Annotated in this window: 50 protein-coding genes and 3 pseudogenes (1 of these 53 running past the window's edge); 14 read left to right on the top strand and 39 right to left on the bottom strand. The window is 58.8% G+C overall.

What is annotated here, in order from left to right:
• The 9 genes in view from GTP46_RS02540 to GTP46_RS02500 are tightly spaced (at most 53 nt apart) and all read right to left on the bottom strand, a layout consistent with a single transcriptional unit that may run on beyond the window.
• Nucleotides 1-120, bottom strand: the 5' end (the start) of a protein-coding gene (locus GTP46_RS02540) for a winged helix-turn-helix domain-containing protein (protein ID WP_161005057.1). Its footprint begins 237 nt before the window's first position; only the first 120 of its 357 coding nucleotides appear in the window; its start codon is at nt 118-120; its stop codon lies off the left edge, out of view.
• A 42-nt stretch (nt 121-162) separates the two neighbouring features.
• Nucleotides 163-726: a hypothetical protein gene (locus GTP46_RS02535; RefSeq protein WP_161005056.1), complete on the bottom strand. Its 564-nt coding sequence runs from the start codon at nt 724-726 to the stop codon at nt 163-165.
• 2 nt (nt 727-728) lie between these two features.
• On the bottom strand, nt 729-1,766 hold the full coding sequence (locus GTP46_RS02530; RefSeq protein ID WP_229258776.1) for a septal ring lytic transglycosylase RlpA family protein: 1,038 nt from the start codon (nt 1,764-1,766) through the stop codon (nt 729-731).
• 53 nt (nt 1,767-1,819) lie between these two features.
• A complete protein-coding gene (rodA, locus tag GTP46_RS02525; protein WP_161005054.1) occupies nt 1,820-2,917 on the bottom strand; it encodes a rod shape-determining protein RodA in 1,098 nt (365 codons plus the stop codon).
• Nucleotides 2,917-4,032, bottom strand: coding sequence for a rod shape-determining protein RodA (gene rodA / locus GTP46_RS02520; protein ID WP_161005053.1), 1,116 nt, complete (start codon nt 4,030-4,032; stop codon nt 2,917-2,919). The genes rodA (GTP46_RS02525) and rodA (GTP46_RS02520) overlap by 1 nt, the downstream gene beginning before the upstream one ends.
• Before the next feature lie 12 nt (nt 4,033-4,044).
• A complete protein-coding gene (gene mrdA, locus GTP46_RS02515; RefSeq protein WP_161005052.1) occupies nt 4,045-6,093 on the bottom strand; it encodes a penicillin-binding protein 2 in 2,049 nt (682 codons plus the stop codon).
• Nucleotides 6,094-6,106: 13 nt separating this feature from the next.
• On the bottom strand, nt 6,107-6,619 hold the full coding sequence (mreD, locus tag GTP46_RS02510; protein ID WP_161005051.1) for a rod shape-determining protein MreD: 513 nt from the start codon (nt 6,617-6,619) through the stop codon (nt 6,107-6,109).
• A complete protein-coding gene (gene mreC / locus GTP46_RS02505) occupies nt 6,616-7,686 on the bottom strand; it encodes a rod shape-determining protein MreC (RefSeq protein WP_161005050.1) in 1,071 nt (356 codons plus the stop codon). Before mreC ends, mreD begins: the two co-directional genes overlap by 4 nt.
• Before the next feature lie 50 nt (nt 7,687-7,736).
• Complete coding sequence (locus GTP46_RS02500; protein ID WP_072789105.1) at nt 7,737-8,780, bottom strand: rod shape-determining protein; 1,044 nt, start codon at nt 8,778-8,780, stop codon at nt 7,737-7,739.
• A 255-nt stretch (nt 8,781-9,035) separates the two neighbouring features.
• On the opposite strand from GTP46_RS02500, the gene gatC reads away from it, so the two are divergent.
• The 5 genes from gatC (at nt 9,036) to GTP46_RS02475 (ending at nt 14,150) form a co-directional block, all read left to right on the top strand.
• Nucleotides 9,036-9,338, top strand: coding sequence for an Asp-tRNA(Asn)/Glu-tRNA(Gln) amidotransferase subunit GatC (gatC, locus tag GTP46_RS02495; protein ID WP_092279424.1), 303 nt, complete (start codon nt 9,036-9,038; stop codon nt 9,336-9,338).
• A 110-nt stretch (nt 9,339-9,448) separates the two neighbouring features.
• Nucleotides 9,449-10,921 carry an Asp-tRNA(Asn)/Glu-tRNA(Gln) amidotransferase subunit GatA gene (gene gatA / locus GTP46_RS02490; protein ID WP_161005049.1) on the top strand — a complete coding sequence of 491 codons (1,473 nt, stop codon included), beginning with the start codon at nt 9,449-9,451 and terminating at the stop codon, nt 10,919-10,921.
• Nucleotides 10,922-10,943: 22 nt separating this feature from the next.
• Nucleotides 10,944-12,404, top strand: coding sequence for an Asp-tRNA(Asn)/Glu-tRNA(Gln) amidotransferase subunit GatB (gene gatB / locus GTP46_RS02485; protein ID WP_161005048.1), 1,461 nt, complete (start codon nt 10,944-10,946; stop codon nt 12,402-12,404).
• A gap of 118 nt (nt 12,405-12,522) precedes the next feature.
• Entirely contained in the window at nt 12,523-12,894 is a 372-nt protein-coding gene (locus GTP46_RS02480; protein ID WP_161005047.1) for a BlaI/MecI/CopY family transcriptional regulator, read from the top strand.
• On the top strand, nt 12,891-14,150 hold the full coding sequence (locus tag GTP46_RS02475) for a M56 family metallopeptidase (protein ID WP_161005046.1): 1,260 nt from the start codon (nt 12,891-12,893) through the stop codon (nt 14,148-14,150). Before GTP46_RS02480 ends, GTP46_RS02475 begins: the two co-directional genes overlap by 4 nt.
• Here GTP46_RS02475 and GTP46_RS02470 read toward each other — a convergent pair whose 3' ends face one another.
• The 7 genes and pseudogenes from GTP46_RS02470 to GTP46_RS02440 form a co-directional block, all read right to left on the bottom strand.
• Nucleotides 14,151-14,744 (bottom strand): SEN1982 family lipoprotein, encoded by a 594-nt coding sequence (locus GTP46_RS02470; RefSeq protein WP_161005045.1) that lies wholly within the window; start codon nt 14,742-14,744, stop codon nt 14,151-14,153. It lies immediately after the preceding gene.
• Nucleotides 14,741-15,925, bottom strand: coding sequence for a cytochrome-c peroxidase (locus GTP46_RS02465; RefSeq protein ID WP_229258775.1), 1,185 nt, complete (start codon nt 15,923-15,925; stop codon nt 14,741-14,743). Before GTP46_RS02465 ends, GTP46_RS02470 begins: the two co-directional genes overlap by 4 nt.
• 1 nt (nt 15,926) lies before the next feature.
• Nucleotides 15,927-18,065 carry an alkaline phosphatase family protein gene (locus tag GTP46_RS02460; protein WP_161005043.1) on the bottom strand — a complete coding sequence of 713 codons (2,139 nt, stop codon included), beginning with the start codon at nt 18,063-18,065 and terminating at the stop codon, nt 15,927-15,929.
• 31 nt (nt 18,066-18,096) lie between these two features.
• Nucleotides 18,097-18,198, bottom strand: a pseudogene (locus GTP46_RS30470) (PEP-CTERM sorting domain-containing protein); the annotation flags it as partial.
• A 554-nt stretch (nt 18,199-18,752) separates the two neighbouring features.
• The gene (locus GTP46_RS02450) at nt 18,753-19,436 is read right to left on the bottom strand and encodes a hypothetical protein (protein ID WP_161005041.1); all 684 of its coding nucleotides are present in this window, start codon (nt 19,434-19,436) and stop codon (nt 18,753-18,755) included.
• 1 nt (nt 19,437) lies between these two features.
• Nucleotides 19,438-20,199 (bottom strand): MipA/OmpV family protein, encoded by a 762-nt coding sequence (locus GTP46_RS02445; protein WP_161005040.1) that lies wholly within the window; start codon nt 20,197-20,199, stop codon nt 19,438-19,440.
• A 7-nt stretch (nt 20,200-20,206) separates the two neighbouring features.
• Nucleotides 20,207-20,785, bottom strand: coding sequence for an outer membrane beta-barrel protein (locus GTP46_RS02440; protein ID WP_161005039.1), 579 nt, complete (start codon nt 20,783-20,785; stop codon nt 20,207-20,209).
• Nucleotides 20,786-20,979: 194 nt separating this feature from the next.
• Between GTP46_RS02440 and GTP46_RS02435 the strand changes: the two genes are divergently transcribed.
• Both GTP46_RS02435 and GTP46_RS02430 read left to right on the top strand, forming a co-directional pair.
• Entirely contained in the window at nt 20,980-21,657 is a 678-nt protein-coding gene (locus tag GTP46_RS02435; protein WP_161005038.1) for a response regulator, read from the top strand.
• On the top strand, nt 21,654-22,946 hold the full coding sequence (locus GTP46_RS02430) for an ATP-binding protein (protein WP_161005037.1): 1,293 nt from the start codon (nt 21,654-21,656) through the stop codon (nt 22,944-22,946). The genes GTP46_RS02435 and GTP46_RS02430 overlap by 4 nt, the downstream gene beginning before the upstream one ends.
• Here GTP46_RS02430 and GTP46_RS02425 read toward each other — a convergent pair.
• From GTP46_RS02425 to pyrE, 7 genes are all read right to left on the bottom strand, one after another.
• A complete protein-coding gene (locus GTP46_RS02425) occupies nt 22,933-23,670 on the bottom strand; it encodes a LytR/AlgR family response regulator transcription factor (protein ID WP_161005036.1) in 738 nt (245 codons plus the stop codon). The genes GTP46_RS02430 and GTP46_RS02425 overlap by 14 nt on opposite strands.
• Nucleotides 23,667-24,728, bottom strand: a complete 1,062-nt coding sequence (locus tag GTP46_RS02420) for a sensor histidine kinase (protein WP_161005035.1) — start codon at nt 24,726-24,728, stop codon at nt 23,667-23,669. The genes GTP46_RS02425 and GTP46_RS02420 overlap by 4 nt, the downstream gene beginning before the upstream one ends.
• Nucleotides 24,725-25,294 (bottom strand): transcriptional regulator, encoded by a 570-nt coding sequence (locus GTP46_RS02415; RefSeq protein WP_161005034.1) that lies wholly within the window; start codon nt 25,292-25,294, stop codon nt 24,725-24,727. Before GTP46_RS02415 ends, GTP46_RS02420 begins: the two co-directional genes overlap by 4 nt.
• Nucleotides 25,291-25,851, bottom strand: a complete 561-nt coding sequence (locus GTP46_RS02410) for a transcriptional regulator (RefSeq protein WP_161005033.1) — start codon at nt 25,849-25,851, stop codon at nt 25,291-25,293. The genes GTP46_RS02415 and GTP46_RS02410 overlap by 4 nt, the downstream gene beginning before the upstream one ends.
• A gap of 118 nt (nt 25,852-25,969) precedes the next feature.
• Entirely contained in the window at nt 25,970-26,815 is an 846-nt protein-coding gene (locus GTP46_RS02405) for an alpha/beta fold hydrolase (RefSeq protein ID WP_161005032.1), read from the bottom strand.
• On the bottom strand, nt 26,815-27,186 hold the full coding sequence (locus GTP46_RS02400; RefSeq protein WP_161005031.1) for a hypothetical protein: 372 nt from the start codon (nt 27,184-27,186) through the stop codon (nt 26,815-26,817). The genes GTP46_RS02405 and GTP46_RS02400 overlap by 1 nt, the downstream gene beginning before the upstream one ends.
• Before the next feature lie 75 nt (nt 27,187-27,261).
• Nucleotides 27,262-27,936 carry an orotate phosphoribosyltransferase gene (gene pyrE, locus GTP46_RS02395; protein ID WP_161005030.1) on the bottom strand — a complete coding sequence of 225 codons (675 nt, stop codon included), beginning with the start codon at nt 27,934-27,936 and terminating at the stop codon, nt 27,262-27,264.
• Between the two features lie 78 nt (nt 27,937-28,014).
• On the opposite strand from pyrE, the gene GTP46_RS02390 reads away from it, so the two are divergent.
• Together GTP46_RS02390 and GTP46_RS02385 are read left to right on the top strand one after the other, a co-directional pair.
• Nucleotides 28,015-28,788: an exodeoxyribonuclease III gene (locus GTP46_RS02390; protein ID WP_161005029.1), complete on the top strand. Its 774-nt coding sequence runs from the start codon at nt 28,015-28,017 to the stop codon at nt 28,786-28,788.
• 146 nt (nt 28,789-28,934) lie between these two features.
• Nucleotides 28,935-31,961: a beta strand repeat-containing protein gene (locus tag GTP46_RS02385; RefSeq protein ID WP_161005028.1), complete on the top strand. Its 3,027-nt coding sequence runs from the start codon at nt 28,935-28,937 to the stop codon at nt 31,959-31,961.
• A 3-nt stretch (nt 31,962-31,964) separates the two neighbouring features.
• Here GTP46_RS02385 and GTP46_RS02380 read toward each other — a convergent pair whose 3' ends face one another.
• From GTP46_RS02380 to GTP46_RS02320, 13 genes are all read right to left on the bottom strand, one after another.
• On the bottom strand, nt 31,965-32,855 hold the full coding sequence (locus GTP46_RS02380; RefSeq protein ID WP_161005027.1) for a pseudouridine synthase: 891 nt from the start codon (nt 32,853-32,855) through the stop codon (nt 31,965-31,967).
• A gap of 1 nt (nt 32,856) precedes the next feature.
• The gene (locus GTP46_RS02375; protein WP_161005026.1) at nt 32,857-33,732 is read right to left on the bottom strand and encodes a M48 family metallopeptidase; all 876 of its coding nucleotides are present in this window, start codon (nt 33,730-33,732) and stop codon (nt 32,857-32,859) included.
• Entirely contained in the window at nt 33,719-34,966 is a 1,248-nt protein-coding gene (locus GTP46_RS02370; protein WP_161005025.1) for an AmpG family muropeptide MFS transporter, read from the bottom strand. Before GTP46_RS02370 ends, GTP46_RS02375 begins: the two co-directional genes overlap by 14 nt.
• Nucleotides 34,966-35,568: a methionine biosynthesis protein MetW gene (metW, locus tag GTP46_RS02365; RefSeq protein WP_161005024.1), complete on the bottom strand. Its 603-nt coding sequence runs from the start codon at nt 35,566-35,568 to the stop codon at nt 34,966-34,968. Before metW ends, GTP46_RS02370 begins: the two co-directional genes overlap by 1 nt.
• On the bottom strand, nt 35,565-36,713 hold the full coding sequence (gene metX, locus GTP46_RS02360) for a homoserine O-succinyltransferase MetX (protein ID WP_161005023.1): 1,149 nt from the start codon (nt 36,711-36,713) through the stop codon (nt 35,565-35,567). Before metX ends, metW begins: the two co-directional genes overlap by 4 nt.
• Before the next feature lie 180 nt (nt 36,714-36,893).
• A complete protein-coding gene (gene ptsP / locus GTP46_RS02355) occupies nt 36,894-38,639 on the bottom strand; it encodes a phosphoenolpyruvate--protein phosphotransferase (protein ID WP_161005428.1) in 1,746 nt (581 codons plus the stop codon).
• A gap of 44 nt (nt 38,640-38,683) precedes the next feature.
• Nucleotides 38,684-38,953 (bottom strand): HPr family phosphocarrier protein, encoded by a 270-nt coding sequence (locus GTP46_RS02350; RefSeq protein ID WP_154360511.1) that lies wholly within the window; start codon nt 38,951-38,953, stop codon nt 38,684-38,686.
• A 48-nt stretch (nt 38,954-39,001) separates the two neighbouring features.
• Nucleotides 39,002-39,403, bottom strand: coding sequence for a PTS sugar transporter subunit IIA (locus tag GTP46_RS02345; RefSeq protein WP_161005022.1), 402 nt, complete (start codon nt 39,401-39,403; stop codon nt 39,002-39,004).
• Nucleotides 39,404-39,440: 37 nt separating this feature from the next.
• Nucleotides 39,441-40,391 (bottom strand): glutathione synthase, encoded by a 951-nt coding sequence (gene gshB, locus GTP46_RS02340; protein WP_161005021.1) that lies wholly within the window; start codon nt 40,389-40,391, stop codon nt 39,441-39,443.
• Nucleotides 40,392-40,420: 29 nt separating this feature from the next.
• Nucleotides 40,421-41,722 carry a glutamate--cysteine ligase gene (gshA, locus tag GTP46_RS02335; RefSeq protein WP_161005020.1) on the bottom strand — a complete coding sequence of 434 codons (1,302 nt, stop codon included), beginning with the start codon at nt 41,720-41,722 and terminating at the stop codon, nt 40,421-40,423.
• A 125-nt stretch (nt 41,723-41,847) separates the two neighbouring features.
• Nucleotides 41,848-43,407 carry an ammonium transporter gene (locus GTP46_RS02330; RefSeq protein WP_161005019.1) on the bottom strand — a complete coding sequence of 520 codons (1,560 nt, stop codon included), beginning with the start codon at nt 43,405-43,407 and terminating at the stop codon, nt 41,848-41,850.
• A gap of 14 nt (nt 43,408-43,421) precedes the next feature.
• On the bottom strand, nt 43,422-43,760 hold the full coding sequence (locus tag GTP46_RS02325) for a P-II family nitrogen regulator (protein ID WP_161005018.1): 339 nt from the start codon (nt 43,758-43,760) through the stop codon (nt 43,422-43,424).
• Between the two features lie 12 nt (nt 43,761-43,772).
• Nucleotides 43,773-44,519, bottom strand: a complete 747-nt coding sequence (locus GTP46_RS02320) for a TorF family putative porin (RefSeq protein WP_202414107.1) — start codon at nt 44,517-44,519, stop codon at nt 43,773-43,775.
• Between the two features lie 278 nt (nt 44,520-44,797).
• On the opposite strand from GTP46_RS02320, the gene GTP46_RS02315 reads away from it, so the two are divergent.
• Both GTP46_RS02315 and GTP46_RS02310 read left to right on the top strand, forming a co-directional pair.
• A complete protein-coding gene (locus GTP46_RS02315; protein ID WP_161005017.1) occupies nt 44,798-45,034 on the top strand; it encodes an accessory factor UbiK family protein in 237 nt (78 codons plus the stop codon).
• Nucleotides 45,035-45,127: 93 nt separating this feature from the next.
• A pseudogene (locus GTP46_RS02310) lies at nt 45,128-45,364 on the top strand (magnesium chelatase domain-containing protein); the annotation flags it as partial.
• Between the two features lie 128 nt (nt 45,365-45,492).
• Here the strand turns inward: GTP46_RS02310 and GTP46_RS29360 are convergent.
• Nucleotides 45,493-45,649, bottom strand: a pseudogene (locus GTP46_RS29360) (bifunctional UDP-4-keto-pentose/UDP-xylose synthase); the annotation flags it as partial.
• A 471-nt stretch (nt 45,650-46,120) separates the two neighbouring features.
• Here GTP46_RS29360 and GTP46_RS02305 point away from each other — a divergent pair.
• The 3 genes from GTP46_RS02305 (at nt 46,121) to GTP46_RS02295 (ending at nt 55,071) form a co-directional block, all read left to right on the top strand.
• Nucleotides 46,121-52,750: a hypothetical protein gene (locus GTP46_RS02305; RefSeq protein WP_229258774.1), complete on the top strand. Its 6,630-nt coding sequence runs from the start codon at nt 46,121-46,123 to the stop codon at nt 52,748-52,750.
• 436 nt (nt 52,751-53,186) lie between these two features.
• Complete coding sequence (locus GTP46_RS02300; protein ID WP_161005016.1) at nt 53,187-54,248, top strand: type IV toxin-antitoxin system AbiEi family antitoxin; 1,062 nt, start codon at nt 53,187-53,189, stop codon at nt 54,246-54,248.
• Nucleotides 54,223-55,071 (top strand): nucleotidyl transferase AbiEii/AbiGii toxin family protein, encoded by an 849-nt coding sequence (locus GTP46_RS02295; protein WP_161005015.1) that lies wholly within the window; start codon nt 54,223-54,225, stop codon nt 55,069-55,071. Before GTP46_RS02300 ends, GTP46_RS02295 begins: the two co-directional genes overlap by 26 nt.
• On the opposite strand, the gene GTP46_RS02290 is transcribed toward GTP46_RS02295, so the two are convergent.
• Together GTP46_RS02290 and GTP46_RS29600 are read right to left on the bottom strand one after the other, a co-directional pair.
• The gene (locus GTP46_RS02290) at nt 55,068-55,562 is read right to left on the bottom strand and encodes an SbtR family transcriptional regulator (RefSeq protein WP_371869555.1); all 495 of its coding nucleotides are present in this window, start codon (nt 55,560-55,562) and stop codon (nt 55,068-55,070) included. The two genes, GTP46_RS02295 and GTP46_RS02290, sit on opposite strands and share 4 nt — an antisense overlap.
• Nucleotides 55,563-56,026: 464 nt before the next feature.
• Nucleotides 56,027-57,514 carry a hypothetical protein gene (locus GTP46_RS29600; RefSeq protein ID WP_229258773.1) on the bottom strand — a complete coding sequence of 496 codons (1,488 nt, stop codon included), beginning with the start codon at nt 57,512-57,514 and terminating at the stop codon, nt 56,027-56,029.
• Nucleotides 57,515-57,671: the final 157 nt, after the last annotated feature.

Here is a 57,671-nt window from a genome sequence, read left to right as displayed (position 1 = left end):
AATACCAAGAATTCGTTCTTCCAGCGGGTCAAGCGCTTCCAGCGATGGCAGGCCACGCAAGGCGTCAGCCAACTGCAAGAAACGCATGTAAATGTCAGCAGGTCTTTTAGGAGATGTCATATTCGTTCAGCGCTTGGATTGCTACAAATTTTAGCACAGCATCTAACCTGGCCGCCGCTGCGGCATGGGCAGCAGGGACAGCAGCCATTTGGCTGTGTACAGAACAATCAGGGTGCCCAGCAAGTCGCCTGTCATCATTACCAAAAGACCCGGTAACAAGGCGCTATCGCCATGTAACGAGAACCATAGATGATGCAGGAGCGGGCTGGCGATTGAACAGCCCAGGGCACAAAGCAGCAAGCGCTGCGGCGTCAGATTCGTCAACGATGCCTGCAAGCCGTAGCGTGATTGCGCCGCCAGATAAACCAGATAAGGACCTATCGCACCAGCGATCGTGCCGGTGGTGGCACGCAAGGCATCGCCTGGGAAGTAATACCAGTAGCAGGCAAACCAGCCGGATATCAGCAGTCCAATCGCGCCTGCACGTCCGAACATCAAGGTACACAAAAGGCGCGTGCCAGCTGGAAGGTATATCCAGCCGATGCCTTGCAAGAATTCAGCACGTCGAAAGAACACTTCATTGGCGACCATCATCAGCCCATGCAGGACTATCGTGCCAAGGACCATGTACAGATTCAGGTTGGAAGGTGATGCCGGCCGGTTCATGATCAGCGCTGAACCACAATCGGCTTGAGGCCAAGCGACGACGGCAAGCCTTGCGCCGCCTGCTGCGCTTCCTGGCGCGAGGTGAACGGACCGCTGAACAGGCGGAACACCGAACCGCCCTGCACCACTTCCAATCCATTCAATTTGCTCGACAGCTTGGTACGCACCGACTCCGCATTGTCTGCGCGCGAGTAAGCGCCCAGTTGCAGATAGAAACCGCCGGGCGCACCGGACGTCGGCGCCGCATAACCGGCTGGCGCGCGGTCGGCCAGCATCAGCGTTTCGATATCCTGCGGCGGACCGTCGGGTGCAGCAGGACGTAGTACCAGCGGCTGGTCCTGCGTCAAACGGTCTTTCGGCGCAGGCGTAATGCGCGCCTTGCTGCTGCCCGATACGCCATCGCGCGAGGCCAGCATGCGGTCGATTTCTTCCGGCAGGATGCGTTCAATTTTCAGTTCATGGCTACCCTTGCCGAGCAAACCCAGTTTCAGCGCCGCAGTATAGGACACGTCGATGGCGCGGTTGGAGTGGAACGGGCCACGGTCGTTAATTCGCACCACCACTACCGCGCCACTGAGCATATTGGTCAAGCGCGCGTAAGATGGAATCGGCAGGATGGGATGCGCCGCCGTCATCTTGTACATGTCGTACAGTTCACCGGACGAAGTGCGCTGGCCATGGAATTTTTTACCGTACCAGCTGCCGACACCAATCTGCGTGTACGGCTTGTCGTCGGTAAGCGGCGTGTAGGTTTTGCCGAAGACGACGTAAGGACGGTTGGAGCGCGGGAGCAGCGGATCGTTGCGCACTTCCGCATCCGGCGTTTCGGCCAAATTCGGCGGCGGTGAATCGCCCGGACCGTCGTCCTGATAGTAGCCGCCGCGCCCTGAATTCGCAGGCGGCAGCACCGGCAGCGATGGATCAGGCTTGCCGGTGGACGGCGACTTGATCACCGGTCCGGAAGGCTGCACGGGACGAGGCGTACGGTCAGTCGCCACTGGCGCACTGCCGCAGCCGACCAAGGCCAGCGCCGCAGCCATTGCGGAAAAATTAAGAAGAGGATGACGTTGAAAGCGCATAAGGCGAGATAGTATCACCGATGACGCTGAACACTCATCAAGATACCGCCACCCAGACCGAGGGTCATCAGCGCCGTGCCGCCATAGCTCATGAACGGCAGCGGCACGCCCACCACCGGAACAATCCCGCTCACCATGCCCATGTTGACGAAGGCGTAGGTGAAGTAAATCATCGTCACGGAGCCGGCCAGCAAGCGTGTGAACAGCGTCGGTGCATTCATCGCAATCGCCATGCCGCGAGCAATCAGCAGCAGGTACAGCACCATCAGCACCAGGTTCCCGAGCAAGCCAAACTCCTCGGAGAACACGGCAAAGATAAAGTCGGTGGTGCGTTCGGGGATGAATTCAAGGTGGGCTTGCGTGCCGTGGGTCCAGCCCTTGCCGGTCACGCCGCCGGAGCCGATGGCGATCATCGACTGGATAATGTGGAAGCCTTTACCCAAAGGATCGTGATACGGGTCGATCAACGTCAGCACGCGATCGCGCTGGTAGTCGTGCATGACGGCCCACAACGCAGGCAAGGCCGCTGCCGCCAAACCGGCCAGCACGGCCAACGCGCGCCATGATAGACCGCCGAGGAAAATCACATACGCGCCGGCCGCCGTCACCAGTAGCGCGGTGCCAAGGTCCGGCTGACGCGCGATCAAGCCGGCCGGTATCGCCAGCAGCAGCGCCGCCATCGCGTAGGTCTGCCAGCGCACGTGTCCTTGCTCGCGTTGAAAGAACCACGCCAGCATCAGCGGCATGGCGATCTTCATTAATTCGGAAGGCTGGATTTGCGTGCCGATATACAGCCAGCGGCGCGAGCCGCCTTTGATCACGCCAAACAGCGCCACCGCCACCAGCAAGGCCACGCCCAGCGCATACGCCGGCACCGCCAACCGCATCATGGTCTGCGGTGGAATGTTCGCCACGAACCACATCACCATTACCGCCGCCGCAATATTGCGCAGTTGGTCCCACACCTTGCCGGGAATGGCGATGCCAGCCGAGTACAGCGTAATCAAGCCGACTGACAGCAGTGCGCCGATAATCAATGCCAGCGGCAGGTCGAACACCAGCACGTACGGACGCACGCGCTGCCACAGCGAGCGGCCGTCGGCGATGTGCATCAGGTCTGCACCAGCTTGCGGTGGCGCTGAATGCTCATCAAAATGCCGGCGCCCAGGCCCAGCGTCAGCAACGCGGTGCCGCCGTAGCTCATGAACGGCAGCGGCACGCCCACCACCGGCAAGATGCCGCTCACCATGCCCATGTTGACGAAGGCGTAGGTGAAGTAAATCATGGTGACAGCGCCAGCCAGCAGGCGCGTAAAGAAGTTGGGCGCATTCCCGGCGATGAACAGGCCGCGGCCGATCAGCATCAGGTATAGCACCATCAAAATCAGATTGCCGATCAGGCCAAACTCCTCCGAGTACACGGCAAAGATAAAGTCGGTGGTGCGCTCGGGGATGAATTCCAGGTGGGCCTGCGTGCCGTGGGTCCAGCCCTTGCCGGTCACGCCGCCCGAACCCACCGCGATGGTGGACTGGATGATGTGGAAGCCTTTGCCCAGCGGGTCGGTGGTCGGGTCGATCAGCGTCATCACGCGTTCGCGCTGGTAGTCGTGCAGCACCGACCACACTACCGGCAGCGCTGCAGCGCCGGCGGCAAACAAGCCAACCAGCGCCTTCCAGGACAGGCCAGCGAGGAAGATCACACAGAAACCGGCAGCAACCACCAGCAAGGCAGTGCCAAGGTCCGGCTGGCGCACGATCAGGCCCACAGGCACCACCAGCAGCACCGCCGCAATCGCGTAAGAATGCCACGTCAGGTGGCCGGCGCGGCTCTGGAAGAACCACGCCAGCATCAGCGGTGTGACGATCTTCATGAATTCAGACGGCTGGATGTCGGCCACGCCGATGTGCAGCCAGCGCCGTGCCCCCAGCTTGATGGTGCCAAATAGCGCCACGCACACCAGCAGGAACACGCCGAAGGCGTAAGCCGGCACGGCGATCCGCATCATCATCTGCGGCGAGATATTCGCCACCAGCCACATGACGAAGAAGCACAGGAAGATGTTACGTACCTGGTCTTCCATCTTGCCAGGAATGCCGATACTGGCCGAGTACAGCGTGACCAGGCTGACCATCAGCAGCATGATGATGATGATGGTCAGCGGGCCGTCGAACACGGTGAAGTAGGGTCGCATGCGACGCCACAGCGAACGTCTCTCGTGTATGCGCATGATGGGTATTCCTTATTGTTTCTTCCGCGCCGGAGCAACTGGCGCCGGTGCAGGCGTGGCGGCTGGCGTTGGCGGCGGAGCCGGTGCAGGCGTTGGTTCGCGGCGCGCTTCGGCGGCAGCGGCGGCAGCTTCTGCGGCTTCCGGATCTTCAATCGGCACGAATTCGGCCGCGTCTTCCTTCGGCACCTTGGTGGTTTCCTTGTCGGTCGGACGCTTGCCCAGCAGGTAGAAGTCGAGTGCCTTGCGCGCGATTGGTGCGGCGATTTCCGCGCCCCAGCCGGCATTCTCTACCACCATCGCCACCACGATCTTCGGCTTGTCGGCCGGTGCGAAGGCGGTATACAGCGCGTTGTCGCGCAGACGTTCGGACAGTGCGGACGCATTGTACTTCTCGTTGGCCTTGATGCCCACCACCTGCGCCGTGCCGGTTTTGCCGCCGGAGGTGTAGGCAGCGTTGGCGAAGGCGCGGTAGGCGGTGCCACCCGGTTCACTGTTCACGCCCACCATGGCGCTCTTGATGATATCGATGTTTTCCTGCTTCAGCGCGATGCGGTAGCTTTCACTCGGCACGGTGAGTTTGCGCGCGCGGGTGCCGCCGTCTTCCACAATCTTCACCAAGTGCGGCTTCATCACCACGCCGTTGTTGGCCAGGTTGGCCATCGCGTGGGCGATCTGCAGCGGCGTGTACGAATTGTAGCCGGAGCCATTACTGACCGAGATGGTGTCGCCGCCGACCCACTTGCCCGCATTGCCCTTGAAGCGTTTGCGCTTCCACTCTTTGGATGGCAGCACGCCGATCTTTTCGTTATCGAGGTCGATGCCGGTTTTTTCACCGAAGCCGAATGGCTTCATGAAATTGGTGATAGCGTCGATCCCCATGTCATTACCGAGCTGGTAGTAGTAGGTATTGCAGGACACGATGACCGAACGACGCAAGTCGACGTTCCCGTGGCCGCCCACTTTATCGTCGCGGAATTTGTGGCCGCCCAAATAGAAGAAGCCGGGATCGGGATACGCGGTAGTGGGATTGCGTTTGCCCAGTTCCAGCGCAGCCAGCGCCATGAACGGTTTGAAAGTGGAGCCCGGCGCATAAGTACCGGACAGCGGACGGTTGATCATCGGCCGGTCCAGCGAGTTATTCAGGTCGTTCCAGCTTTGCGCATCGATACCGTCGACGAACAAGTTGGGATCGTAGCCGGGACGCGAAACGTAGGCGAGGATGTCACCCGTTTCAGGCTCGATGGCGACGAACGCGCCGCGCCATTCGCCGAAGGCTTCTTCCACCACCTTTTGCAGTTCGATGTCGATCGACAGAATCAGGTTATTGCCCGGCGTGGCGGCAGTACGCGACAAAGTGCGAATGGCGCGGCCACCGGCCGATACTTCCACTTCCTCGTAACCGGTCTGGCCATGCAGCTGCTTCTCGTAGCTTTTTTCCAGGCCCTCCTTGCCGATATGGTCGGTGCCTTTGTAATTCGCGGCGTCGTCGGTGGCTTCAATGCCTTTGATTTCGGACTGGTTGATACGGCCGATGTAGCCGATCACGTGCGACGCCGTTTCACCCAGCGGATACTGGCGGAACAAACGCGCCTGCACTTCCACACCGGGGAAGCGGAAGCGCTGCGCACTGAAACGCGCCACTTCTTCATCGGTCAGGCGGGTGCGCAGCGGTACACTTTCGAAGCCTTTGGATTCGTCCAGCAGTTTCTTGAAGCGCTTGCGGTCTTTGATATCCACCGTCACCAGCTTGGACAGCTCGTCGATGGCTTCGTCCAGCGTGGTATTCAGTTTGGACGGCGTGATCTCCAGCGTGAAAGCAGAGTAGTTACGCGCGAGGACCACGCCGTTGCGGTCCAAAATCAGGCCGCGATTCGGCACGATCGGCACGATGGCAATGCGGTTCTCTTCCGCCTTCACGGCGAAGTCGCTGTACTTCACGATCTGCAGCCAGATGAAGCGCAGCAGCAGCATGGCGAAGCAGAAAAACACCATCCCGCCCAGCACCGTCAGGCGCAGGCGGAACTGCTGCAGTTCGCGCTGGTTGTCCTTAATTTCAGTCATGCGATGTGAGAGGTCAGATCGGGCGGGTGTGGTCGCGGTCTACCGCGCGGCGTTGTGGCGCCAGCAGCAGCCAGGTCGCCAGCGGCCACAGGACCGATGCCACCACGCTTTCGATGAAGTAGAACCAGCCGGGGAATTTACCGGAGACGAAGAAACGCACCACCAGCTGCACCGACTGCGCCATCAGCAGCAGCGGGAACACGTGCATGGCCTGGGTCCAGATCGGGAACCACAGCATCCGGCGATGCAGCATGATGGCGAAGTAGGACAGCAGCGTGTAGGCCAGCGCGTTCTCGCCCAGCAGGGTGGAGTCGTGCACGTCCATCAGCAGGCCGAGGAAGAAAGCGGTGCCGATACCGACCTTGCGTGGCTGGTGCACGCCCCAGAACACCAGCACCAGCGCGACAAAATCCGGCACGCCGATGAAGTTCCCCCACGGGAGCAGGTTCAGAAGGAAGGCGCAGAACAGGCTGAAAAAAATGAACAGCGGGCTAACCGGCAGCAGGATATAGTGCGGACGATTCATCGTGCCGGCTCCTTGGATTGGTTGGCAGCGTCAGTGGCCGGAGTTTGAGCAGCAGGCTTCGGCGCTGGCGGTGGCATCACGGGGATCAGGCCGGGCGCACCATTGGTCGCTGCTGGCGCCGCGGCGGCAGGCTGGCCATCCACGCCCTCTTTCGGTGCCTCCTTGATCGGCGCCATTTTGTTATTGTGCTTGCGCAGTGCGCGCGGCTCTTCATCGGCCGGACGCGGAGGCATCTCCGGCGTCGACATCAAAATCAGCAGCTGCGTATTATTCATGATGCCGGCCAGCGGCTGGCAAACCACACCGCCGAACGAACCGCCGGCACTGTTCTCCACCTGCGACACGCGTGCCACTGCCAGGCCGGCCGGATACACACCGTCCAGACCCGAGGTCACCACAATATCGCCCACCTGGATATCCGCATTCGGCGCCGTAAAGCGCAATTCGAGATTGCCCGACTTGCCGCGACCATACGCCACGCTGCGCAAGCCGTTGCGCAGCAGCTGCACCGGAATCGCCTGCTCCTTATCGGACAGCAGCGTCACCTCGGACGTGAACGGGAACACCCGCGTCACCTGCCCTACCACGCCCTGGTTATCGATCACCGGCAAACCAAGCGTTACATCATGGCGCGTGCCGCGGTCCAGAATGATCTTGCGGCTGTTGACGTCGCGCGCGTCGTACAGCACATCGGCCAGCATGGTCTTCACCGGCAAATGCTGGCGCGCGTCCAGCAGGCGGCGCAGCTGCGCATTCTCGGCAGACTGCAACTGCGCCTGCTGCAAGGCGGTCGAATTGAGGATCTGCTGGCGGCGCAATTCGCGCACCTGCTTTTCCATCGATGACAAAGTAGAGAAATAATCGCCGACGCCGTAGATAGCGTCACGTGGCATCAAGGCTGCCATTTGCAGCGGATACAGCACGGTGCCGGCCACCTGGCGCACCGTGGTCAGGGTCCGCATATGCGAGTCAACCAGCAGCAGTGCAATCGATATGCACGCGAACACCGTCATCTTGACCCGAGCCGAGGCGCCTTGCTTAAAAAGTGGCGGAGGACTGTATTCCATGACTTCCAATAAGCATCGGGGCCGCTGTTTTGCGGCCCCGTTTAGTCAGATCATTCGTAGGAGAAGATCGAACCCAGTTGATCCATCCGCTCCAGCGCCATGCCGGAGCCGCGCACCACGCAGGTCAGCGGATCTTCCGCCACCAGCACCGGCAGGCCGGTTTCTTCCATCAGCAAGCGATCCAGGTCGCGCAGCAGTGCGCCACCGCCGGTCAGCATCATGCCTTTTTCGGCGATGTCGGCGCCCAGTTCCGGCGGGGTTTGTTCCAGCGCGTTCTTCACGGCCGATACGATGTTGTTCAGCGGGTCGGTCAGCGCTTCCAGAATTTCGTTCGACGAGATGGTGAACGAACGTGGAATACCTTCCGACAGATTGCGGCCCTTGACTTCCATCTCTTTGACTTCCGAACCAGGGAAGGCCGAACCGATGGCTTTCTTGATCGCTTCCGCAGTCTGCTCGCCAATCAGCATGCCGTAGTTACGGCGGATGTAGTTGACGATGGCTTCATCGAACTTGTCGCCGCCCACGCGCACCGAGCCTTTGTAGACCATGCCGCCCAGCGAGATGATGCCCACTTCGGTGGTACCACCACCGATGTCGACCACCATCGAGCCGGTTGCATCCGACACCGGCAGGCCGGCGCCGATGGCTGCTGCCATAGGCTCTTCGATCAAGTACACCTGCGAAGCACCAGCGCCCAGCGCCGATTCGCGGATCGCGCGGCGCTCAACTTGGGTCGAGCCGCAAGGCACGCAAATAATGATGCGTGGCGATGGGCGGAAGAATTTGGAGTCGTGCACCATGCGGATGAACTGCTTCAGCATTTGTTCGGTGACCGTGAAGTCGGCGATCACGCCGTCTTTCATCGGGCGGATTGCCTCGATGTTGCCTGGGACTTTACCCAGCATCTGCTTTGCTTCTTTACCAACTGCCTGAATGGTCTTTTTGCCATTCGGGCCGCCCTCTTGGCGGATGGCGACGACCGACGGCTCATCCAGGACGATGCCCTGGCCGCGAACGTAAATCAGGGTGTTGGCCGTGCCCAAGTCGATGGCCAGATCAGAGGAAATGTAACGACGTAAAAAACCAAACATTAAAGTGTCCTGTGGCGCTACCAGTGTGCGCGTAAACCGTTAAGTAAAAAATTCTGTCCGAAATGCGGCGGCAGCAATGATTCAGCGCCGACAACGCATCAACCCGCCATTCTACCTTATAATTTGACTGTGATTTATCCAAAATCCACGCAAAAGTGTGGTGCCTGAGGCCGCGATTTAGGCGGCATTCCTCGGTGTTTGAGGGCGAATAGGCAGAAATTCAAGTTTTTTATCAATATTACAATTAAACCCGCCATGTCCCTGACCTTATCCGACGTAACCCGCATTGCCAAACTGGCCCAACTTGAGATGAGCGAGCAACAGAGCGCGACCGCTTTGGAGCAGCTGAATGGCATTTTTGCGCTGGCCGAGCAGATGCAGGCGGTTGACACCGACGGCGTCGCCCCGCTGAGCCATCCACTGGCGGCGCACATGAATAACATCGCCCTGCGCCTGCGTGAAGACGTGGCCAGCGAACCAAATCGCCGCGACGACTATCAAACCGTCGCACCGAAGACCCAGGACGGTTTGTACCTGGTGCCGAAAGTGATCGACTAAAAGACGTCGCTCCCGCGCACGCGGGAACCCATGCTGAGCCGATCCAGCCAGCGCCCTATGGGTCCCCGCTTCCGCGAGGACGACGACGCAACGAATTAAACTGAACCGCCATGCACACCAAAACCATTAAAGAGCTGTCCGCCCTCCTGCAAAGCAAAGCGATTACCGCCACCGAACTGGCCACCCAGTTCCTCGACCGTATCGAGAAGAGCGACTTGAACGCCTTCCTGCACGTGGACCGCGCACTGACCCTGGCGCAAGCCGCCGAAGCCGATACCCGCATCGCCGCCGGCACCGCCACGCCGCTGACCGGCGTGCCGATCGCGCACAAAGACATCTTCGTCACCAAAGGCTGGCGCTCGACCGCCGGCTCGAAAATGCTGGCCGATTACGTCAGCCCATTCGACGCCACCGTGGTGGAGAAGTTCCGCGCGGCCGGCATGGTCACGCTGGGCAAACTGAATTGCGACGAATTCGCCATGGGTTCGGCCAATGAAAACTCGGCCTTCGGCGCGGTGAAAAATCCTTGGGATAAAACCGCTGTACCGGGCGGCTCGTCAGGTGGCTCCGCTGCTGCCGTTGCTGCGCGTTTGGCGCCGGCCGTCACCGGCACCGACACCGGCGGCTCGATCCGTCAGCCGGCGTCGTTCTGCGGCATCACCGGCATCAAGCCAACCTACGGCCGCGTATCGCGCTTCGGCATGATCGCGTTTGCCTCCTCGCTGGACCAGGGTGGCCCGATGGCGCAAACCGCCGAAGACTGCGCGCTGCTGCTGAACGCCATGGCCGGCTTCGACGAACGCGATTCGACTTCGCTGACGCCGGAACTGGGCGGCGTGGATGAAGACTACACCCGTGAGCTGGGCCAGCCGCTGACCGGCCTGCGCATCGGCGTGCCAAAAGAGTACTTCGGCGAAGGCCTGTCGAAAGACGTGGAAGATGCGGTGCGCGCTGCGCTGGCCAAGTACGTGGAACTGGGCGCGACGCTGGTTGACATCTCGCTGCCGAATACTGCGCTGTCAATTCCTGCTTACTACATGATCGCACCAGCCGAAGCCTCGTCCAACCTGTCGCGCTTTGACGGCGTGCGTTACGGCTTCCGCGCAGAAGGCTACAAAGACCTGCAAGACATGTACCGCAAAACCCGCGACCAGGGCTTCGGCAACGAAGTAAAGCGCCGCATCATGGTCGGCACCTATGTGCTGTGCCACGGCTACTACGACGCCTACTATCTGAAGGCGCAAAAAATCCGCCGCCTGATCGCACAGGATTTCGAGAAAGTGCTGAACGGCCCGGACGCAGTGTGCGACGTCATCATGGGTCCAGTGGCGCCTACCGTGGCGTGGGACCTGGGCGACAAATCGGACGATCCGGTTGCTGCTTATCTGGCCGACATCTACACCCTGTCGACCAGCCTGGCTGGTCTGCCGGGCATGTCGATCCCTGTTGGTTTCGGCGCGAAAGATCGCCCGGTCGGCCTGCAAATCATCGGCAAGCATTTCGGCGAAGCCAAGCTGCTGAACGTGGCACACGCCTACCAGCAAGCCACCGACTGGCACACCCGCGCTCCGGCCGGCATCTAAGAATTAATCAAGCGAGAATAATATGGAATGGGAAGTCGTCATCGGTATTGAGAACCACGTGCAGCTCACTACCGCATCAAAAATCTTCAGCGGCTCGCCGACCACTTTCGGCGCCGAAGCCAACACCCAAGCCAGCCCGGTTGATCTGGCGCTGCCTGGCGTGCTGCCGGTTATGAACAAACAAGCAGTGGACCGCGCGATTCGCTTCGGCCTCGCCGTCGGCGCCAAGATTGCGCCAGCGTCGATCTTCGCCCGCAAAAACTACTTCTACCCTGACCTGCCGAAAGGCTACCAGATCAGCCAATTCGAAGACCCGGTAGTAGTGGGCGGCGCGGTCACTTTCGGCTACGAAAAGGATGGCGAATTCGTCACCAAGACCGTCAACCTGACCCGCGCCCACCTGGAAGAAGATGCAGGCAAATCGCTGCACGAAGACTACGCAGGCATGTCCGGCATCGACTTGAACCGCGCCGGTACGCCGCTGCTGGAAATCGTCTCCGAGCCAGAACTGCGCAGCGCCGCTGAAGCAGTCGCTTACTGCAAAGCCCTGCACTCGCTGGTGATGTGGCTGGGCGTCTGCGACGGCAATATGCAGGAAGGCTCCTTCCGCTGCGACATCAACGTCTCCGTGCGTCCGAAAGGCCAGAAAGAATTCGGCACCCGCTGCGAGATTAAAAACCTGAACTCGTTCCGCTTCATCGAAGAAGCCGTGCACGTGGAAGTGCGCCGCCAGATCGAACTGATTGAAGACGGCGGCAAGGTCGTGCAAGCGACCCGCCTGTACGATCCAGACCGCAAAGAAACGCGCGAAATGCGCAGCAAGGAAGACGCACAGGATTACCGCTACTTCCCTGATCCAGACCTGCCGCCGCTGGTGATCTCCAACGCATGGATCGACACCGTGAAAGCAGCAATGCCGGAACTGCCGGCCGCCATGCGCGCACGCTTCGTCAGCGAATACGCCCTGCCGGAATATGACTCGCTGGTGCTGACCGCATCGAAAGCGATGGCCAACTACTTCGTGGCCGTGGTGGATGCAGCGGGCAAAGAGAACGCCAAAGCCGCCGCCAACTGGCTGATGGGCGACGTGTCGTCGACCCTGAACCGCGAAGGCGTGGACATCGCCGACGCGCCAGTCAAGCCTGCGCAACTGGCGCTGATGCTGAAGCGTATCGCCGACAGCACCATCAACAACAAGACCGCGAAAGAACTGTTCAGCGACATGTGGGCAGCGAAATCGGAAGACGACAATCTGGTCGATGCGCTGATCGAATCGAAAGGCCTGAAACAGATTTCCGACACCGGCGCGCTGGAAGCCATCGTCAACGAAGTCATTGCCAACAACGAGAAATCGGTGGAACAGTACCGCGCTGGTAAAGAAGCCGCGATCAACTCGCTGATCGGCCAGGCCATGAAAGCCTCGCGCGGCAAAGCCAACCCGGCGCAGTTGACCGAACTGCTAAAAGCCAAACTGGCCGGCTAATCCCCGTCGTCACAAAGAACGCCCCGCCGGCTCAAGCTCGCGGGGCTTTTTTTTATATTTAAGTAGACATTTGTGTCTAGACATAATATTCTACATCTACCGCATCCAGGGAGACGCCATGAGTATTCCGAAGCCGACCGCTGCAGAACTCGAGCTGCTGCAAGCCTTATGGCCGCTCGGCCAAGCCACCGCTAAGCAAGTGCACGAGGCCATGCTGGGCGATAAACCGGACCTCGCCTACAGTGCCGTGCTGCGCCTGATGCAGATCATGCACACCAAAGGCATTCTGACGCGCGACGAAAGCCAGCGCTCACACATCTATGCGCCGGCGCAAGCGCAGGACGCGCTGCAATCCTCCCTGTTGAAAGACCTGGTGCAGAAAGCCTTCGCTGGTTCGGCCAAGGCGCTAGTGCTGGCAGCCCTGCGCAACGGCATCTCCAAAAAAGAGCGCGCTGAAATCGAGAAGCTGCTGAAGGAAGAAAAGAAATGAGCGCTTTCATTTTCGCGCTCGGCCTGACGCTGATGCACTTCCTGTGGCAAGGCTTGCTGCTTGGCTGCGCTACTGCCGCCATACTCACGCTGCTGCGCAATAGCCGCGCCGAGTATCGCTATCTTGTCGCCTGCACCGCCTTGTTGGCCTGCCTGTGCTGGCCGGCGTTGGAGCTGTGGCAGCGCCTCGCTGGCGATGCGGTGACAGCCAGCGCCAGCATCCACGGCCTGCCGTGGATAGGCAACGACGTGATTGATGAAGAAGCCTGGTTCAATCTGCGCGATGCGCTGCGCTACACCGTTAGCCTGTGGGCGCTATGCGCTGCCGTGCTGGCGCTGCGCATGGTGGCGGGCTTGCTGTGGCTAGACCGCGTCAGCCGCCAACCGGCCCGCCATCCCAGCCACCAGCAATGGGAGCACGAACTGGCACAACTGGCGCGGCGCTTTGGCATCACGCGCGCTGTGCGCCTGCGAATACTCGATACGCTGGCGAGTCCCGTCACTGCCGGCTGGTGGCGCCCGGTGGTACTGGTGCCGGCAGCGCTAATCGGCGGCATGCCACCCGATCTGCTACAAGCCTTGCTGGCACACGAAATCGCGCACATCAAGCGCCACGATTACCTGGTCAACCTGCTGCAAAACCTGATTGAGACGCTGCTGTTCTACCACCCTGCCGTGTGGTGGATTTCGAACCGCATCCGCGTCGAACGGGAATTGATTGCAGACGATATCGCAGCAAGACAACTCGGCGAACCGCGGCGCCTGGCCCTTGCCTTATCAGAACTGGAGCGGCTCCGGTTCTCTCATCATCAACTGGCCCAAGCGGCCAATGGAGGAAATCTCATGCAACGCATCCAACACCTGCTGCGCCCCGCACCGCAAGCCCTGAACTGGAAAGCCGCCGTCGCCATGCTGGGCGTAGCCGTGTCCTGCCTGTCGGTGTACACGCAGGCCACCGCTGCCGATAAAAGCGCATCCGGCTACACCGCAGCAATCATCAACTTCAATACCTGCGAGAAGCCAGTATGGCCAGAAGGCGCCATTGCCGCCAACCGTACCGGCACCGTTAATCTGGAATTCAAGGTCGGCAAAGATGGCAAAGTCACGGGCTCCAACGTGCTCCACACCAGCGGCCACCCAGACCTCGACGAAGCCGCACGCACCGGCATCAGCAAATGCCAGTTCAAGCCCGCCACCAAAGCCGGCAAGCCAATCGACACCAAACAGAAAGTGCAGTACGTCTGGACGCTGGAGTAGTTAGTCGCGCACGCCGATCCAGCGGCCGTGGTCTAAGCGGAGGCGTTGCTTCATCTGGAGTTGGCCTTCGTTTTTTATGATGTAGGCGATCATGGGGAAGACTTGCTGGGCCGAGGCTTCCCGCATCCACGGCGCGGCGGCGAATTTGTAGGTGTAACTGGCGGTGCCGGTAGCGGCATCCCACGACACCAGCTTGGCGACACTGAGTTTGCCGACGCAGAAGTCGCCGGTGCGGATGATTGTTTCGCCGGTCGGCGACACGGTCTTGGTCTCGCGCTTGAGGTAGAACTTCTTGCCTTGCTCCGTCAGCGCGTAGCGCTCCACAGGCACTTGCTGCTCGCCGCGCTGGGTCATGCCGCCTTCGGCGCTTACCAGCCCAAGTTGCGCCAGCACCGGCAATTGGATGGCATCGCGGCTGCCCGCTTCAGCATCGCCCGGCGCGACGTCGATCGGCCAGTCAAATTTACCGACGCAGACATCACCATATTGCGACAGGTAGCTGCTCAGGCCTGCCATCATCGCTTTATTCGGTAGCTGCGCGGCTTGCGCAGCACCAGCGGCCAGCATCAGGGCCGCAATCATTGCTTTATTCATTTCTTCACCAAATCTGCATCGGTCAATGTGTTAAGGAAGGCTTCCAGGTCCTGCATCTCCTGCTCCGTCATGGCAGGCTTGCTGCCACGCGCGCGTCCATCCAGCGGCATTTGCTTGTCGAGGTTTTCGCGATAGCGCAGCGGCAGGTCGTTGTACTTCTGGACCACGCCTTTGACGGTCGGATACCAGCGTTCCGGTTCCGTGTCGCGCGTGTTGTAGAAGCGAATCACATCCTTCAACGATTTCAGCGCACCGTTGTGGAAGAACACCGAGCGCGTGGCAACGTTGCGCAAGGTCGGCGTCTTGAACATGCCGCAGTACTGCGCGCTGGCCGGACGTGGATGGTCTGGACGGTCGCAAATACCAAGGTCGCTGTACTTCGCGTTGCGGTTCGCCGGAATGTCCTTGTTGCGCGGGACGCCAATCGCCGCATAGGTAAAGTCGGTGAACAGTTTGACGCTGCCGTTCAGGCCCGCGCCGTTGTAGTGGCACGCAAAGCAGTTGCCTTTGTTTGGATCGCTGTAGACGGCAAAGCCGCGCATCTCGGTCGCCGTCAAATCACCGCCGATCTTGTTGCTCGAATAGAGGTCGTACTTGCTGCTGTAAGGATGGAAGCTGTTGTCTTCCAGCTGGTAGGCCTGCAGCGCGGCCAGCGCGTACTGGAAGGCCTGCTTGTCGCTCTTGAACGCATCAGCGCCGAACGCCGTGCGGAACTTGTCGGCGTAAGCGGACGCCTTGATCTTGCGGACCACATCGGCCGCACTCTTATTCGCCATTTCATGCTTCGCCAGCAGCGGGATGCTAGCCTGCTCCGCCAGTGTCGCGGCACGGCCATCCTGCGTGTAGCCGCCGCCCGGTCCCGGCGTGCTGATGCCGTCCGGGTTGTCCAGCATATCCGCATACGGCGGCGTGTATTCCTGGTAGCGCAGCGATGGCACCGCGCGCACACCATGCGTCGTCATCTTCGCACCGCCCAGCTGCACCGACAAATTGTTCGATGGCGCATGTGCGTGTGCCGGGTCATGACAGGTGGCGCACGCCAGCTTGCCCGATCCAGACAACGAAGTATCAAAAAACATTTGTTTGCCGATTTCGGCGGCGGCGCTCAAGGGCGTCGCCACCGGTACGGCGACGGCTTGCGCCGTCGCCGCAATCAGCACCAACATCAGTGCTGATTTCATCTTACTTGAGCGCCCATCCGTTACGCTGGTCGGCATCCGGACCGACTTGCTTGATGGTCGGGTAGCCGTTCTTCTGGATGTAGCCGGCCGGGATCACATACGAGTGATTCATCGGACGCACCGCATCGAAGTGTGCATCAGCGCTGCCCGCATATTCCGGCAGGTTCAGGATGTTCGCAGCGATGAACTTCTGCGAGTACTTGGAGCGGTTCATGTACGACCAGTCATCCACAGGATCGGCCAACTGGAACATGTCCTGCAGCGTGCGCACCAGCGAGATGTGGCTGTATGCGTCGCTATCAACCACGCCTTTCGGTGCGGCCGGCTGGTTGTTCAACACGCCAAAGGTTGAGGTGCCGTGGCCCTTGTTACCCTGCTTGTAGTTGGTGATGACTTCATTCGACACCGAACCGTCCGCGTTCTTCACCAATGGACCCAGCGCCAACGGCGAGCCGCTGGTGTTCCAGCCGCAGCACGAATTGAAGCCGCTGGTGGCAGTACCTTCGTCGAACATCATCACGATGGCAACGCGCTTCTGCGGGTTGTTCCACAGCGGCGAAGCCTGGATCTTTTTGATCAGGTAATCGGTGTACTTGTCGCCGCGGTAGATCAGCGGATTGCCGGAGCAATCACTGGCCGCCTTGGTGGTGCTGCTGCCCGGCATAGTGCCGACCAGGGTCACACCGTGCATGTCGTCGCACTGGTCCGGTTCCAGTATATTCAGCTGGCCGACATCGCCGCTGGCCAGGTCGTCGCCGAATTGATCGGCATTCCAGCCCGCAGGTGCGATGGCTTTGAACGCCTCATCCCACTGGCCGCCGCCCATGGTACGGTTATTCGCCAGGAACTCCGGCGAGCTGCGTACGTTCTGGAAGAACACGCTGCCATTGTGCTTGGCCGCATACAGCGCACTGGCCAAACGGACCTGCAGGCCCGGCGTGCCGATTGCGCCCACTGGTTCACTGGCGGTGTACAAGTAGTCCTGCGCGACGATGGTGGTATCAGCGGTGCCGTCCTTGCGCCAGTCGGCGCCGGGATTTTTCGACTCGCTATATACGCGCCAGTTCATGCCTTTGCTGCTGAGGGCATTGAACAGGTTAGCCTTGTTCTTGATATTGTGGTTGGTCGCGTTAGTGCAAGCCGACACGCCTGGTGGCAGCGGCAGGTCTTCAATCGCATTGGCAGTGGCGCCACTTGGGTAGCAGTTAAACGCGCTGTCGTCGGTGATACCGAAGTCGTCGCCGGAAGCGATGGCCAGGCGATTCGGCTCACTTGGATTGCCGGTCGAGTAGTAGCTGGTGAACTGGTTGCCCGCGTTCAGGTAGGCGTTGATGCGCGGCGCGTAGATCGAGTTCTTGATCGACGACGTGGCCTTGTTCTCCAACACGATCAGGAACACGTGGTCGTAGCGCGGAATGCCTTCCAGGTTCATCACCGCCAACTGCGCTTCCTTCATGGTGATGACAGGGCCGGTGGCGTTAGGATCGGCAGCCAATGCGGCTGGCGATACATCGCGGCGGTCCACCATCTTCGCGGCGAAACCAAAGCGGCTGCTCAACAGCACCGACTCTTTCAGCACGTCGACGCTGGCGCCGGTGGTGTCGCTCAGCAGCGCGTCAGCGCTGACGTTCAGGCGCGTGGCCAGGTTGTTCTTGGCCGATTCAAAGCTGATGCGATCATCGTCCATCATGCGTGCGATTTCGGTGGTCAGCGGCGAGATCGCAATCTTGGCCGGCACCAGCGGATTAATCAGCGCAGCCGATACCTGGTCGGCCGGTGCGCGCAGCACCATACGCTGGGTCACGACTTTGCCGTTGTTCAGCGAAGAGGTCGAGATTTCCGCGATCAGCGCGCCCGGCGTGCGGGTGGCCAGCAGGAAACTGCCATCGGCCTTGGTTAGTACGCTGGTTTCGCCGGCGTCGCACACGCCGTTGTCATTGGCGTCAACGCACACCTTGGCCGACTGGTACAGCGAGGCGACGGTGCCGGAGACTGCGCTACTGGTCGGCGAATTGGCGATAACAGGCGCGGTGAAGTAAGTGCCCGAGACCACGCCGCGCACGGTGACCGGCGCAGTCGCAGCGAAAGCCGGTGCGCACAGCGACAGCACGGCGCTGGCAATCAGAGTCGTTTTCAACATGAGAATTCCGTTTCGTCAGTGAGTGGAAGGATCAAGCCTGCTGGCGGCGACGTGCAATCGCGCCCACCAGGCCAAGGCCTGCGGCCAGCATGGCGATGCTGCTTGGCTCAGGCACTGGTGCTGCCGTCAGCGACCATGTGCCGTTGTTGGTCGGCTGGTCGAACGCGACGTCGCCGGTGTTGTAATTCACAGCAAAGGCTTGGTTGCCGATCTTCGCGTCGGCGCTGGTGACGAAATAGAAGTAGTTATTGACGCTGTCCGCAGCGTGCTGTGGATCGGAGTCGGCGAAGATGAAGTTGTTCTTGGCGGCGTTGGTGGAGATGACCGCGCCGGCAGCGGTGTTCCAGTCGTGCGTCACTGCGTCCCACGATGCGCCCACCAGCGCGCCGCTGTAGCCGGTGCCGTTGAAGTTGACGTGGACATCGGATACGCCTTCCAGCAGATCGCCGACCAGATGGCCGGACAGCGAACCAGTAACCGCCTGGCCATCGGTGAAGCTGTAGGAGAAGTTGAAGGTCTCGGCATGCGCGGAGGCGAATGCCGCCAGCAGGAGGGCTGCACAAATAATTTTTTTCATTTCTGGCTACCTGGGTTAAGGGAAGCCGGAATGATGTGTTTTTTTTATTACCGAATCATGACACTGCGACAATAAGCTGCGCCAGATTTGTTTCGTATTGTATCCAGCACCTATTCAAGCAGCGCGGCGATGGCCAGCGGCGTGGCGCTGGTGACAACCTGGCCCGCCTCCGGCCACGCCGCGAAGCGATAAGCGAACACACGGAAGCCCTGCATCGCATCGCCCGCGAATGCAGGGCCTTCTTTCGCCGTCAATACGCTTGTCGCGCCGCCAGCCGCGCGAAACTGCACTTGCGCAGCATCGTTCTTTAAATAGGTGAACTGCACGCCGACGCAGCTCTTGCCGCGTGCCTCGCCGCCGTAGCGCAAGTAGGCCAGCAGCTGTTCGCACGCCGTGCGCAAATCCGCCACTGCGTAGACGCCGTCCGGTCGTGTGACGATAGACACCCACGGTCCTGCTTTGAACTGGCCCGGTTTGCGGTTGACCACCAACTCCGCATTGTCGTCATACGCGGCTTTGGAGAATGGCAGCACCGCGCGGCCCAGTGCATCCAGCGCCAGCGTCACTTGCGCGGTCTTGCTGTTGAGCGTCAGCCGCAGCCCATCCATCGCAACGTTTTTATCGCGCGGCTGCAGGCGTAAATGATTTTGCAAAAACTGTTTGGGCTTGCCGTATTTTTCGAACCAGATCATTTGCCGGTAAGCGTCGCGATACGCGATCCAGTCGGCATCCTCCTGCGCACGGGCGAACGCCGGCAGCAAAACGAGGCAGAGGAGGAAGGCGATACGCAGCATATTAGAATCGGTAAGCAAAACCGCTGTACACATTAAGGAAGGTGCGCCGCTCCACTACCGGACTGGCTGCCGGCTCCGCACCTAGCCGCGTGACATTCCCGCCGCTGGTCAGCAGCCACTTGCTACTCAAGGCCCAGTTCCAGTTAGCGCCCACGTTGACCGCAGTGACGCCGCCCGATGGCGTGTAGTCGCGCGGCCCGCCCGCAGCACGGGAAACCTCGTAACGCTCGCGCATCACGGAGCCGCTCGCCAACGATACGCCAGCCGACAGTGAAAAGGTGTGATGCGGCGCCAGGCCGCTCCAGCTTTTCTGCACGCCCACCTCGCTGCGCAGGCCGTGGGCGCTGGTGTCGTAGATGAGGCGCGACGTCAGCCGCGCATCGTCGCCGAGGTAGTAGTTGAAGTAGCCGCCCGCATCCAGTGTGCCGTCGATGGCGTGCGAGCCACGCAGGCGATGGTTATCAGTAGGATTGCGCGAATTGCTATCGGCCAGCAGCGGCCCATATTCCACGCCGGCCGACGGCGAAAAGTTCATGCCCACCACGCCGCTAGCCGACACGAAAATACCATTGCTCCACTCGACTTGCAGCAAGGGCCGCAGCAATATCGGGCGAGTCTCGCCGGCTGCTGCGGCAGTGCTGCTCGCAAGTGCTACGCCCACATACATATCCCGGCTGCCGTCCGGCATCATCGGCACGCTGCTGTCTTCGGCGACAGCCACGCCGCACAGCGGCAACAGGAGAAATGGGAGTAGCTTGTTCATGAATTCCTTAAAAACCGACGCGTACACCGAGCGAAACGCGATCCATCGACACGCTCAGTCCTTGCTGTTTTATTTTGTCCGTGTGCTCAAGCTCCAGTTGCAGCGACACGTCCTTGCTGACCGCGTACGCCGCACCGAGGCCGAGATACAGGCCATTCTTCTTCACCGTCTCCGACGCCGGCGCGCCCTTGCCTTCAATGCCAGCGTTGAAGCGGCCCTGCGCCACGCCTACCTTGCCGTACAACGACCAGTCCTCGCTCAACTGCCAAGTGTTACGCGCCGCGAGGTAGCCCATGCGCGTGCGCGTCTTCATCTGGTAACCCTGCAACAGGTCAAACGATTGCTCGTCGCCGATGCCGCGATAGCCAGCTTCCAGCGCCCACGATGGCGACAGCACGTAGCCTGCAAACAGCGTCACTGCCGGATCACGCTTGGCCGAATAGCGCTCGGTAGTGACGCCGTCGTCAAAATACTTGATGCGTCCTTTGCCGAACGAGCCGATACCAACGCCGATATACGCATCTTCGGCATGCGCCAGCGAACTGGCGGCAAGAGCGATCAGGGTGCTGCACACAAATTTGTTCATGTCGAATTCCTGTTGATTGGTGGAGCCTTCATCTTAAGAAAGCGCCGCGCAGGAATCCGCCGCGATGTGTCGCTGAATTGTCCGCAATTTGTAGGACGCATTTGTATAAAAAGTGTACGCGGATGTACCTGATTGTCGAAAATACCACTTTCGCCGCACTCTCCACTACAATGGTGCTCCAAACAGGAGATGCGATGCAGCGTGTAATGCTGGTGGAAGACGATGTGCGCTTGGCCGCGCTGGTCAAGGAATACCTCGACGGCTACGACTACCAAGTCGATGTGGTAGCGCGCGGCGACCTTGCACTGGAGCGCTTCCGTGACACCCAGCCCGACATCGTCATCCTCGACCTGACGCTGCCCGGCATCGACGGCCTGGTAGTGTGTCGCCAGTTGCGCCAACTGAGCGCCGTGCCTATCCTCATCCTCACCGCGCGCGAAGACAGCTTCGACGAAGTCTCCGGCCTTGAACAAGGTGCCGACGATTATGTCAACAAGCCGGTGCAGCCGCGCGTGCTGCTGGCCCGCCTGCGCGCCTTGCAACGGCGCGGAAGCAGCACCGCCAGCAGCGACATCATCATCGGCCAGCTGCGCATCTCACGCGAGAATCGCGCCGTGTTCTGGCGCGCGCAGGAAGTGCCGATGAACAGCGCCGAATTCAAACTGTTCCTGATACTGGCCGACGCTTCCGGCAAAGTCATGTCACGCAACGATATCCTGGTCAAGATGCGCGGGATCGAGTTCGATGGGCTGGATCGCAGCATCGACAACTGCATCTCGCGCCTGCGGCGCAAATTCGGTGACGGCGGCACGGAGCGCATCAAGACCGTGTGGGGCGAAGGCTATTTATTCAGCCCATCGGCGTGGGAATGAACCGGATTTTCTGGCGCTTTGTAGTGCTGGTAGTGCTGGCCATGACCTTGGCCAGCTGCGTCATTTACTTCACTTTCCGTTTGCTATCCGGCGATCCGTTGGAGCAGATCGCACGCAGCCAGTCGGCCGGCCAGATCTTCCTGCTAGAGCAGTACATCGACCAGGCGCCTGCCGATGAATGGCTGGCGCGCCTGAACAAGGTGCGCGAAGTTTCCGGCGTCACGCTGGAGCTGCTGCCGCTGCAAGCCGCGCTGCCCGCCCTGCCCTCCGGACAACGCGACGCGCTGCTGCGCGGTCAGGTGGTGATGGATGTCGCCGGCAAGGCTTACTACCGCCGTGTCGACACCCAGGGCGCACGCTATATCGGCAGCGACGACGATGTAATCCACGCTCAGCACCTGCCTATCGATATCGGCAACGCGCTGCGCATGGAAGCGATACGCTTTGCCGTCATCGCGCTGTTCCTGCTGGTGCCGATCGGCTGGTGGTCGCGCGCACACTGGCGCGACCTGCAAGCGCTGTCACACGTGGCGGATGATTTCGGACGCGGCAACCTCGCTGCACGTGCAGGCGCCACGAGTAGCGCCAGCATAGCGCCGCTGGCGGGCCGCATCAACGACATGGCCGAGCGTATCGCCGCGCTACTGGAGGCGCGCAAGCATCTTCTGCACTCGGTATCGCACGAACTGCGCACGCCTATTGCTCGTCTGGAGTTCGGCATGGAGCTGCTGCGCGACCGCCATGCCGGCGACGACGAAGCGCTGCTCAAGCGGCTCGACGCAATGGAGACCGATGTCAACGAACTGAAAACGCTGGTCGATGAACTACTCAACCTGACGCAGCTCGATCACGCACAAGCCATGCCGCGCGAGCCGTTTGCGCTGGCGCCGCTGCTGCAGGCTTGCACGCCACCCGGAACGCAGCACTTCAGCGCCAGCATCGCCCCGGACCTCAACGAACTGCAAGGCGATCCACGCCTGCTGGCGCGCGCCATCAACAACCTGTTGGGCAACGCCACCAAGTACGCACAGTCGTGCATCACGCTGACCGCCACACGCAGCGAACGGCTAATCATCATGATTGAAGACGATGGCCCCGGCATTCCGCCGGAAGCGCGCACGCAGGTGTTTGAACCGTTCTTCCGCCTCGCACGCGACGAAGACCATGCGGCCGGCGGCTACGGCCTTGGGCTGTCGATAGCCGCGCGCGCGGTCCAGCTGCACGGCGGCGAGATTACCGTCGACACGTCGCCGCTGGGCGGCGCGCGCTTCACGATTACATTCCCTTGAAGCGGTGCTGGAAGCGCTGGCTGACCGGCAGCTTATCAGTGTGACCACGCAAGGTTAGCCACAGCGCACCGTCGGCATCCCGGTTCACCGCAGCGATGCGCTTCACCGCCACCACGTAGCCGCGATGGATTTGCCAGAATCCGGCCTCCTCCAGCTGCTCGGCCAGATCCTTTAATGGCGTGCGGATGTGCGCTTCCATCTGGTCGGTAACCACGCGTGTGTATTTGAGTTCCGATCCAAAGTACACCACTTCATTGAGGTCGATGAAGTGGATGGTGCTGCCAACGCTGGCTTGTAGCCACGCCGGTGGCTTCTTCGGCGCCAGCTGCTGCACCAGCCGCGCCAGGTCTGGCGGCGGTGTGCCTAGCCTTGCACGCAAGCGTTCTACGGTACGTGCCAGCCGCGCAGTGTCCAATGGTTTGAGCAGGTAGTCGATGGCGCCTTCATCGAAAGCGGCCAGCGCATGCTCCTGATAAGCCGTGACAAATACCACGTGGGTGCGCGAGCCAAAGGTGCGCGCCACTTCCAGCCCACTCAAGCCGGGCATGCGGATGTCGAGGAAGGCGATATCCGGATCCAGTTCGCGCGCCATGCGTAGTGCCTCAATGCCATCGCCGGCCACCGCCACACACGCTTCAGGCCACAGCGCGCTGAGTTCTGCTTGCAGCTCGGCGCACAGCAGCGGTTCATCGTCTGCAATGAGGATGCGTGGCGCGTGCTTCATGCTGGCTCCCGTCGGGTCAATGGCAGCGTAAATTCGGCAACGGTCCAGCCATCAGCACCGACGCTCAAGCGCAGCGTGGCATCAGCACCGTACAAAACCTCCAATCGCTGGCGCACATTGCGTAGTCCAACGCCGCTGCCCAGCACCGGCTCGCCGACACCGGCGCCGTTATCGCGTACCGTCACGCGCACGCTGTCCTGCTCCCGCTGTGCAGACACTGCAACTGTCACTGCACCGGCATGCGGTTCGACGCCATGCTGCACGGCGTTTTCCACCAGCGGCATCAACATCAACGGCGGCAGCGCCAGGTTCTTCACGTCTTCTGCACACGCAATTTGTACGTGCAGGCGTTCACCGTAGCGTATCGCCATCAGGCCCAGATAGTGGCCGGCCAGCTCGCACTCGCGGCCCAAGGTGGACATTGGGCTACGCAGATCCGGCAAGGCGCTGCGCAGATAGGCGATCAAATGATCCAGCATGCCGGTGGCGCGCTCGGGATCGTGACGCACCAGATAGCGCGTGTTGGCCAGGGTGTTGTACAGGAAGTGCGGCTCGATCTGCGCCTGCAGTGCCTTCAGATCGGACGCCAGCGCTGCCTGCGACAGCTGCGCGATGTGCAGCGTGCGTGCGCGGTGCTGCGCCATCCACAATGGCAGCACCAACAGCAGCATGAACAGCAGCGCGGCCACCACCATCACCTGCGTTTCATTCAATGGATCGATGCCTATCCATGACAGGCCTAGCGTGTAGATCCACCCAGCCACCGCCACGCCCACAGGCGCCAGTAGCAGCAGCGCGGTCCACAAGGACAGCCACGTGCGGATGACGGCACGGCGCTGCGCCAGTACCAGCAAGGCGGCACTGGCGCCCAGTGGCAGCAGCAACGCCGCGAGCAGCGCCAGCCAGGTGTAAGCACGCAGCTCGACCGCCGCCAGCGCTGCCAACGCCACCAGCAGCGCACTTGCCGCAGCTTGGCGCGGCGAGCACGCCGCCACCCGCTGCAGCGCTTGCGGCGCACCGCCGGGATCAGTACCACTCCATGCAGCAAACGCCATCATAGAACCGGCTTCTCCGGCAGGCGCGAAGGCGGCATCACATCCACCGGCACATTCTTGTCCACCACGTCGAAGGATAGTTCATCGATCCACACCTGGCCGCTGCCGGAGTTGATCACACCGAAGGAGATGGTGGTGCCGTCTTCCGGCACGTCCAGTGTCACGCTACGCACCTGCCATGTGGCCGTGCCTTTGATTGGCTGGTCGCGGCTGTTGTAGAAGGCGGCGTTGGGCCGCTGCTGCGCCTGCACTTGCATCCATAGGCCGGCCCAGTTGCTCACATCGCGCGTCTTGATCATGGCGCGGAAACGCACGCGCTGGCCGAGATAGCGCTGCGCCGAAATCACCTGCACTAGCGAGCCATAGCCCTTGTCCTCACCCTGCGCATAGCGCAGGAACTTGGCGCCCTTGCCGCTGGTGGTGTCGACGTTGTCGATGCCGGCCACGTAAGAGGTGGCGTGATCGCCCGAAACGAACCACGGCGGCGGCAACTTGCCGACCGATTCCGCCGCCACCACCCACAGCGAGGTAGCGGCCACCATGGCCGCGATGACGTGGACGATTTTCATAACGACGGCGTGTCCGACGGCGCATGACGGCCAGGCATCATATCCACTGGCACCTCGCGGCCCACCACTTCCAGCGACAGACGATCGATCCAGACCTGTCCTTTACCGGCATCGATCACGCCGAAATTCAGCGAAGCCGCATCTTCGGGAATATCCAGCGTAACGCTGCGCAGCTGCCAGTCCGTGCTGCCGCTGATCGGCTTATCCTGGCTGTTATAGAACGCCGCCGGATATTGCTGACCCGGCAGGATGGCGCTCATCCACAAGCCGGCCCACTGGCTGACGTCGCGCGTTTTCACCATCGCCTGAAAGCGCACGCGTTTGCCGCGATAGTGATTGGCCGAGATCTGCTGCATCAAGGTGCCGAATTCCGCATCGTTGCCGTCGACATAGCGAATGAAGCGCGAAGCCTTGCCGCTGACCGATTCGGCACTGTCTTCGCCAATCTCGTACGATTTGGCGGCGCCGCCGCTCAAGATCCAGCCTTCAACCGGCGCGGCGCTGGCGGCCGCGCTCAAAACAGCCAGCAGGATGGCGCTAACGATAATGTGCTTCATATTCTCTCCAGGGGGACATGACCGATTGTCATGAGCGCTACTGTGCATCGTACCGCGCAAGCTGTGTTGACGATGCGATAAGCGCAAGCCGGTGCGGATAAGCGCGGCCTGAAGCCGATTACCCTTCCATCCATTTCAGGATGTCGGCAAAAATCTGCTCGCGATTGAGCTCATTGAAATTTTCATGGAAGTTCTGCGGATAGCGCTGGTAGGTCAGCAGCGGCGCAGGCACGCTGCGCAGCATCGCTTCGGCCGCATCGGCGTCGGCCAGCTTGTCATCACCGGCCACCACTGCGAACAGCGGCTGGGTCCAGGAAGGCATGCGCGCGGCCAGTCCTTGCTGCGCCTTGGTCAGCGCGCTGCCAAAGCGGACCGTGATTTCCGTGGCGCGGATGCCGTCGCGCTCATCGTCGTAATGACGGGCGGTGATCGCGCTGTCGTGCGTGAGCTGGTGCGTGAGCGATTCCAGCGGCACCTTCATGCGCGGCGCCAGCGCTTCCAGAACGCCGGCCAGCGCCAGCAGCACCGGCGACACTTTGATCGCGTTGACGTAATACGGTGACGACAGGATGTAGCCTTTGATCGCCGCCTCGCCGGCGAAGTGGCCGAGCGCCAGATGGGTCGCAATCAAAGCGCCCATCGAATGGCCCATCACATAAATCGGCAAGCCGGGATAATGCTGCTTGACCCACTGCAGGAACAGCAGGCTGTCATCGAGGAAGACGTTGAAACCGGGGATATCGACACGGCGCGCATCCTGGTGGCCGCACAAATCGTAGGCCACGGTGGCAATGCCGTGCTGGCGGAAGTATAGCGCCGGAGTGACGTAATCACCGCCATGCGCCATGCCGCCGTGGATGGCGAGGATGACCGCGCGCGGCGCGGCCGGCTCCCACACGTGGACGCGCCGCTGCGCACCCTGCCCTGCGGCGAAGTGCGCAAGCTTGTCCTCGGCGAAGCGCATCAGGCAGTGATGCTCAGGTTGATGCCCATCTCGACCAGCAGCGCCATGTCGGACAGCGAGAAGTCGAGGCTAGGCGTCGAGGCGCCCTGGTCGACGGGGAAGGATACGCGCAGCTCGGCCGCGACGTCGGAACGTTCGAAGTGGATGCCGCGCGCCTGGCACTCGCCCAGGTAAAAACGGATTTGCTTGAGCAGCTCGTCCGGATTCTGTTCGGTGCCGATGGCCACGTAAAAACCGGAGTCGATGCGTATCCGGCCGTCGGGCTTAACGTCGCCCTTTTGCCAGTCGCCGTGCGGTTCGGTCGGCAGGCCATCACGGATGTCTGCCAAACCTTCGTCGTCGCCGTGTACCTTCAGTGTTGCGATATTCATTGGTCTACCTTTTTTGGTCTCCTACCAAAAATAAGGTTACACCATAGAAATTTCAAAGTCTAGCAATATAGGCAATTAGGCAATGCCGTAGCGGGTGCGGTACGCGGCCACGGCATCTTTGTGCTGCGCCAGTTGCGGATCTGCACCGGCGCCGTTCAGGAAACTGAACAGGTCATCCAGGTTGCCGATCGAAATCACCGGGATGCCGTACTTTTCGGTTACTTCCTGCACCGCCGACAGTTCCGACATCTGGCCGTCCTTGCCGGCGCGTTCCATGCGGTCCAGCGCGATCAGCACGGCGCACGGTTCAGCACCGGCGGCGCGTATCATTTCCACCGATTCGCGTACCGAGGTGCCGGCCGAAATCACGTCGTCGATGATCACGACTTTGCCTTGCAGCTTGGCGCCAACGATGGTGCCGCCTTCGCCGTGGTCTTTGGCTTCCTTGCGGTTGAAGGCAAACGAGGTGTTGCGGCCTTTGCCGGCCAGCGCTACGGCGGTGGCCGATGCCAGCGTGATGCCCTTGTAGGCCGGGCCAAACAGCATGTCGAACTGCACGCCGGAATCCAGCAGGGTCTGGGCGTAGAACTGCGCCAGCTGGGCCAGGGTGGCGCCATCATGGAACAGGCCGGCGTTGAAGAAATACGGCGACTGGCGGCCAGCCTTGGTGGTGAATTCGCCGAAGCGCAGCACACCAGTGTTGACCGAAAACTGGATAAAGTCCTGACGTAAGGAAGTGGTATTGCTCATCTTGATGCCTCATTTCTTTAAAGTGCCCGTATTTTACCGCTACACTAGCGCATTCCGTATTTTCTGCCCTGACTCTCTATGCCAAAAATCATCTCCGCCAACTTGAACGGCATCCGCTCCGCCTCCAGCAAAGGCTTCTTCACCTGGCTGGCCAAGCAGGACGCCGACTTCGTCTGCGTGCAAGAACTGAAGGCGCAAGCGCCGGACATGACACCGGAATTCCTCAACCCGGGCGGCTACCACGGCCACTTCCACTATGCCGAGAAAAAAGGCTATTCCGGCACCGGCGTCTACAGCAAGATCGAACCGGACCGCGTGGTGATCGGCTTCGGCTCGCCTGAGTTCGATGCGGAAGGCCGTTACGTGCAATGCGACTTCGGCAAGCTGACCGTGATTTCGGTCTACTGCCCATCCGGCTCGTCCGGCCCGGAGCGCCAGGAAGCCAAGTTCCGCTTCATGGACCTGTTCCTGCCGCACCTGCAAGCGCTGCACGCGGAAGGCCGCGAAGTGGTGATCTGCGGCGACTGGAACATCGCCCACAAAGAGATCGACCTGAAGAACTGGAAGGGCAACAAGAAGAACTCCGGCTTCCTGCCGGAAGAGCGCGAGTGGATGACCCGCATCTTCGACGAAGTCGGCTACGTCGATGTCCACCGCGGCCTCGACCCGCGCGAAGAGCAATACACCTGGTGGAGCAACCGCGGCCAGGCCTACGCCAAGAACGTCGGCTGGCGCATCGACTACCACGTGGCCACCCCAGGCATCGCCGCCAAGGCCACCGCCGTCGCCATCTACAAGGACGAAAAGTTCTCCGACCACGCCCCGCTGACCATCGAATACGGCGCGGTGTAAGTCCCCACTTCGCTGCGTCCGCCAGGTCGGGCGCAGCGAGTTCGTTGTTTCGCCGCACAAACATTGCGATATGAAATTTACGAATTAGAAATATCTATGGTTCATTGTTATCATTGACGCTCGCCCAGGATAACTCTCAAACTGCCATGACCTCGCCCGCCCTGCTGTCCGTCTCCTCGTCCGATAACTCGACCATCACCCTGCATTTCGATAGCGCAGTCTCGGCCGGCACAGGTGCGATTGTGGTCAGCGACGGATTCAGCCAGGCCTTTGTCGGCGAAACCGGGCTATCCAGCCGCATCGTTGGCGCCACCGACAAGCGCGTGCTGGCATCGGGCGACACCGCGCTGGCCTACAGCGGCACCGATATCGTGGTCCACCTGGCGACGCCGCTCAAGAGCGGCCTCAATTACAGCGTCACCATGAACAGCGGCACCGTGATCAACACCGCCCACGAACCCAACGCTCGCATCGGCTCGACCACCCTGTTCAAGTTCACCAGCAGCGGCGCCAGCGGCGCGCCGGCCACGCCGTCGGCGGTGATCGGTTCCGACATCCACTTCACCGATACCGGCGTCAGCAGCACCGACTACATTACCGTGTCGGCCACACAAACCATGAGCGGCACCTACACCGGCACGCTGGGCGAGAGCGACTTCATCCAGGTGTCGCTGGACAACGGCGCCAGCTGGTTCAAGGCCACGCCTGGAGAGGGCCACACCTGGTCTTACCGCGGCGAGATCAACCTGTCCAACCTGACCCACGGCGCCGGCGACGCGCTCAACGGCACCCTGCTGGCGCGCGTCAGCAACCTCGCCGGCGGCACCAGCGGCAGCGCCAGTCATAGCTATGTGTACAACAGCCACCCGATAGCAATCGAGGTGAGCGGCGCGATGAGTTTTTCCGCTGACACTGGCACCAGCAGCACCGACCTGATCACCAACACCACTGCCCAGACGATCAGCGGCACCTATGGCGGCACGCTGCTGGACGGCCAGATCTTGCAAGTTTCGGTCGACGGCGGCGCTAACTGGATCAACGCCGTTGCCAGCGCTGGCAGCTGGCACACGAGCGGTAGCATCAACTTGGCCAGCGGCGCCAACACACTGCAGGCGCGCGTGACCGATGCGGCCGGCAACACCAGCGAGCTGGCCTCGGCCGACTACCAGCTGCTCACCAGCACAGTGTCGCTGGCCGACCATGCGCTGACGCTGCCAAGTTCTACCGACAGCGGCGTGTCGTCCAGTGACGGCATCACCACGGCCGCGTCCAAGGTCACGCTGAACGTGGCCGGCCTGACCGGTTTCCATGCCGGCGACACCATCCAGATCCTCGATACCAGCCACAGCTCGGCCGTGGTGGGCAGCTACGTGATTTTAGCTTCCGACCTGTACTACGGCGACGACTATTTCAGCATCGACGAATACAACCCGACCGCACGCACCACGGTCGACATCAACCTCGGCGCGCTGACCGACGGCGCCCACACGCTGGCCGCGCGCATCCTCGACATGGCCGGCAACACCGCGGCCGCCAGCGGCGCCACCACCGTCACCATCGACAGCACGGCGCCGACGGTATCGGCCATCGCGCCAGTGGAAGGCGCCACCTCGGTCAGCACCGGGTTGGATAAGCTGGTGTTCACCTTCGACGAAAACATCGCGATTGCCGACGGCACCGTGGTCACCATCGTCGATGACGCCAACCCGTCCAACTTCCAGCAAGTCACGCTGGCCAGCAGCGCGGCCAGCGGCACCCAGCTGACCATCAACCTTGGCAGCGCGCTTACCAGCGGCACCCATTACACGGTGAAGGGCGCAGTGGTGACCGATTTGGCCGGCAATGTCGGCATCACCGGCGATACGCCGATGCTGCACTTCGTCACAGCCGGCACCTACAGCGGATCGAGCACGCCCTTGCTGACCATGTCCTACGTCGACACCGCGCCGGCCTCTAACACCGACACCAGCTCGGCGCAGTACAAGGATGGCCTGACCAACAACCACACCATCAGCGTCACCGGCGTGGCGGCATCCTCCCACTGGTACTACCGCACCAGCAGCACCGACACCTGGCACCTGGGCGGCACTGCCAACGGCTCCTTCACGCTGGTTGACGGCACCTATGCGATGGACCAGGTCCAGGTCAAGCAAACCGTGGACGGCATCGACAGCGGCATCACCAGCATCAGCAAACCGCTGGTGGTCGATACGGTGGCCTCGACCGCCAGCGTGGTCGGCACGCCCAACGCCTTCAGCAGCGGCGCCAGCAGCATCGGCGGCGCGGTCGCCGGCAGTGTCGATTTTTCCAATGAATTCGTAGAGGTCACCTTCAACCACGGCGTGAGCTGGGTCAAGGCCAGCACCACCTTTGTCGGCGAAGGCGTTTCGACTTGGGCACTGAGCGGCATCTCCGGCTCGCTGGGCGACAACTACGGCCTGCGCCTGTCCGACCAGTATGGCAATATCTCGACCTTCATCAAGCTGGGTGCGAACAACCCGGCCTACTATCTGTCCAACAGCGGCGTCACCTACAGTCATGCGAGCGACAACAACACCATCGTCTTTGGCGGCACTGGCGTCGACACCATCACGGTCGGCAGCAGCTCGGTGGTGGTCGGTGGCGACGGCGGCACCATCACGACGGGCAGCAACTCGGCCATCACCGCCGGCGCCAATGTGCTGGTCACCACCGGCGACAATTCCACCGTCGTTACCGGCGGCGGCAGCGTCAATGTCGTCAAAGCTGGCGCCAACGCCCACATCACCACCACCACCGCCCAGGACTTCATCACGCTATCGTCGCTGACCGGCGCGGTACTCAGCCTGGGCACCGGCATCGACTCCCTCAAACTTAGCAACGCCAGCAGCTTCACGCTATCGAGTGCGCTGGGCAGCTCGACTGGCGTCGACGTCATCGACTTCGGCGCGAGCGGCACCAATTTGCTGAACATCACGACTGCAGCCTCGGTCCATCACCTGACCGACGCTGATCATCTGGTGATCGACAATTCCGGTGGCGGCACCTCCACCTCGGTCTCGCTGGAAAGCCTGGTGTGGGGTCACACCGGTTCGACCAGCGGCTATGAGATCTACACGGACCTGAGCACCAGCACCATTGCCATCCTGATCGCCACGTCGATCCACGTCACCCTGAGCACCGGCACCGCGTGACCTTCAGAGCCTGCGGCGCGAGCGGAACTCGCGCCGTTCGCCGCTCAGCGGATCGGTAAAGCTGATGGCGCGCGCCAGCAGCTGCAAGGGTTGCGACACGTCGTCCTGCTTGCACGGCAGCGCCACCGGATAGAAGGCGTCGTTGACAATCGGGACGCCGAGCGCGGACAGGTGCACGCGCAACTGGTGCTGGCGTCCCGTGTGCGGATGCAGGCGGTATAAAGTCAGCTCGCCGCGATGCTCGATCACGTCGATCACGGTTTCGGAATTCGGCTCGCCCGCCACTTCCTTCATGACGAAGAATTTATCGCCTTCTTCCATGCGGCTGCGATAGGTAAAGGGGAACTGCACATCGCGCAAGCGCGGCGCCAGCGCTTCATATTCCTTCTCGATCACGCGTTTCTGGAACATCGATTGATAGGTGCCGCGGCTGGCCGCATTGCGCGAGAAGATCACCACGCCCGCCGTCTCGCGGTCCAGCCGATGGATCGGTACCAGATCTTCCTCGTCCAGCGTTTTGCGCAGGCGTACCAGCAGGGTCTCGTGCAGGAAGCGGCCGGACGGAATCACCGGCAGGAAGTGCGGCTTATCGACCACCACCAGGTGCTCATCCAGATGCAGGATCTCTTCCTTGAACGGGATCGGCGTTTCCGGTTCTTCCAGCTCGCGGTAGTAGAAGATGCGCAGGCCACGCTTGAAACGGCTCGATGGCGTGAGCGGCTGGCCGTCGCCATCAACCACATCGCCGCGCGCCATGCGGGCACGCCACGCGGCTTCGCTCACGTCCTCGAAGCGCGCCACCAGGAAGCTGATCAGGTCGGGCCAGTCGCCCTCCGGCAGATACAGGTAGCTGGGCGCGACACCGTCGCGCATGGGCAGCGGAAAACGCGACATATCAGGACTTCGGCAGCGCGATCGAACGATAAGGCGGCAGCTTGTTCGGATCGAGGCCCTTGGTGCGTGCGAACACCGGCAGCACCAGGTACATATTCTTGTTCATATCCTCGATGCGCTGATTGCCGCTCGGGTGAGTCGACAGGAAGGGCAAAGGCTGGCTCTTGTTCACGGCGCTCATCTTCTGCCACAGCGCGATGCCGGCGCGTGGATCGAAACCGGCGCGCGCGGCCAGGTCCATGCCGACCAGGTCAGCCTCGCTCTCGTCGCTGCGCGAGAAGCTCAGAGACGCCATCTTGGCGGCACCACTGCCGACCGCATCGCCGACGCGCGGGTCGAGGCCGAAGTAAGCCGCACCGGCAGCACCAGCCAGGCGTGCCACCAGCGAGGTAGCGTTGTTCTTGCCGGCCTGCTCGCGCGCGTGCTCGCGCAGCGCGTGGGCGATTTCGTGGCCCATCACCATTGCCACTTCATCGTCGGTCAGGTTCAGTTTGACCAGGATGCCGTTGTAGAAGGCGATACGGCCACCCGGCATGCAGAACGCATTCACGGTTGGGGAATTCAACAGGTTGACTTGCCAGTCCCATTTGGCAGCGTCCGGATTCCAGCGCGAGGTGAACGGGATCAAGCGATTGGCAATCGCACGCAGGCGGATCAGCTGCGGATTGCGGTCGGTGGCGACGGCGTCCTTCTGGTGCGCCTCGGCCAGCATCTGCTGGTACTGCAGCTTGGACTGCTCGTCGAACTGGCGCGAGTCACCACCGGCCAGGCCGCGCAGCGGCGACAGTTTTTTGACGGGGATGCCGTCGTCCTGTGCCAGTGCTGCAGCGCTGATGAGAAGCGCCAGCAGCACAGCTTTCAATTTAAGGTTTTTCATGTCGACTATTCCACGGAGCGATTTTCGGCAGCATCATCATCGCCGGGAAGGCCAGGATGAAGCACACGATAAAGAACCAGAACCACCCGGTTTCCGCAACAATATACCCTACCGACGAATTAATGAAGGTGCGCGGCACCGCGGCCAAACTGGAAAACAGCGCGTACTGGGTGGCCGTGTAGCGCGGGTCGGTAGCACGCGACATGAAGGCCACCAGCGCAGCCGCACCCAGTCCCGGGCTGGCAAACGCCTCGAAGCCGTAGACGGCGCTCAGCAGCACCGGATCCGGCCCCACCTGGGCCAGCCACGCGAAACCGAGAATGGCCAGCGCCTGCAGCACGCCAAACACCCACAGCGCGCGGTTGATACCCAGCTTGATCATCCAGATGCCGCCCACCGCGCCGCCTGCGAATGCCGCCCACCAGCCGGTGGCGTTGGCAGCCAAGCCAATTTGCTTGGTAGTGAAGCCGGTATCGAGGAAGAACTTGGTCGACAGCGCAGTGCTCATGGAGTCGCCAATTTTGTACAGCAAGATAAAGGCGATGATGAACAATGCCTGTTTCATGCCGTCGCGCTGCACGAACTCGCGGAACGGCAGCACCACCGCTTCCTGCAAATTCTTTGGCGGCGTGCCGTACAGCGCTGGCTCCTTGGCCACCAGCGTGCAGATAAAGCCCGGCAGCATGAACGCCGCCACGGTCCAGAACACGATTTGCCACGGCTGGCTGGCTGCCATCACCAGTCCCAAAGCGCTCGGGATCAGGCTGGAAGCCTTGTAGGCATTGACGATGATGGCCGCGCCCAGACCCTGCTCTTCCTCTGCCAGGATCTCGCGCCGGTAAGCGTCGATCACCACGTCCTGGCTGGCTGACGTAAAGGCCACCAGGAATGCAGCGCCGCCAATCAGCCACTGCCCGGCCTTGGGATCACACATCCCCAGCAGACCAATCAGGACAAACAGTGCAAGCTGCGTTACCGCCATCCAGCCGCGCCGCCGTCCCAGCGGCAGCACGGTGTAGCGGTCCATAAACGGCGCCCACAGGAACTTGAACGTATATGGGAACAACACCAGGCCAAACAGCCCAAGCGCTTGTAGACTCAGACCTGCCGTGGCAAGAAACGCTTGCATCAAGTAGATCAGCGTGTACAGCGGAAGCCCGGAACTAAAGCCGAGGAACAGGATGGAAACGGTGCGTCCGTTGATATAGCTGTACCAAGGCGAGGTCTGGGTCATTATTTTTTTCGTAGTCTGAAGACGGCAAGATCGCCGCGCAAGTTAGGCAGGAAGGATACACGCTTCCCCTCTGCCAGCGCCACACATTCGATCACTTCCAGCCCACATTCCTCCGCCAGGTCGCGGAAGTCGGTGATGGTGGCGCAGCGCACGTTGGGCGTGTCGTACCATTCGTACGGCAGCGATTCCGACACCGGCATGCGACCCTTCAGCAAGGCCACGCGGTGCGGCCAGTAGGCGAAGTTGGGGAACGAAACGATGGCTTCCTTGCCAACGCGGACGATGTCGCGCAGCAGTGCCTCCACATGCTTCATCATCTGCAGCGACGACAGGCACAGCACCGTGTCGAAGGTGTTATCGCCAAACAGCGCCAGCCCTTTTTCCATATCCTGCTGGATCACGCGCACACCGCGCCTAGTGCTGGCCAGTACCTCGTCGTCGGCCAGCTCGATGCCGTAGCCGCTGCATTGCTTGTCGCTCTGCAGATAGTCCATCATCACGCCGTCGCCGCAGCCCAGATCCAGCACGTGCGCCTGGTCCTGCACCCAGTGCGCGATAAAGGCCAGGTCAGGCCGCGCGCCGTTCAAATCATTGAAATTCATACCTTGCCCTCGATTTCATTCCACACCTGGCCGTAATAGGCGCGCACCATATTCATGTAGCGCGGGTCTTCCAGCAGGAAGGCGTCGTGGCCGTGCGGCGCATCGATCTCGCCATAGGTAACCTGGCTACGGTTGCTGACCAGCGCCTGCACAATTTCACGGCTGCGCTCCGGCGAGAAACGCCAGTCGGTGGTGAAGGAAGCCAGGAAAAACTTGGCCTTCACGCCGGCCAGTGTCCTGGCCAGGTCGCCGTCATGCAGGCGCGCAGGGTCGAAGTAATCGAGTGCCTTGGTGATCAGCAGATAGGTGTTGGCGTCGAAGTATTCGCTGAATTTGTCGCCCTGATAGCGCAGGTAGGATTCGATTTCAAAGTCGACGCCGAAGTCGAATTTGTAGTCGCCCGATTTCGCCACGTCGCGCAGCTTGCGGCCGAACTTCTCAGCCATGTCGTCGTCCGACAGGTAGGTGATGTGGCCCACCATGCGCGCTACGCGCAGGCCGTTCTTCGGCACCACGCCATGCTCGTAAAAATCACCGCCGCGATAATCGGGGTCCGACAAAATCGCCTGCCGCGCCACGTCGTTAAACGCGATGTTCTGCGCCGACAGCTTGGCGGTCGAAGCGATCACCACGCAGTGGCGCAAACGGTCAGGATAGCTGATGGCCCACGACAGCGCCTGCATGCCGCCCAGCGAGCCGCCCATGACGGCGGCAAATTGTTGGATGCCCAGTTGATCGGCCAAACGCGCTTGCGCGGCGACCCAGTCCTCCACCGTCACCACCGGGAAGCTGGCGCCATATGGCTTGCCGGTGGCCGGATTGGTGTGCATAGGGCCAGTGGAGCCGAAGCAGGAGCCGAGGTTATTCACGCCGATGACGAAGAACTTGTTGGTGTCCAGCGGCTTGCCCGGACCGACCATATTGTCCCACCAGCCGGTGCTTTTCGCTAGTCCCTCATATTCGCCGGCCACGTGGTGCGAGGCGTTCAGTGCGTGGCACACCAGCACCGCGTTGGATTTGTCGGCGTTCAGCGTGCCGTAGGTTTCATACATCAGCATATAGTCGCGTAGCGACGCGCCGCTTTGCAGGAGCAGGGGCTCGGCAAAATGCATGGTTTGCGGCTTAACGTATCCCAGGGATGACATTGTTGATTGTGTTTTTATGGGGCGGCCCCGCGGGCCATCTATCAAGGCGGAACCGCGAGGGTGGGTTCCGCCACTTAGGGATGGCTACAAAATGCTCACAGCTAGGCGTGGCGCCGAAGACAGTACGCTAGTACGGCGAGGCGCCGCAACGACGCTGTGGGCATTTTGTAGCCATCCCGACTACATCAACTGTAATTGTTCGACCGCGTCTGCAATAACGTTGGGTTCCATCGAGCGCATGATCTTGCGGGTTTGCGGCATGATGCGCGCAAGGTCGCTGTTCAGGATTTCCTGCTTGACCGAGAGCAGTTGGGCCGGATGCATGGAGAACTCGCGCAATCCCATACCCAGCAAGAGGCGTGTCAATTTGACATCCCCTGCCATTTCGCCGCACACGGCGACGTCGATCCCGGCTTTATGCCCGGCCGCAATCGTCATCGAGATCAATTGCAGCACAGCCGGATGCAGCGGATTGTAAAGGTGTGCGACCTCATAATCAACCCGGTCGATCGCCAGCGTGTACTGAATCAGGTCATTGGTGCCGATCGACAGGAAGTCCATGCGCTTGACGAACATGGGCAGCGCCAGCGCTGCCGCCGGGATTTCGATCATGGCGCCGACATCGACGCCGTCATCAAACTTAATATTTTGCTCACGCAGTTCGGCCTTGGCTTGCGCGATCATGGCCAGCGACTGGTCGATCTCAAACGCATGCGCCAGCATCGGGATCAGGATGCGCACCTTGCCGAATGCCGAGGCGCGCAGGATGGCGCGCAGCTGCGTCAGGAAGATCTGTGGCTCGGCCAGGCAGTAGCGGATCGCCCGCAGGCCCAGCGCCGGATTGAGCGCCGTTTGCTCGCTCTGGTCGAGCGGCTTGTCGGCGCCGATGTCGAGCGTGCGGATGGTGACCGGACGGCCCTTCATCGCCACTACGGCTTTTTTGTACTGCTCGAATTGTTCGTCTTCCGATGGGATCTTGCTGTTGCGGCCCATGAACAGGAACTCGGAGCGGAACAGGCCCACGCCATTGGCGCCCGCCTCCATCGCGGCCGGGCAATCGTCCGGCAGCTCGATGTTGGCCAGCAGCGTGATCTCGGTGCCGTCCTTGGTGATGGCCGGGGTTTTCTTCAGCTTCTGCAGCTTCTTCTTGGCGCGCGCGGCGGCCTGCTGGCGTTCGCGGTACTGCTCCAGCACCAGCGCGCTCGGATTGGCGATCACCACGCCGGCCTCGCCGTCGATAATCAGCCAGTCGTCCTGGTCGATCAGGGTAGAGGCGCCGGACATGCCGACTGCCGCCGGAATATCCAGCGAACGCGCGACGATGGCGGTGTGCGAGTTCTGGCCGCCGACGTCGGTCACAAAACCGATAAAGGAACGGTCGCGGAATTGCAGCATGTCGGCCGGCGAGATATCGTGGGCGACGACAATCATCTGCGGCTGGAATTCATCCTCGCCGCCATCGGACTTGGGCAGCATTTGCTCGGTACCCAGCAGTACCTTGAGCACGCGCTCGGCCACTTGCTGGATGTCGGCCTTGCGCTCGCGCAGGTAAAGGTCTTCGATTTCATCGAACTGCGCCGACAGCTCATCGATCTGCGTCAGCAGCGCCCACTCGGCGTTGTAGTGGCGCTGGCGGATGATGTCCAGCGGTGCTTCCGAAATCATCGGGTCAGACAGGATCAGCGCATGCACGTCGATGAACGCACCCAGCTCCGTCGGAGCGTCCTTGGGCAGTTCATTCCACAGCGTTTGCAGTTCCTTGTGGACCGCAGCCAATGCCTGCTGCAGGCGCGAGACTTCGGCCTCGACCTGCTCTTCCGCCACCAGGTAGTGCTTGACGTCCAGCGCCGCCGGCGCCAGCAGGTGGGCGCGGCCGATCGCAATGCCGCGCGAAACCGGAATACCATGCAAAGTAAAGGAGGCCACCGGCGGGCCTGCCGGGAAACGGGGACGGCTGCGCTCCGCAGGCATTACTCGCCTTCGCCGAACTTGTCGTTGACCAGGGCGGTCAGGGCGGCGACGCAATCGCCTTCATCGTCGCCATCAGCTTCCAGCAGGACTTTGGCGCCCTTGCCAGCCGCCAGCATCATCACGCCCATGATGGATTTGGCGTTGATCCGGCGCGCGTTACGCGTCAGCCAGACATCGCTTTTGTATTTTGCTGCCAGTTGGGTGAATTTGGCGGAAGCGCGCGCATGCAAACCAAGCTTGTTAATAATTTCGAGTTCTTGCTGAATCATTTTTCTTTTATCTCAATCAGAGTGCGCATTGCTAAAAATTCGTCAGGATTATCCGACGCGTGTCCTGTTGTCGACGCGCACTGCTCCACTTTGCGCGCCCGCCAGAGCCATCTCCACCACCACGTCCAGCGTGTCGCGGCGGTAGGTGATGGCGCGCAGCAGCATCGGCAGACTGATGCCCGCGATAACCTCCACCCGGCCCGCATCGGCCAGCCGGTTACAGCAGTTGGCGGGGGTGCCGCCTTTGACGTCGGTGATCACCAGCACGCCCTCGCCGAGATCGAGACGTTTGATCGCCGCCGCCGCCAGCTCCTGGACTTCACCGAGGTCCTGGTCGGCGATCACGTCGATCGCTTCCAGTTGCTCGGTCGGACCACGAAACACGTGGGCGCAGGCCGCTAAAAAGGCCTGTCCCAGTGGTGCGTGTGTCATAAGTAGTATGCCTACCATATTGTTAAACCGCCAGTAAGGAATGAATAATTTCTTGTCAACGGCCCAGGGCTACCGCCGCCTCGACCGCATCGATGAAAGTCGCCGCCACCGGGAAGCCAGCTTGCTGGGTAATCTCCTGGAAGCAGGTCGGGCTGGTGACGTTCACCTCTGTTAAGAAATCACCAATAACGTCTAATCCTACCAGCAACAGGCCGCGTGCCGCCAGTATCGGGCCCAGCGTGTTGGCGATCTCGTAGTCGCGCTCGGTGAGCGGCTGCGCCACGCCGATGCCGCCGGCCGCCAGGTTGCCACGCACTTCGCCGTTTTGCGGAATGCGCGCCAGCGCAAACGGCACCGGCTTGCCGCCGATGACCAGGATGCGCTTGTCGCCTTTGACGATGTCCGGAATGTAGCGCTGGACCATGATGGTTTGCGTGCCGAGGTGGGTCAGCGTTTCGATGATGGAACCGAGGTTCATGCCGTCCGCCGTCACGCGGAAGATGCCGGCGCCGCCCATGCCGTCCAGCGGCTTGAGGATGATGTCGCCATGCTGCTTCTGGAAAGCGCGGATGCGCTGCTCGTCCGAGGTCACCAGGGTCGGCGAGGTGAATTGGCTGAACTGGGCGATGGCCAGTTTTTCGTTGTGGTCGCGAATCGCCGACGGCTTGTTGAATACTTGTGCGCCCTGCTTCTCGGCCAGCTCCAGCAGATAGGTGCCGTACACGTATTCCATGTCGAACGGCGGATCCTTGCGCTGGATGATGGCGTCGAAGTCGCCGAGATTGGTTTCCTTCGGCTCGGCCGCGCGGTACCAGTCGCTGCTATCGCCGGTCAGGGTGATTTCGGACACCTTGGCGCTGACCACGCCCTGCTCCACCGCCATGTCCTTCTGCTCGAAAGCGTAGACGGTGTGGCCGCGCTTGCCGGCTTCCACCATCATGGCGTAGGTGGAGTCCTTGTAGGTTTTAAAAGTCGACAGCGGGTCGGCGAGGAAGGCTATTTTCATTGCGTGTCCAGTAGAGGTAATGACCGATTTTAGTACACTTCCGGATTCGGATCAGTGCGCTCCATTTCCAGCGACGCCGCCAGCAAGGCCAAGCGCGCCACCACACCGTAGACGTAGAAGCGGTTCGGCGCGGCCGTACCCGGCTTGGCCTTCAAATCCGGCACCGCGTGCTGCTGCGCGAACGCCAGCGGCACGTACTGCGAGCCCGGCGCGTTCAGGTTCTGGTCGATGCCCTTCTCGGCGTGGATGCGGTAGAAGCCGCCCACGACGTAGCGGTCGATCATGTACACCACCGGCTCAGCCACGGCGCTCTCGATGCTCTCGAAGGTCGGCACGCCTTCCTGGATGATGAAGTCGGTCACTTCCTTGCCATCCTTGATGACGATCATCTTGTCGCGCTGGGCCTGGGTCAGGTCCTTGATCTCGGCCGAGTCCTTGATGGTCAGGATGCTGGTGCCGTAGGTGCCGGCGTCCGGCTTGACGATCACGAACGGCTTCTGGTCCTTGATGCCGTATTCCTTGTACTTCTTCTTGATCTTGGCCAGCAGCGCGTCAACGTTGGCGGCCAGGCATTCATAGCCTTCGCCGGTGCGGAAGTTGACCGCATCACACTTGGCGTGGAACGGATTCAGCATCCATGGATCGACGCCGATCAGCTTGCCGAACTTCTTGACCACCTCGTCATAGGCGTTCAGGTGGTTGCTCTTGCGGCGCAGCGCCCAGCCGGCGTGCAGCGGCGGCAGCAGGCTTTGCTCGTGGATGTTTTGCAGGATCTCAGGGATGCCGGCGGACAGATCGTTGTTCAGCAGGATGGTGCACGGATCGAAGTCCTTGAGGCCAACGCGGCGGCCATTCGGCGAGCGCACCAGCGGCTCCACTACCAACATATTCCCGTCCGGCAGCGGCAGCGGGGTCGGCTGGGTGATTTCCGGCGACAGCGAACCGAGGCGTACGTGCAGGCCGGTCTGGCGGAAAATCTGCATCAGGCGGGCCACGTTTTGCCAGTAGGTCGGGTGGCGCTGGGTAATTTCCGGGATCAGCAGCAGGTTGCGCGCGTCCGGGCAATACTTGTCGATGGCGGCCATGGCGGCTTGCACCGACAGCGGCAGCATTTCAGTGGCCAGCATATTGAAGCCGCCCGGGAACAGATTGGTATCCACCGGCGCCAGCTTGTAACCCGCATTGCGCATATCCACAGAGCAATAAAATGGCGGCGTGTGCTCCTGCCACTCGAGGCGGAACCAGCGCTCAATGGCGGGAGTGGCGGCGAGGATTTTTTCTTCTAGGTCGAGCAGCGGTCCACTCAGGGCCGTGACGAGGTGGGGAACCATGTTTACATCCTTATTACCGTGCGGACTATGCCAAATGAGGGCGAAAACCCTATTTTAAAGGCAGGCAATAAAAAAAGCGCCCCGTGGGGCGCTTTTTGGATACAACGCTGATGCAATGTTACTAATTAAGCATGGTAAGCCGACTCACCGTGGGTGGTGATGTCCAGGCCTTCGCGCTCTTCTTCTTCCGGTACACGGAGGCCGATGACGATGTCGACCAGCTTGTAAGCGATGACCGAGACGATGCCCGACCAGATGATGGTGGTGCCAACTGCGGTCGCTTGCACGATGACTTGGTCAACGATCGAGTAGTCAGCCGAAACTTTGTTGGCAACGTAGTCCATGATGCCTTGGCCGCCCAGCGACGGTGCAGCGAACACACCGGTCAGGATCGCGCCCAGGATACCGCCGACGCCGTGGACGCCGAACACGTCCAGCGAGTCATCTGCGCCCAGCAGGCGTTTCAGGCCGTTCACACCCCACAGGCAGACCACGCCAGCCAGCAGGCCGATGATCAGTGCGCCCATTGGGCCAACGAAGCCGCAAGCTGGGGTGATGGCTACCAGACCAGCCACTGCGCCCGAAGCGCCGCCCAGCATCGATGGTTTGCCTTTGAAGATCCACTCAGCGAAGACCCAAGCGACGGTGGCAGCAGCAGTTGCCAGCAGGGTGTTGATGAAGGCCAGTGCGGCGGTGTCAGCAGCTTCCAGCGCCGAACCGGCGTTGAAACCAAACCAGCCCACCCACAGCAGCGAAGCGCCGATCATGGTCATGGTGACCGAGTGTGGAGCCATCGACTCGCGGCCGTAGCCTACGCGTTTGCCCATCATGAAGGCGCCAACCAGGCCGGCCACTGCAGCGTTGATGTGTACCACGGTGCCGCCGGCGAAGTCCAGCGCGCCTTTTTGGAACAGGAAGCCGCCTTTGGCAGTTTCGGTGGCCAGGGTAGCTGCGTCTTTGATCGCGTCCGGACCGGTCCAGAACCAGACCATGTGGGCAATCGGCAGGTAGGCGAACGTGAACCACAGCACGATGAAGGCCAGCACGGCGGTGAACTTGGCGCGTTCAGCGAAAGCGCCGATGATCAGGCCGCAGGTAATCGCTGCGAAGGTCGCCTGGAACGCTACGTACACGAACTCAGGAATCACTACACCCTTGCTGAAGGTAGCGGCGTAGGCAAAGGCGCCCTTGGCCGGATCCCAGATGCCGTTCAGGAAGGCACGGTCAAATTTACCGATGAAGGCATTACCTTCGGTGAAGGCCAGCGAGTAGCCGTAGATGCACCAGAGCACAATGATCAGGGCGAACACCATGAACACTTGCATCAGGATCGACAGCATGTTTTTCGAACGCACCAGGCCACCGTAGAACAGGGCCAGGCCAGGGATAGTCATCAGGATCACCAGCAGGGTCGAGACCATCATCCAGGCGTTGTCGCCCTTGTTTGGCGTTGGTGCTGGAGCAGCTGGCGCCGCTTCAGCAGGCGCAGCTGGTGCAGCAGCGGCCGGCGCAGCGGCAGCCGAAGCAGCAGGGGCAGCGGCAGCCGGGGCCGACGCTTCAGGTGCGGCAGCGGCCGCAGCAACAGGAGCCGAGGCAGCAGGCTTGGCGTCCTGCGCGTACACGGGTGCAGCCAGCGCAAACAGGATAGAGACCCCAGCTAGCAAGCTCGTTATGGTTTTTTTCATTTCTCGTCGTCCTCTTAGAGAGCTTCGTTGCCGGTTTCGCCGGTACGAATACGGGTTACTTGTTCCAGGTTGTACACGAAGATTTTGCCGTCGCCGATTTTGCCGGTGCGGGCCGCGCCTTCGATGGCTTCGATGGCCTGCTCAACGATGGAATCGTCCACGGCCGCTTCGATCTTGGTCTTCGGCAGGAAGTCCACCACGTATTCCGCACCGCGATACAGTTCGGTGTGGCCTTTCTGGCGGCCGAAGCCTTTGACTTCGGTCACGGTGATGCCTTGCACGTTAATCGCCGACAGGGCTTCGCGCACCTCGTCAAGCTTGAACGGCTTGATAATGGCGGTAATCATTTTCATACGGTGCCTCGCTTAGAAGGTTTTGGAGATGAGCAGGACAGCACCGGTTTTACCCAGGTTCTTCCCGTTTCCGACGTAGGCTTCAGTGTCGGCATAGACCGCCGCCAATGCCACAGTCACTACGCCGAAATCTTTGGTGACGCCAACCTTGTAATCGGTGTAGCTGGCAGCGCCGTTGTTCTTCACGTTCTGGCGGCCGACGTGCAGGTTCAGGGTATAGCCGTCATACACTTCCTGGTTCAGCTGGCCGTCCACATAGCCGGAGTTCTTACTGTCGGCAAAGCCGAACAGGTTGGTGGTCGATTGCGAATATTTCAGCGAGAACGGACCGGCCGAAATCTGGCCATACAGTTCGAAAGTGTTGGCGCTTGGGCTCAGCTTGTTCGACGGGTAGTAGTAGTACAGGCCACCGACGTCGTAGCTAATGGTGTCGGTGATGTTGCCGCGTTTACCAGCGTACAGATCCCATTCGACGCTGCCGTCGCCGCCGCCGTCCTTGACCCACTTGATGGTCGACAGCCAGGTGCCGGCGTAGAAGCCGGTTGGGTTATTCACGTAATCAGCGCCGCCTTGCAGGGCTGGTTTCAGGCGGGTTTGCGATACGCCGCGGTAACGGTAGTCGCTGGCAACGGCAGCATTAAAGCTGACTTCGTTGTCGGGTTTCGCTTCAGGGGCGGGTGCCGCCTCTTCTGCGTGCGCCAAGGACGCGAATGCTAAGGTCAACGCTGCGATCAGGGTATAGTTCTTGGCCATTTTCATAATTGTTTTTCCTAGTGAGTTGAACTTGATTAGCAGATGCGGTTTAAAATCCTTGTTAAGCGAAGCAATGAAAAGCATTCATCAGCTTCTTTAGCAGAATGTGTGCCAGCTAATGTTGTCCAGCAAACAGCTGCCGTATCATCGATGACAACGGGCCTGCCCTGTCCAAAGTGAGAATTGCCACGAGCGCAATGAGGGATTTCGGCGGTTTCGCACCACATTAACGCCGACTCGCACCTTTATGGTGCAATGAGGACTTAACCAGATCAAGGAATATTATGGATATGAACACTTTTTTTAATGACTTGCAGAACAAAGTCAGCCAAGCCATCGAAAACTCACCAGCAAAGGACATTGAAAAGAACGTCAAGTCCATGATGACGCAGGGCTTCGCCAAGCTGGACCTGGTGACGCGCGAGGAATTCGATATCCAAACGCAAGTGTTGGCAAAAACCCGCGCCAAGCTGGAAGCGCTGGAAACCCGCCTGGCTGAGCTGGAAAGCAAGATTAAGTAATCAATCAAGTGCAGGACGTTTGTCCTGCCGCAAAGCGGCGCGGCGGACCTGGTTTACGCTGGCGGTTGGTCCCTCTAGTTCATCCGCCCCGTCATGAGCCTCGCCGTACTCAAAAGCCGCGCCCTGGCTGGCATGGAGGCGCAGGAAGTCAGCGTTGAAGTGCATCTGGCGAATGGCTTGCCTGCCTTCACCATCGTCGGGCTGGCCGATACCGAAGTCAAAGAAGCCAAGGACCGCGTCCGCGCCGCTATCCAGAATGGCGGCTTTGAATTTCCTGCCCAGCGCATTACCGTCAACCTCGCGCCGGCTGATTTGCCCAAAGAATCCGGGCACAGGTTAGTTACCAATGCTGAATTCCACATGATTAGTTTGTCGAATCATGGACATTCTTGCCCGTCAACAGACATGAAGCGCCTGAATACTCATATAACTGCGTATTCTCATCAGAGCGGTCACTGATTGGCTTCGAAGTCCAGCTCGAACAAACACGCGGCAGCGCTCTGACGTAGGTCGCCGGCGTAGCGATGCCCACCAGTGCCAGATGACGTCGCACTTCTTGACGTGGTATTCAGGCCATTCCTCATTGACGGTGATGTCGCCCTCAATGAAGGATAGGCCAAGCAAACTTCACAGGTGAGGTGGGTTTATTGTCATACATGCAGCTATAATTCTTTACACCATTCTTATTTATCGAAATGTATGAAGTCGATCAGGGCACATGTACACGACTTCCGCTCAATAGATGACAGCGGCGAATTTGACGTAGGCGAATTAACCTGTCTCGTTGGAAAAACAAGGCTGGGAAGACCGCCATTTTGCGAGCGCTGCATGGCTAAGGCGCGACAGATGGTTTTACCTACGAAAGATTCGCGACTACCCGCTACGCTAGCGTCAAGCAGATAGAAGCTGCCGGCAAACTTCTTACCACAAGCGTTCCTGATTTTGGTCATTACGTGCCTGCCGAATGGTTGATGCGAAATCTCTCAGTACTGGACGGCGACACCTGACGTCAAGGCCTCCCTTGAGAGGTTCGAAGCGGTGTTTAAGACGATCAATAGTTTGTTGGCTGGGCCTAATTAAGTTCAGATGCTCGGCTTCGAAAGTGATACGGGACTAAAGCCAAATATGATCAATGACAAGGGTCAAGAGGAAACACGCCAGACAATCAGAATTGATAAATTGCGTGCCTCGAAAGCAGGTCATGCTTTTCACGAGGCTTGGGCAGCGCGAACTGCACTGGAACTTCTTCCGCCATTGACGAGCTTGACCGCCATTACGCTGGAAGGCTTAGATATAGAGGACGAGAAGACGTTGGGCGACGACGCCGTGGAAATTGCTGATCTTGTTCGCTACTACGGTGCCACTGATATTGCTCACGCTCGTCAAGTTGTAGTGGTTCAGTTCAAATACTCTATCGCTAAAGCAGATTCGCCAGTACGCGCCGTTGATTTTGAACAAACACTTAGAAAATTTGCCATCACCGATGCTCAATTACGGACGCAGCATGGCGATGAGCATGTCCTTTCCGTTGTCAAATACGAGTTCGCCACCAACCGACCAGTTCATGAGAATCTGGATCGGGCATTGTCCATGTTGATAAGTGGCGGCGAGATGTCTGGAGACCTGAAAAGCCAAGCTGACCGTATTCGACTGGCATTGGCTGCCTATTCCTTCCCAATTGCCGAGCTATTGCGACGAGTTGATTTGGTCGGAGGGAAAGGCACTCTGAAGCAGGCAGAGCATTCCGTTGCGACTATGCTGGCATCCTGGAGTGAGCCGAGCGACCCGGATGCGGAAAAGCGCTTGCTCAAGTTACGAAGCCTTGTAAGGGATAAAGCGGGGCCCGGGAGCGAAACGGATAAGCGAATTGATCGTATCTCCGTTTTGGCCGAACTCGGCGTAGATCATGAGGATCGACTTTATCCAACTCCCGATGCGTTCCCCTATGTTGATGTGGTCGTCCAACGCGCTGTGCTCGACGACCTTGTAGCTTGTGCTCGAACTGTCGGGGCACCGGTTGTAGTTCATGCAGCTGGAGGAATGGGAAAGACGGTTCTTATGCAGGGGCTCGCTGAGCGTTTGAGCAATGATGGTCCGGTTGTTTTATTTGATGGATTTGGTGCCGGTCGCTGGCGAGATCCTGCCGACGGACGACATTTGCCAGAGCGAACACTGGTGCATTTGGCGAACCTACTTGCTGGCGATGGGTTGTGCGATATTTTGCTGCCATTGTCTGATATAACCGGTTTGGTTAGGGCGTTCCGTCGACGAATTATCCAAGCTGTTGGGACAGCGCGTTCGGTTCGTGCCGGCGCATCAGTGTCTTTAATCTTGGACGCTATCGATCACGCTGCGATTGCGGCGATCGAGACGGCCACAAGTTCCTTCGCCCATCTACTTTTGCGTAGTCTGACCGCCGATCCAATTGAGGGGGTGCGTGTCATCGTATCGTGTAGAACAGAGCGTTTGGAGCTTGCGGTTGGGGGCATGTTATATCGGCCTTTTTCTATCCCACTGTTCACAGAGGTGGAAATACGTACTCTCGTCGCCAAACGTATTCCGGATGCATCCTCTGTTGAGGTTGCGTCTCTGTCCATGCGATCAGGTCGGAATCCTCGTTGTCTCGACAGCTTGATCACAACAGGGCGGCCCTTTGATCTATGGGCCTCTCCTGATGCCCTTGGTGAACCCAATGAGTTGCTTGATACTTTGCTGCGGAAGCGTCTGGCCGATGCACGTGAAGCGGCCCGTATTCGCGGTGCAAGTGACCGGGATATCGATCTGCTGCTGGCAGGAGTGGCTCTGCTGTCGCCGCCTGTGCCAATAGAAGAGCTGGCAGCCGCACACGAGATGATTGCGGAGCAGGTGGAAAGTTTTGTAGCTGATCTTTATCCGCTAATCGAACGAACTCCACATGGACTAATGTTTCGGGATGAACCGACGGAGACATTAATTCGAAAGAATTATGGTAACGATCAAGCCGCACGAGATCAGATAGTAAAGATTCTTCAGGAGCGACAAGTTGAATCAACCTATGCAGCGCGCGCGTTGCCGGGTTTACTCACTTCACTACGCTACGCTGACCAGTTGATCGAACTGGCCTACGACCTGCGCGTACCAAGTGGAGTTTCACTTGTGAGCATACGAGAGATTCGGTTGTCGCGTATTACTGCGGCAATCGTGTTAACTGCTGAAAGAGAAAAGTTCGACGATCTGTGGCGCCTGTTCATGGAAGCATCTTTGGTGGCAGCTGGACATGAGCGATCTGATCGACTGCTATATGAGTACCCTGATCTAGCTGCGATATCCGATGATCCCGATGCGCTGCGGCGCTTGTCTATGACCAAGACTGGATGGCCTGGCGGCAAGCATGCCGCACTAGCGATCGCGACGTCATTTATGGGCAACTATGAGGAAGCTCATCGCCATGCTCGTCGATCAATTGATTGGTTCAATTGGTCGGTGCAAAAGAAGCGTAACATTGGCGAAAGACAAAGCAACGTATCGAATTATTTTGATGATGTTGGATTTGCATATGTCGCGATGCTAACAGGTAGCGACTTTAAAGTGGCCAAATTCTTTAGCTCACGAGGAGAGGGAGCAAGCTTTTTAAAGTTTCGGGATCTGTTTGATCTGTTGGATCGGCATCGTCATTCTCCGCATCCTCCTGTTATGCAAATGGAAGCTCGTTTGTCGCGGTGCCGTTTGTCTGTCAGATCGCTATACGCAGCGGCACTCTACTTCACAAACCAAACCGACCCTCACACAAAAAAAATACTCAAGGTGCTCGCAAAAGCTCCTTCTGCTATGGAGAAAAGTGCTGGACTTAGCGCCGCGTGCATTTTCGCTGCTGCTCGTGCGGCGGGACTTGGCATGGATGTTGAGGCGCGAAGCATACTTTCTGGGACTGTTCTCAAATTAGAATCCGTCTACGATTATTCCACTGCGTATCCATTGGATAGCGCAATTCATGTATCGGTTCTAGCTGCCGGCATCAGTGCTGCACTGTCTGGACGGCAGGCGGCATTGATCGACTTTTTGCCCAATGAGTTGGTCGAGCTGGTGCCGCCGAGTGCTAGGTCTCGTGGAAACAGCGCGTGCATCGCAGCGCTTAAGGAGAAACTTACGGCTCGGACTTATGACGGCAAGCGCTTACGGCGCAAACGAAAGGCCCTGAATGAGGAGACAAGGTCGAGCTATTCTCGGGCATTCGACAGCCGCATTTTTCCTCTATTGATTTATGCACAGCATGTTGCATTTATCATTCGACCTCCATTAGGAAAAAAGCGCTGCGAAATGTTGACTGAAGCAATTAATCAACTCAGGCGTGACGTTGATAAAGCCTCAAATTATCCGTATCGGGATGGGAAGGCATACGCTGCTAGAACTGGTTTGCGCATAATTTTCGATATCGCCGATGCCTTAGGAGCGCTCGATGAGATAGTCACGAAGAGTTTAGTTGATTGGATTATCAGCGTACCTGGGATTTACACTCCTGAGCTAATCTATTTGATCACAAGGCTTTCGCGCGATCCCAAATGTCTTGATGCAGCACTGGATCTTGCGGCACATGCAGATGCTCAAATACAGCACGATACTGATGTCAGCTCCAGGGTTAATTCATACGGTGATCTTGCCCGTGCTGTCTGGCGTGTTGGCGTTGAGGAGGCCGCAGCTTATTTTAAGCAAGGACTTGATCTTGCCGGCGCTATTGGCTCCGACGACTTCCATCGTACCAATCATTTGTTAGCGATCGCCGGCCGCTATTGCGGCCCTGAGCTTCCAGCCGAGGCATCGCATACACTTGCACGGATTCTGGAACTGAATCAACATGAAGATGGCAAATTCCCTTGGATCGAATACGCTCAAGCAATGGTACCTACGTCAGGTCTGGCAACACTAGCGAAACTTGCGCGGCAAGATGATCGGGGTGCTGCGCGCTTTGGATTATCGCTGGGACCTGCTCTTACAGTTCTCGTTCGCAATTCCAAATTGTCAGCTGAGACTGCCGCTGCATTACTTGGATTAGCCTCGCCGGTTGAGACTTGGACTTGGAGCCTCTCGGATTTCGCATCGGAGATTGTGGGGCGTTTAAATCCTATACGAAAAGAGTGGTTCTTCAAACTGTTGCTGATCGAAATTGACCGACAGGATCAATTGTCTCCATCGAAAAATACGATCGATGGTTTGGCAAAGCTTGCCGTAGAAAATCTTGCACCTGACTCCACATCGCTGTCGCGGATTAAAGCGCTGCAAAGACGGCTCCAATCCGATTCGGAATTAAGTACTACAGCCCTCCCTGTGGATACACAGCAGGCGTCAACGCTTTATCCAGTGGATTTCAGTGATCCGGATGAAATCGACCGACAAATCCTTAGCAGAGGAGAGGGCGATAAAGAACGTCCATGGCCTGCACAAATATTGTCGAGGATGGCCAATCAGATCAGCACTCCATCTGATCGTCTCCGCTACGTGCGTGCAGTTGTCGAAATTAGTGCGGCTACACTTGCCGATAAAATCCGAGCATTAGACGACTATCTTCCTGAGTGGGAGAGATCTTCACGAGCAATGCGCGATGAGTTGCCAACGCTTGGGCTTCGTTTAGCCAAGAAGCATGCGGCTGAACTCGCTGGCTCTGATTATGAGGCGTCAATTGGCTGGACTGGGATAGAGCAATATTTTCACTCCAGTCCGAAGTCACTTGTCCAGCAGGCGGTGATGGCATTGCGTGATTCGGCGGAAAACCTTAGCGGCGATAGTTGGCTACTACTCGCGTCGAAGCTTGCATCTGAAGTAAGTCCACAGGCTTTTGCGACAGGACTGGAGCGCTTTTTAACTAATACCGGAGAAAAGCTTCCAAACGAAGTTGGTGATGGACCTTGGCGAGTGGGTTTCCAAGTGGCTGCGGATGAGGCGACGTTTCTTGCGTCCTTGTTGTGGGCAAGACTGGGACACCCTGTCGCGTCAATGCGTTGGCGAGCTGCACATGCAGTTCGCCGCTTAGTGGCAATAGAGCGCTTTGATGTTGTCGATGCACTTTTGACGCGCTTTAAATTCGATTCAGGTCTTCCATGCGCCGATGCCAAGCTTCCATTTTATGCGATGCATGCCCAACTTTGGCTACTGATTTCTTGTGCTCGTATTGCCAAAGATTCCGCTCAAGGCTTTGTTAAGCACCGCCCTATATTTGAGGAGATTGCATTTTCAACGACTTTCCCGCACGTTGTTGCACGTGCTTTTGCAATGGACGTCCTTCGAAAGTTAGAGCCGTTGATAGGGGATGATGAGCGTGTGTTGCTCCGATCAAAATTATCGGTCGCAAATCGATCGCCGTTCTCTCCAATCACTCGGACGGAACTTGGAGAGCTCTGTTATCGCGCCAGACCCGATTCTCGGCCGGAAGAGGATAGTGCGTTTCGTTTGGAATACGATTTCAATAAATACCAAGTCGCACGGCTATGTAGAGTGTTTTCCTGCCCAGGCTGGGAAGTTAGCGACCGAATTAATGTTTGGGTAAAACGTTGGGATAACAAAATCGGCAGTATGTATGAGTGCCCGCGGTCTGGCAATGACGATTATGAGAGCGGTTCATCATCGTCTGTGCCGGCACGCGATCGCTACGGCGGTTATCTCGGATGGCATGCCTTGATGCTTGTCGCTGGAGAGTTGCTTGCAACTCGCGCTATCGTTGATGATCCGTGGGATAAAGAGGTCTGGGCACATTTTCTGGGGTCCTATACATTGTCACGTGACGATGGGGAGTGGATTTCAGATCTGACAGATCTGTTCCCAATAGATATCGCGGATGTCGCTGAGTTGCCTATGCCGGAGCCTGGCCAAGCCAGCACTCTGCGGGAAGATCGACGGCTTCTATTGCCTCTGCTAGGCGTGTCGGATGGTATTGCCATTGGCGAAAACCTTTTAGTCTCAGGACGTTGTTCGCCTGGATCAGGCCTAACGTTGACGGTCCAAAGCGTGATCGCCAACGATCATGACGCTAAGGCGACAGCCATGGCTTGGCTATCTGCAGATCAGACATTTCGCTGGTTGCCTCATGATAAATCAGAGATCGCTCGCCACTTCGGACGCCAAGGGCACACTGTGCGACCTTGGCTTGAAGGGATGGAGAATGCAGAGTACAACCTTGATCAGCATGATAGTTACGGTGCCAGTAGTGCACTGGACCGACCATTTCCGGCTCGGTGGACACAAAAGAAACTAGGTTTAATTCAGCGTGACCCTGTAGTGAGATCATGGCGAATCGAAGACAGTCCCGCTTACTTTGCGCAGGCTTGGGGCGCTGAGGGAGGTCGTGGCGAGTATGCATGGAGCAAAACGGGTTCTCGCTTATTTGTCACCAAGGATGCTTTGCTGACTTTACTACAATCATGCAGGCGTACGCTTGTCCTATCGATCCTGATTCGGAAATATTACAGTGCTAAGTCAGACGGACACAGTGGAGATAGCGGATCCTTTAGCTATCGTTCGTTGATTATTGTCGTAAAAGAGAACGGCGAAATCTGGGTGCCGCGCGGGATTAGCGCAGACGCAAAAAAAGCAATTGCCGTACTCAGCACAGATCGCCAGCGCGACTTCTATCCAAGATTTCGCGCTATTGCTGGACTGCCGGACGAGTGGGAGTTAAAGCGTAGTGAAAGGCAATTCACAGCGGTGCAAATTCAGATGTTGAATAAACTGTATGGAAGTGGTGAGTAGATCAATGGTTCGCTGGCCTGCAGGTATTTCGCTGCCGTCTTTTCTTTACCACAGCAGACGCCGTCTACTCGCTGACGCTCAACATTTCGATATGCTAGCAAACACGACACTTAAGCAGCAGTGTGCGCTGCAACAGATCCATGAGGACTTGCAGAAATCGGAATTCGAAGCATCTTTAGGGCACGGTCGCGGCGTTCGCAAGAACTAGGAAGGCGGGGGCAAACTGAGAGGTTCAATCCAGCCAGCGAACGAACACTCTTCTGACCAGAGCAGTGATCGCACCTACAAGTACTCAGTCAATTTTTGAAAAACATAGACAATAAATTTCAATTTCCTGTATCTTTCACGTTTCGTGAAAACTTCAATTTATTGAAAAAACTCTGTGGTTTTCATAAAATTGGCACATTCACGGATCGTGAAAATGGGAGAAAATTGAATGAGTCAGTTCGCATATGCGTCAGAGCAGACCTTGCTATCTAACGCGCTCGAAGCCCTCTGGGATACAACCCACATCCGAGGCAATGTGGTCGAGACTGAGTCAAAAGTTGCTGATGACTATACAGCGGATGCCGTGGTAGATCTTGTAGTGGATAAGCGATTTCATCGTTACTTTGTGGAGTGCAAATCTTTCATTGATCGGAAAGCACAACTTGATCAAGTTAGCCTTCGGCTCAGGCACATCGGCTCCCTAGCCATGCTAGTAACTGAATACGTCAGTAAGGAGCTTGCGTCACACTGCCGCACCATTGGGCTCCAATTTGTTGACGGGCACGGGAACGCCTACCTACGGGCGCCGGGCATGTTCGTTTTTTCAACAGGTGAGAAAAACGAACGCAGGCATCCTTCATCCAAGACTGCCAGAGGCCTAACAAACGCGGCAGCACTGCGCGTAGTTTTCACCCTACTATCGAAGCCAAAGTTAATTAACTCGACGTTCAAGGAAATAGCGCTGATCTCACGAGTTTCGTTGGGTACTGCACACAATGTTTTCGCGGATTTGGAGCAGCGAGGCTATCTAATTCTCGGAGCTAAAAATGGTCGAAGATTGCTGGAGCCAAAACGCCTCTTGGAAGAATGGGCGACCAATTTCCCCACTACCCTTCGGGCCAAGCTCGACAGCAATCGCTTCAGTTCTCCCGATCCCCACTGGTGGAAAAAAGTGAACATCACGGATTTTGACGCGTCATGGGGATCAGAGGTGGCTGCGGCAAAGATGTTCAAACACCTGAACCCATCAAGTCAAACGATATATGTTGAAGAAGAGAATATGCGCTCTGCAGTCAATGCACTCGTGAAGAGTTTTCGCTTAAGGCCTGATCCATTGGGGGAGATAGAAATCGTCGAAAAATTCTGGTTCTCGGATCTTGAAACTGAACCCGGCATCGCCCCTCCAGTGCTCGTATACTCCGATCTTCTATCGCTAATGGATCCTAGAGCAAAAGAAACTGCCATAATTATTAAGGAGAAATTCATTGAGCACACGTTCAATCAGAACTGACCGTCCTATCGATCCGATCACGGTGGAGATACTACGAACGGTCGCAGTTGCAGCCGAAGCAGAAGGGATCGCCCATATGCTCGTAGGTGCAACCGCGCGTGATGTATTGCTTACGCATGTGTTCGGAATGGAGGTCCGACGCGCAACACACGATGTTGACTTTGCAGTTGCAGTAAAGGACTGGGATCAATTTGAAGCACTGCGCGCAAGACTCGTAGCTCAAGGTACATTCAAAGATGGAGGTAGAGCAAGGCAGCGTCTGTATTACAAGGGTGCCGATGGCATGTACGACTACCCAATCGACTTAGTCCCATTTGGCGAGATATCGAAAGGCACCAACGAAGTAGCTTGGCCGCCTGACTTGAAGACGGTCATGAACATTGCCGGCTACGACGATGTACTTGCCGCTGCGGAATCAGTGGAAGTCGCTCCTGGCTTTATCCAAAAAATCGTTTCGATAGCAGGACTGGCGATCCTCAAGATAGTCGCTTGGTCAGATCGTGGAAGAGAAAATCCCAAAGACGCGCTAGACCTCATCTTCCTTATAGATACCTATGCTGCAGCTGGAAATTTAGACCGGATCTACAATGACGACCAAGTTATCGAGGCGGGCGGCCATGACCCCGATAATGCAGGTGCCTATTTGCTAGGCCAGGATATCCGGCACTTGGCAAGTGCATCGACACTCGATGTGTTAAAAAAAATCATCGACAATGACTTCGAAAGGCTTACCTTAGAAATGATGAAACCTCTGCGGCATATCGAGAACATTGAGGAACGAGTGACGTTGCGATTGCAACTGCTACAGCGAGCACTCGCTTAGCTGGCTCCGTCTGGCGCCACGCGCACCACCACATGACCGTCGCGGCTGCGTAACTGGCTGGTCAGGCGGCGATTGGCCAAGCGTTTGGCCGCCATCAGCGATGTCGCATACACCTCGCGCGGACCGGGATACAGACGCTGGCTCAGCATGCGTTTCAGTTGCAACATGTCCGGATGTGAGATATGCCAGCTCGGTATCACCCAGGCCTGCGGACGCAGTGAACGCACGCGTTGCGGCGAGGCGCCTTCCTGTTCGACGGCTAGTGAAACCGCCGTGATCACATAGATCAGGTCGTTAAACGAGACGTCGGTGCGCACCGCGCCGCTCGTCTGGGCTTGGCGCAGCAACGTCAAACCGATATCGCCCACCGCTCCGCAGCCAGGCGTAACACTTTGCAGCACCATGCCGATCGACGCCGCCAGGCCCCGATAAATATTGATGTGGCTAACTCCTAAGCTAGCACCCTCACCCGCCTCCTTTTCCTCGGTCATTTGCATCACGAGATAGGCCTTTTATTCCTATTGGCTTATGGGTGCCATTTTCAGCGGTAAGTTCGATGACATTTGACGGAATCATCGACTCCAACAGAGCTACTCTCCGTACGAGTTCCAAAATCGTCGCATCCGCCTCCACCAACAGAGACGCACATTTATCGCGTTCTAAGATGAGCGCAGCTACACGGTCCTGCAAATGCTGATTCTTGTTTCGCTGGCCAATCATTTTCTGGCGGCTTGACGTCTCGCGAGGAAGCGATGAATCACGAAGCCATGACTGAATTTCTCTGACTAGAAGAGGATATCGAGCCTTTTTGAGCGCCGACGGATCACAGCCAGCTTCTTTTGCGACGTTATTCTGTGAGACCCGCGCGCCTTGCGCTAACCGAATCGGTTTTCCTTCCTTTAGCCTAGAAAAAGCGTCCCGAAAAGCTTTTTCTGCTCGGCTGTGGGATGCATCGTTATTGGGTTCTAAGGACATTGAGCGCGTTCTCTAACGAGCGCCGCTGGGCTTCCAACGACTGTTGGTAGGGCGAACCAACTTCGGCATGTTCGAGCCGTTCGTCAATCGTTTGGAGTAGACGTTGAATACGTTGAAGCCGCTCGCGATCAAACAGTGCGTCTGCGCATGGGCCCTTGTTATCACCGCCGCCACACCGCACGATATTATCGATCCCCCCATATTCGCAAGATCCGGTTTTGGTACAGCCGCCGAGTAAGGTTTTGCGCCACGCAACCCGGCCGGCCTTTGATGCAGCTAACAGCTTTTTATCGTCGCTTTGCGTAACTAGCTGCAAAATGATTTGTTTCCGTGCCGCCCCATAAGGACTTACAAAACGGTCAGAGAAAAGTTGAGCCAGTTCCATCCCCATCAGCTCATACATAGTCCGAATATATTCCGCGCGTGCTTCTCTATTTATCGACAAGCGCGAATATCCTTGCCCGTAGTAGAGGCTACTAGATAGGATGCTGTGCTTTAGTTGGTATTGAATCGAAAAGTTGGAAACAAGACCTGATGCCTGCATATTCACGGCACCGGTTCGTCGCAACTGATGCCATGAAAAATTCCACATTTTTCCAACTCCAAACCGCTCCTCATCGAGCGTCGGCGTTATAAGCTTTGCCAAGTTCCAATCTTCCTGGGTCACACGCAACTCCGAGGGGTCAAACAGTTTGGGGCAACAGTCGAGGAGATCAGTATAGGATGGATAATTCACCTTTTCAACACGCTCCCCGTTCACGCTTCGATGAGTCCAAGGCTCGCAGACAGTCTGGATAAGCCTGGGACTGCTATCCTGAGGCCTCTCGCCGCATGCTTCGCGCAATTTCTGACGCAAGCTGGCGATGATTTGTAGCGCCCTTACCGCGACCTCTACCGACGGCGAGGTGACCCACCGCGCATCGTCATCATGGACTGTTTTAGTTGTTTCGCCGCAGAGCATAGCAACCTCACCTAGTCTCTCATCATCTTCGAAGCGGAGACAATCCAACGGCAGAGACCATGCCTCTTGGACACGCATTAAGGAGAAGTTGAGCACATAGGCGAGTCCGGCCCTGCTCACTGCGGTTAGATAATTGCTAAACGCATAAATGGGCAAGTTCTTGCCCCCCTTTTTTTTAAACGAGTACCAGCGGAAGAGTAGCTGATCTATCCCACACTCCTTGGCAATTTGGCCAAACGCCCCTCTGCTTCCGCAAGACCGACGGTAAATTCCGCTTTTATTCTTCGCCGCAGTGAGGGACCCGTAATCCCTTGCGTAAGCGTCCAAGGTTTTCTGATAACAAGCCCGGATCTGATCAGCATTCAGACAGAATTCGTCCAGCATCTCTCGCAACCGGCGAATTTGGTAAGTCCAGATGCGAGGAGGGACATAAGGGGTCTGCGCCTTATCCGGTGGAGCCGGAAGGCTTTTTGCCAAGCACCGCAGTGCATCGAGATCCAGCAGCATGAACCCTAACAGATCGCGCTGCTCGTACAGTGTTAAGTTGCACTGAAAATTGACCCACTTTCCCCACGAATTTGCAACTGAATCTGACCCACGTTAGTAGCACAATTCCACCTGTCTTATCGGCAGGAGATCGGAGTGATCAACGTGGCTCTACTCG

The sequence above is a fragment of the Duganella flavida genome, assembly GCF_009857445.1.
GTDB classification, from domain to species: domain Bacteria; phylum Pseudomonadota; class Gammaproteobacteria; order Burkholderiales; family Burkholderiaceae_D; genus Rugamonas; species Rugamonas flavida.
This window is presented reverse-complemented; position numbering and strand designations above follow the sequence as displayed.

Coding starts and splice junctions, on each gene's coding strand:
- GTP46_RS02535 (WP_161005056.1), bottom strand. CDS start 726: ATGAACCGGCCGGCATCACCTTCCAACCTGAATCTGTACATGGTCCTT.
- GTP46_RS02530 (WP_229258776.1), bottom strand. CDS start 1,766: ATGGCTGCGGCGCTGGCCTTGGTCGGCTGCGGCAGTGCGCCAGTGGCG.
- rodA (WP_161005054.1), bottom strand. CDS start 2,917: ATGCACATCGCCGACGGCCGCTCGCTGTGGCAGCGCGTGCGTCCGTAC.
- rodA (WP_161005053.1), bottom strand. CDS start 4,032: ATGCGCATACACGAGAGACGTTCGCTGTGGCGTCGCATGCGACCCTAC.
- mrdA (WP_161005052.1), bottom strand. CDS start 6,093: ATGACTGAAATTAAGGACAACCAGCGCGAACTGCAGCAGTTCCGCCTG.
- mreD (WP_161005051.1), bottom strand. CDS start 6,619: ATGAATCGTCCGCACTATATCCTGCTGCCGGTTAGCCCGCTGTTCATT.
- mreC (WP_161005050.1), bottom strand. CDS start 7,686: ATGGAATACAGTCCTCCGCCACTTTTTAAGCAAGGCGCCTCGGCTCGG.
- GTP46_RS02500 (WP_072789105.1), bottom strand. CDS start 8,780: ATGTTTGGTTTTTTACGTCGTTACATTTCCTCTGATCTGGCCATCGAC.
- gatC (WP_092279424.1), top strand. CDS start 9,036: ATGTCCCTGACCTTATCCGACGTAACCCGCATTGCCAAACTGGCCCAA.
- gatA (WP_161005049.1), top strand. CDS start 9,449: ATGCACACCAAAACCATTAAAGAGCTGTCCGCCCTCCTGCAAAGCAAA.
- gatB (WP_161005048.1), top strand. CDS start 10,944: ATGGAATGGGAAGTCGTCATCGGTATTGAGAACCACGTGCAGCTCACT.
- GTP46_RS02480 (WP_161005047.1), top strand. CDS start 12,523: ATGAGTATTCCGAAGCCGACCGCTGCAGAACTCGAGCTGCTGCAAGCC.
- GTP46_RS02475 (WP_161005046.1), top strand. CDS start 12,891: ATGAGCGCTTTCATTTTCGCGCTCGGCCTGACGCTGATGCACTTCCTG.
- GTP46_RS02470 (WP_161005045.1), bottom strand. CDS start 14,744: ATGAATAAAGCAATGATTGCGGCCCTGATGCTGGCCGCTGGTGCTGCG.
- GTP46_RS02465 (WP_229258775.1), bottom strand. CDS start 15,925: ATGAAATCAGCACTGATGTTGGTGCTGATTGCGGCGACGGCGCAAGCC.
- GTP46_RS02460 (WP_161005043.1), bottom strand. CDS start 18,065: ATGTTGAAAACGACTCTGATTGCCAGCGCCGTGCTGTCGCTGTGCGCA.
- GTP46_RS02450 (WP_161005041.1), bottom strand. CDS start 19,436: ATGCTGCGTATCGCCTTCCTCCTCTGCCTCGTTTTGCTGCCGGCGTTC.
- GTP46_RS02445 (WP_161005040.1), bottom strand. CDS start 20,199: ATGAACAAGCTACTCCCATTTCTCCTGTTGCCGCTGTGCGGCGTGGCT.
- GTP46_RS02440 (WP_161005039.1), bottom strand. CDS start 20,785: ATGAACAAATTTGTGTGCAGCACCCTGATCGCTCTTGCCGCCAGTTCG.
- GTP46_RS02435 (WP_161005038.1), top strand. CDS start 20,980: ATGCAGCGTGTAATGCTGGTGGAAGACGATGTGCGCTTGGCCGCGCTG.
- GTP46_RS02430 (WP_161005037.1), top strand. CDS start 21,654: ATGAACCGGATTTTCTGGCGCTTTGTAGTGCTGGTAGTGCTGGCCATG.
- GTP46_RS02425 (WP_161005036.1), bottom strand. CDS start 23,670: ATGAAGCACGCGCCACGCATCCTCATTGCAGACGATGAACCGCTGCTG.
- GTP46_RS02420 (WP_161005035.1), bottom strand. CDS start 24,728: ATGATGGCGTTTGCTGCATGGAGTGGTACTGATCCCGGCGGTGCGCCG.
- GTP46_RS02415 (WP_161005034.1), bottom strand. CDS start 25,294: ATGAAAATCGTCCACGTCATCGCGGCCATGGTGGCCGCTACCTCGCTG.
- GTP46_RS02410 (WP_161005033.1), bottom strand. CDS start 25,851: ATGAAGCACATTATCGTTAGCGCCATCCTGCTGGCTGTTTTGAGCGCG.
- GTP46_RS02405 (WP_161005032.1), bottom strand. CDS start 26,815: ATGCGCTTCGCCGAGGACAAGCTTGCGCACTTCGCCGCAGGGCAGGGT.
- GTP46_RS02400 (WP_161005031.1), bottom strand. CDS start 27,186: ATGAATATCGCAACACTGAAGGTACACGGCGACGACGAAGGTTTGGCA.
- pyrE (WP_161005030.1), bottom strand. CDS start 27,936: ATGAGCAATACCACTTCCTTACGTCAGGACTTTATCCAGTTTTCGGTC.
- GTP46_RS02390 (WP_161005029.1), top strand. CDS start 28,015: ATGCCAAAAATCATCTCCGCCAACTTGAACGGCATCCGCTCCGCCTCC.
- GTP46_RS02385 (WP_161005028.1), top strand. CDS start 28,935: ATGACCTCGCCCGCCCTGCTGTCCGTCTCCTCGTCCGATAACTCGACC.
- GTP46_RS02380 (WP_161005027.1), bottom strand. CDS start 32,855: ATGTCGCGTTTTCCGCTGCCCATGCGCGACGGTGTCGCGCCCAGCTAC.
- GTP46_RS02375 (WP_161005026.1), bottom strand. CDS start 33,732: ATGAAAAACCTTAAATTGAAAGCTGTGCTGCTGGCGCTTCTCATCAGC.
- GTP46_RS02370 (WP_161005025.1), bottom strand. CDS start 34,966: ATGACCCAGACCTCGCCTTGGTACAGCTATATCAACGGACGCACCGTT.
- metW (WP_161005024.1), bottom strand. CDS start 35,568: ATGAATTTCAATGATTTGAACGGCGCGCGGCCTGACCTGGCCTTTATC.
- metX (WP_161005023.1), bottom strand. CDS start 36,713: ATGTCATCCCTGGGATACGTTAAGCCGCAAACCATGCATTTTGCCGAG.
- GTP46_RS02350 (WP_154360511.1), bottom strand. CDS start 38,953: ATGATTCAGCAAGAACTCGAAATTATTAACAAGCTTGGTTTGCATGCG.
- GTP46_RS02345 (WP_161005022.1), bottom strand. CDS start 39,403: ATGGTAGGCATACTACTTATGACACACGCACCACTGGGACAGGCCTTT.
- gshB (WP_161005021.1), bottom strand. CDS start 40,391: ATGAAAATAGCCTTCCTCGCCGACCCGCTGTCGACTTTTAAAACCTAC.
- gshA (WP_161005020.1), bottom strand. CDS start 41,722: ATGGTTCCCCACCTCGTCACGGCCCTGAGTGGACCGCTGCTCGACCTA.
- GTP46_RS02330 (WP_161005019.1), bottom strand. CDS start 43,407: ATGAAAAAAACCATAACGAGCTTGCTAGCTGGGGTCTCTATCCTGTTT.
- GTP46_RS02325 (WP_161005018.1), bottom strand. CDS start 43,760: ATGAAAATGATTACCGCCATTATCAAGCCGTTCAAGCTTGACGAGGTG.
- GTP46_RS02320 (WP_202414107.1), bottom strand. CDS start 44,519: ATGAAAATGGCCAAGAACTATACCCTGATCGCAGCGTTGACCTTAGCA.
- GTP46_RS02315 (WP_161005017.1), top strand. CDS start 44,798: ATGGATATGAACACTTTTTTTAATGACTTGCAGAACAAAGTCAGCCAA.
- GTP46_RS02305 (WP_229258774.1), top strand. CDS start 46,121: ATGCTCGGCTTCGAAAGTGATACGGGACTAAAGCCAAATATGATCAAT.
- GTP46_RS02300 (WP_161005016.1), top strand. CDS start 53,187: ATGAGTCAGTTCGCATATGCGTCAGAGCAGACCTTGCTATCTAACGCG.
- GTP46_RS02290 (WP_371869555.1), bottom strand. CDS start 55,562: ATGACCGAGGAAAAGGAGGCGGGTGAGGGTGCTAGCTTAGGAGTTAGC.
- GTP46_RS29600 (WP_229258773.1), bottom strand. CDS start 57,514: ATGCTGCTGGATCTCGATGCACTGCGGTGCTTGGCAAAAAGCCTTCCG.